The following is a 56,299-nucleotide window of genomic DNA, read 5'->3' as shown; positions in this document are numbered from 1 at the left end:
TGGCTCTGGCTCTGGCTCTGGCTCTGGCTCTGGCTCTGGCTCTGGCTCTGGCTCTGGCTCTGGCTCTGGCTCTGGCTCTGGCTCTGGCTCTGGCTCTGGAACAGTCAACGGATCCGCGTCAGACATATCAACCGGACCAGTATCAGACGGGGCATCAACAGGCAGGGCCACCAGTGGAGCATCCGAGCTTACAGGGTCTTGCGCACGGGGTTCCGGGTCAGGCTCCCTTTCCGGGTTATCCGGGCCAACCGTGACGATAGCCCGGGCCGGGGCCGGCTCACTGGCGGACAGATCGTCAGCCTGTCGGACGCTGGTATTGTCATAGCGGGTAGAGACAAACCACCAGGATGCTCCCAGCAGGATGGCTGCAAGTGCGACCCAGCGAAGAGACGACAATCCTCCCTTGCCGGATGCAGATGCGCGGCCACTGACCGATGCCATATCCATCCAGACCGCAGGCGCGATACGCTGCAACCGCCCCGGACTGCCCTGACTGAGAACCAGTAACTGGTTGAGACGCCGGCCCGACAGCAACTCTTCTGGCTTGCCACCGGCACGGACGATTCTTGGCTCGAGGTATTGCCGGATATCATCACGATCAAAGTCCGGCAACTGGACAAGGTGGGCGCCCGCGCCACGATGATCCTGGCTCAGCTGCAGCTTCTGCTCCAGCTCCTCGCTGCCCACAAACACAGGCACCGCGGACGTTGCGCGGTTACTGTCAAGAAACGCATCCAGCAGAAGCGTTAGTGCATCGGCCGATGCCTGGTCCGCATCATCCAGCAACACAACCTGCCGGCGCCCCTTGCGGGTGGCTTCCTCTGACACGGCCATAAAGGCCCGCAACGCCTCACGCTCTGACAGCTCTGCCGGTCGATCCCGCCCGATGCCCTGGTACAATGCCCGCACCAGGGTTTCCGGGGAATCAAGTCGCCCCGACTGCAACCGCAGAAACGCCAGCCGGGCGCCCTCACTGCGCACCAACTCACCCAGCAACCGGGTCTTACCAGCCCCCCGGGCGCCCGTAAGCACCAGCGCCATATCACCAAACCCACAGAGGTGGCGCAGGGTCTCCAGCGCGTGCTGGCGCTGGGCCCCGGAATAGAACGGCACCTCCATGGCGAGGGGGTCACTGTTGAAACCGTAGCGCTCCTGCAACCGGGGGAACAGCCCTCCCCCCTCAAGGCCGGTAATGCTCTCGCTCATGTCCGGTACCACACTCCCAAAGTCAGCAACCCTTCAGTGGCAGAAAGCCGCCAGGGTATCGGCCAGGTCCGTCGGGGAAAACGCTTCGGTGACTTCCGCCTCCCCAAGGCTGCGCAGGAGGATCAGCCTCAGCTGACCCTCAACGTTTTTCTTGTCCACCGCCATCAGGCGCATGAAATCATCCGGTTTCATGCCCGACGGAGGCAGTATGGGCAAGCCTGCTGCTTTCACCAACCGCTCTACCCGATCCAGGTCAGCACTGGTCAACATCCCACCCCGACGGGAGAGCTCCGCCGCCATCACCATGCCGGCTCCCACGGCTTCACCATGCAGCCAGCTACCATAACCCGCCCAGGTTTCGATGGCGTGTCCGAAGGTGTGCCCGAGGTTGAGAATGGCACGGAGTCCGCCTTCCCGCTCGTCCTGTGCGACCACTTCGGCCTTGCAGGCACAGGACCGGCAAATGGCCTCGGTCAAAGCACCGGCATCCAGCGCCACCAGGCGTGGCATTGCCTCTTCCAGCCAGGCAAGGAACTGCGCATCCCGGATCAGCCCGTACTTGATCACTTCGGCAAGCCCCGCTGAAACCTCCCTCGGCGGCAGGCTTTGCAGGGTATCCGTATCGATCAGCACACACCGGGGCTGATGGAAGGCCCCGATCATGTTCTTGCCCAGCGGATGGTTGATACCGGTCTTGCCGCCAACAGAAGAGTCCACCTGGGACAGCAGCGTGGTAGGCATCTGGATGAAGTCCACACCCCGCTGATAGCAGGCGGCAGCAAAGCCGGTCATATCGCCAACGACACCACCACCAAGCGCCACCAGGGTCGTTTTGCGGGAGTGGGTCTTTTCCAGCAGTGCATCAAAGATACGGTTAAGTACTTCCCAGTTCTTGTGAGCCTCACCGTCCGGAAGCACCACATCATCCACCTGGCACCCGGGGAAGTTCCTGCGGGCGGCCTCCAGATACAGGGGGGCGACCGTGTCGTTGGTCACGATCATGACCCGGCTGCCCGGGGTCCAGGGCGTGAGGTCCCGGGTTCCCAGCAAGCCGGCGCCTACCAGTATCGGATAACTGCGGTCACCCAGTTCAACTTTCAGCTCCTGGACGGTATCAGTCATGGTGTCTGCCTTCTTTCCTGACCTTGCGACGTTGCCTTGGCGTACGGGGGTTGAGCCGGTTGAGGATCTGGCGCACCACCAGGCGCGGGCTTTTACGATCCGTCAGCATCACCACATCCGCCAGACTTGTATAGATTGGGTCCCGAAGTTCGAACAGCCGGCGCAGGACACCTTCCGGGTCATCGTTCTGTAACAGTGGCCGGTTGCGGTCCTTGCGGGTACGTTCGATCTGCTGATCCAGGGAAGCCTTGAGATACACCACCACCGCGTCCTGTTTCAGGAACGGATGGTTCTCCGCTTTCATCACGGCGCCGCCACCGGTGGCGAGCACGGACGCACCCACCTCGGCCAGCTCCTTCAGCATGGCGGACTCCCGTTGCCGAAAACCCTCTTCACCTTCCACATCAAAGATCCAGGGTATATCAGCACCGCAGCGTTCCTCGATCATGCGATCAGAATCCAGGAAATGATAACCCAGCTCCCGGGCCAGCTGGCGACCGATCGTGCTCTTACCCGCCCCCATGGGCCCTACCAGCACGATTCGTCTTGGTAACGGCATGTTGCTTCGACTCCCCATTGAACAGGCGGGTGAGAATAGCATAAAACACAAAAAAGCCGCCGGTGTTACGCGGCGGCTTTTCGCTGGAGGCAGGGATTAGTCGATCAGGTTGCCCCTCATGATCTTCGGCGTGATAAAGATCAGCAGTTCGCTGCGCTCGTCGATGTTTTCAGTGCGACGGAACAGTGCGCCCACGTAGGGGATGTCCCCCAGGAACGGGGTCTTGGTGACCGTTGTCGCCATTTCCGACTGGAAGATGCCGCCCAGCACGACGGTTTCGCCGTTACCCACGAGCACCTGGGTGGTGACTTCGTTGGTATTGATACTGGGGATACCGGCCGTCTCCTGGCCACGGGAGTCCTGGTTTACCCGAAGATCCATGATGATCTTGTTGTCCGGGGTGATCTGTGGAGTCACTTCCAGTGAAAGTGCTGCTTCCTTGAAAGATACTGAAGTGGCACCGCTGGAGGACGCTTCCTGGTATGGAATCTCTTCACCAGACTTGATCGTCGCTGTCTGACGATCAGCGGTAACAACCTTCGGCTGGGAAACTAACTCGGCCTTGCCGTCGCTTTCGAGCGCAGACAGTTCAAGTTCGACCAGGAAGTCAGCACCACCCAGACCAATGGCGAAGGATGAGGCACCGGCGTCGGAAACACCGAGATCTACCGCAAGAGCGTCAGGGAAAACAATCTCGTTATCGTTCCAGAGTGATTCGTTGCCTTCGAGGGATCCACTGCCGAAACGTGTGTTACTGCCATCCGGGTCAAGGTAACCACCACCCCAACGAACCCCCAGACTCTCGGCTACGTTTGTCTGGGCACGGACAATGCGGGCCTCGATGGAAACCTGGCGTACCGGGATATCCCAGGTGTTCACCAGCCGCCGGATTTCTTCCAGTTTCTCCGCAGTCTCACGCACACTGATGGTATTGGTGCGCACATCGGAGGAGATAAAGCCGCGATCAGAAATCAGCTCCTCATCCTGCTCGATCAGACCTACGATGTCTCCGGCCTTGGCATAGTTGACCTGGATAATTTCCAGCCGGACCGGCGCCAGCTCCGCAATCTGCTTGTTGGTTTCCAGTTCCAGGCGTTCCCGGGCAGCAATCTCCTCCGCCGGGGCAACCAGCAACACGTTGCCGATCTGACGCTTGTCCAGGCCCTTGGTCTTGAGGATCAGGTCCAGTGCCTGGTCCCAGGGGACGTTCTGCAGACGCAGGGTAATACTGCCGGATACCGTATCACTGGCAACCAGGTTCAGGCCGGTAAAGTCGGCGATCAACTGCAGTACCGAGCGTACCTCGATATCCTGGAAGTTCAGGGATAGCTTGTCGCCGGTATAGGGGAACTTCTCTTCACGACGGCGCTCGGCCTCTTCTTCCGTCAGCTTCTCGACACTGACGGTAAAACGGTTGCCGGACTGGTAGGCCAGGTAGTCGTAGGCGCCTTCCGGACGAATCTCGACAATGGCATCGTCACCTTCCGTGAAGGTGTCAACGCGGGTAACCGGCGTGGCAAAATCTGTCACGTCCAGGCGACGGCGAAGGTCATTGGGCACCTCGGTGGCGTCCATTACCAGTCGGATTCGACCGCCCTGCTCGTCCAGTGCCACCGGCACGCGACTGTTGGACAGGTCGATGATCACCCGGCCCTCGCCGTCGGTACCGCGGCGGAAATCAACACCGGTAATGGCATCACCGGAAACCCGGGACGAGGTCGAAACACGGGTACCCTCAGCGGCCGTTTCCAGTGCCTCGGTATCACTAGAACCGGCAGTGGCTTCGCCGGCATCACCATCTCCGATGGTGATGATCAGCTGATTCCCGGTCACTTCCGTCTCGTAGGATGCCAGCTGCACCAGGTTGAAGATCAGCCGGGTGCGGTCGTTGGTTTCCACCACCGTCATGCTCTGGGTATTACCATCTCCCAGGGGCATGTTGCGACTGTCGAGCCCGCTGACCGTATCCTTGAGATCGATGGCGATCCGTGCCGGGCGCTCGATGGTGTAACCGGAAGGTTCCGGTGGTGTGTCATCAAAACTCAGGACTACTTCGGTGCGGTCGCCAGAGAGCGAGGAAAACTCCACGTCCTGAAGCGTTGCCGCGTTGGCGATACCGGCTGCCATTGCCAGTGTCGCCGCGCTCATCCATACCGTGAATTTTCTGAACATCGCTAGCCTCGACCCCAAAACTTGTGTTTCTTGCCTGTTTCTGTGTGTATTCATGCGCGCGCCGCTCCTTAGCCTTCTTCTTCCAGGGACAGGGATCGGGGCCTTTCAACCCATCCCCCCGAACCGTTGGGCACTATTTCCAGCAGCTCAACCCGGGTTTCACTGATTCCGATGATGCGGCCATAGTTGGTACCCATGTAATTACCGTTACGCACCCGGTGAATACCGCCATCGGCGTCCTCAATGAGCGCGAACAGGTTGCCGTTTGCGCTGGTGAGCGTGCCCACCATTTCCAGCTCGGTCAGGCCATAGTTCTCGAGGACCTCTTTCGGCCGGTCGAGATCCGGCTCCACCGAGCTGTCCGGCTCCTCATCGAGCATGGTCAGCTGGACATCGATAGGCGGCTCAAAGGGCGCCCGGCGATCAGCCGCAGAATAGGTAAATGCCTCGTAGGCCTGGAACTCCGGCAGGGGCTCCACATGACCACGCGGCTTGGCGCGGGTCTCTTCCATGAAGCGATCAAGATCCGAAAAGTCGCCTCCCTGGGTGCATCCGACGAGCGCAGCCGCCAGACAGACACCCAGCCAGGCTTTCATTGCATGCTGTCTTGCCATGCTCATTCTCCAGCCCGGTAGCGGTAGGTTCTGGCGACAACCTGCATATCAAGCTGATCCGCATTACCGCTTCTTGGTGTAATGGTGAAATCGTGCAGTGTGACAATCCGGGGCAGGCCCGCAACGCTGCTGACGAAAGAGGCCAGCTCATGGTAAGAGCCGCTCACCTGGATGTTGATCGGCAGCTCGATGTAGAAGTCACGCTTCTGTTCTGCCTGCAACTGGATTTCCCTCAGGGACAGTCCGCTACCCAGCGCCGTGTTGGTGATGTCCTCCAGCAGGCCAGGTACCTCGGTGTCACTGGGTAGCTGTCGCACCAGGGCACCAAAGGTTTCTTCCATCTCGACCATCTGTTGCTTGAACACTTCCAGGTTGGCTACCTGGTAGGCCTTGCGCTCGTACTCCTGGCGCAATTCCGCCTCCTGGCGCTCTACCCGCTCGAGCTGGGCATACTGATCCTTGACGAAGAACCAGTAACCACCACCGACGATCAGGCCGACAAGGATGAGAATAACGATAAACTTGACCGGGGCCGGCCAGATACCGGCGTTATTGACGTCCAGGTCGTTGATGTCAAATTCATTCAGGCTTTTGAGAGAGTCCGACAGGCTCACTGGTTGCTCTCCTCTTCCGGCTCTGGGGTGGTCTGGCTGACCGACAGGTCGAATGCGCTGTAGCCGGCACGCTGGTTATCCGCGGCGGCCACGTTGGTCAGGTCAGGCCTGGTAAACCAGTCGGAGCGCTCAAAGTTACGCATCAGGCTGGATATACGGCTGTTGGATTCCGCCATCCCGTCAATGGCAAGCCGGTCACCCTGCTTGCTCAGCTCTGTGTAAAAGAGACCTTCGGGCAGAGTTCTGACAAGCTCATCAAATACCCGCACAATAACCGGCCGCTTGCCCTGGAGATCCTGGATAACCTCCATCCGGGCCAGCAGCTCCTCCCGCTTCTTGCGCAGTTCCTCGATTTCCCTGATCTGACTGTCCAGTTGCCGGGAAGCCGCCTCAATATAGTCGTTGCGGGATTCCTGGTAGGCGATGCGGTTATCCATATCGGTCTTCCACAGGAACACCAGGCCTGCGGCAACGATCGCTGCACCCAGCAGCGTCGCAACAAACCTTTTCTGTTTTTCTGCCCTGAGCTCTTCACGCCAGGGGCGGAGGTTGATCTTGGCCATCAGTCAAAGCTCCTCATCGCCAGTCCGCAGGCAATCATCAGCGAGGGGGCATCATTGGTGAGAGCGGATGCATTCACCCGCGAACCAACCGCCATGTCGGAGAACGGATTGGCGACAATCGTGGTGGTGGCTGTCTTTTCCTCCACCATCGCAGCAAGGCCGGCAATGGAGGCAGTACCACCAGCCAGAAGGACATAGTCCACGGCGTTGTACTGGCTGGCACCGAAGAAGAACTGGAGCGCCCGGGCCACCTGCTGTACCACCGCTTCGCGGAACGGCTCCAGCACCTCGCTCTCGTAGTCGTCCGGCAGACCGCCCTGCTTCTTGGCAAGGCCAGCTTCTTCCACAGACAGACCATAGCGGCGCTGGATCTCCTCGGTGAGCTGCTTGCCTCCGAAGATCTGCTCCCGGGTGTAGACCGTCTGGCCGCCGGCCAGCACGCTGAGTGTGGTCATGGTCGCGCCTACATCAACAATGGCCACCACCAGCTCCTCACCATGGGACTCCAGCTGGGGCTCTATCAGCGAATAGGCCCGTTCCAGGGCGTAGGCTTCCACATCGACGATCTTCGCGCTGAGCCCCGCAATATCCAGGGCATCCTCACGAATATCCACGTTCTCCTTGCGGCACGCCGCCAGCAGCACGTCGACCTGGTCAGGATTGTTTTCCGAAGGGCCCTGGACCTCGAAATCGATAGCCACTTCATCCAGGGGGTAGGGAATGTACTGGTCTGCCTCGAGGGCGATCTGGTCTTCCAGCTCGAACTCGTTGAGCCCGGCGTTCATCTGGATGACCTTGGTGATCACCGCCGACCCGGAAACCGCCACAGCCGCCTGCTTGACGCCGGTCCGGGCCTTGCTGACAACCCGCTTGATGGCGTCACCAACGGCTTCCACGTCGGTAATGTTCTTCTCTACAACTGCATTGGCCGGAAGCGGCTCGACAGCGTGGCTTTCCACCTTGTAGCGGCTGCCCTGCTTCGAGAGCTCCAGCAGCTTCACCGAACTGGAACTGATATCCACCCCCAGCACGGTACTGGACTTTTTTCCTGATAATCCGAACACGCGCTCACCTTATACCTGGACAACCTTATGCCGGGCGTAACGCCGGGCTCCGGCCGTAAAACCCTGGCCTGACTGCCTTTTACGCTATGGTTCTTGTAATACTGCGCAGCAGTTCCATTTATATGTTTTTTATGTAAGAGAATTTCCGGGCTTTTAGGTCTACAATGCCCCCTCGTTGTTTTGATAGGTTGCAGGAGTATTGACTCCATTTAACACCTAAAGCAATTTCTCAAATGATAGACTTATAGCCAACAGTTGTCAGAAAAAAATGTCCCGACTGATTACAGCATCACGCTTCTTTCTCTGGCTGGCCATTCTCGGGGTCAGCTCCGCCATGCTTGTCGCCGCCGGCTTCTATCTGCACCTGCGCCCTGAGCTTCCGGCAGTACACCAGTTACTCGATACCCGGTTGCAGACGCCACTGAGGATCTACTCATCGGACGACAAATTAATAGCAGAATTCGGTGAAAAGAGAAGGACGCCTGTCACAATCGATCAAATCCCCGAAAAACAGCTCCAGGCCTTCCTGGCGGCGGAGGATTCCCGGTTCCACGAACACTTCGGTGTTGACTTTATCGGGCTGGCCCGGGCAGTGGTAGAACTGGCCTCAACCGGCGAAATCCAGTCCGGCGGCAGCACCATCACCATGCAGGTCGCCCGCAACTATTTCCTCACCCGCGATCGCACCTTCGCGCGGAAATTCAATGAGATTCTGCTGTCCTTCCAGATCGAGAAGGAGCTGGACAAACGAACCATACTCGAGCTGTACCTGAACAAGATCTACCTGGGCAACCGGGCCTACGGCCTTGCGGCAGCATCCCAAGTGTATTATGGCAAACCGGTCAGCGAGCTGGACCTGGCACAGATGGCCATGCTTGCCGGCCTGCCCAAGGCGCCATCCGCCTACAACCCGCTGGCAAACCCGGAGCGGGCAAAGGTGCGCCGCGACTGGATCATAGGCCGCATGGAAGAGCTGGGTTACATTTCCGGAGAAGAGCGGGACGAAGCACTGGCCCGCCCGCTGACAGCGCGCTACAACTCGACCCCCACCGAAGTGAACGCGGACTACATTGCGGAGATGGCGCGGGCCGAACTGGTTGCACGCTATGGGGACTCGGCCTACAACGACGGTTTCCGGGTTACCCTGACCGCCAACAGCGCGGACCAGGAAGCCGCTACCCGGGCCCTGCAGCAGGGCCTGGAAGCCTATGACCGCCGCCACGGCTATCGCGGCCCTGTGGGCACCACCAATGAAGTGCCTGCCGACGAGGCCACCTACCGGGAAATCCTGGACTCCTACCCGAAAGTCGAGGAGCTGTACCCGGTGATCATTACCGGAGTAAGCGACGAGCAGAAGCAGGCAACGGCCTGGTCCCGCCACCTGGGCGAAGGTTTTATACCGTTCGAGACCATGACCTGGGCGCGAGCCTACCGCTCCGCCAATGCGGTCGGCCCCGAACCCGGCCGGGTATCCGATGTGCTGTCGGTGGGCGATGTCGTCTACGTGCGACGGCAGACACCCGGCGCAGCGGCGGAAACAGCCACCAACAACGAGGCCAACGACCAGGGGCCAACGCTGGCCGACAGCGAAACACCGGTGGTCGCCCCTGTCTCCATGGCACTTTCCCAGATTCCCGACGTTGAAGGCGCCCTTATCTCGCTTGAAGCCAAGAGCGGCGCCATCCGCGCACTCTCCGGCGGTTACAGCTTCAGTCAGACCAAGTACAACCGGGCCATCCAGGCGCGCCGCCAGCCCGGCTCCACATTCAAGCCCTTCATCTATCTGAAGGCCCTGGATGAGGGCATGACGCCGGCAACCATCTACAACGACGCCCCCATCGTGCAGGAAGGCAGCGAAACAGAGCCCGGCTGGCGCCCCAAGAACTCCGGTGGCGAATTCAATGGCCCCACCCGGCTACGGGAAGCCCTTTACCGCTCCAGGAACATGGTCTCGATCCGGCTGCTGCAGGACCTGGGCGTGGATGAAACCATGGCGTTTCTGGACCGACTGAAGGTGCCGACCGGCGACCTCCCCCGGGAGCTGTCACTGGCACTGGGCAGTGGGTCCCTCACTCCCATGGATATGGCGAGGGGCTTTGCTGTCATCGCCAACGGCGGCTACGACATTGAGCCCTACCTGATCCAGACCATCGAGAACAGCAAAGGCGAGGTGCTTTATGAGGCTGCTCCCGCCATCCTTTGTGACAGCGATTGCGACCGCCTGCGGGAAAACCGCCCTGACCCGATGGTTGGCTTCCCCGCCGTCCGGGTCGCGGAGCGCCTCGTGGATGAGCAGTCGGTCTACCTGCTTCACTCCATGCTGAAGGACGTCATCAAACGGGGAACAGGTACTGGCGCCCGCGCCCTGGAGCGAAACGATCTCGCCGGCAAGACGGGCACCACCAACGACCAGAAAGATGCCTGGTTCTCCGGCTTCAATCACGACATCGCAACCACTACCTGGGTAGGCTTCGACCAGCCGGAAACCCTGGGGTTCCGGGAATTCGGCAGCACGGCAGCCCTGCCTATCTGGACAGACTATATGCGCGAGGCACTTGCCGGCGCTCCGGAGTCAGAAATGCCCAGACCCGACGATATCGTGCAGGTCCGGATCGACCCCAGGACCGGCGAGCGAGCTGCGCCAGAGCAGGACAACGCCATTGAAGAGATCTTCCGCTCTGACAACGCCCCGGAAGAACGGGCGGGCAACGGTCTCAGTGGTGGCGAAGACGATGCAAACCTGCCTCGCAACTTGTTCTGAGGACAGCCCCTCCTGCTTCAACCGGCCTGCCTTATGTCCGGCCGGCTGGCCCAGTAGGACATCAGGGGCGCCAATTCCGGGCTTCACCCACAAAAAAACCGACGGCTCTCACCGTCGGTTTTTTTGTGACGCCAGGTCGCTGAAACTCAGCGAATGTCGTCCATGGACTTGAGCGGGTAATGCTCGGGATAACCCTTGCGAGCCACACCGGAGTCCACCGCAGCGCGGGCCACAGCAGCCGGCACCACTTCCAGCAGACGAACGTCCATCGGCTTGGGAATGATGTAGTCCTTGCCAAACTCGAGGCTGTCTACGTCATAGGCTTCACAGATTTCCTTGGGAACCGGCTCCTTGGCCAGTTCACGGATGGCGTGAACGGCGGCCACTTTCATCTCTTCGTTGATAGCGGTCGCACGCACGTCCAGTGCACCACGGAAGATGAACGGGAAGCCCAGTACGTTATTGACCTGGTTCGGATAGTCAGAGCGGCCAGTGGCCATGATCAGGTCGCTGCGAGCCGCCATGGCCAGTTCCGGCTTGATTTCCGGATCCGGGTTGGAGCAGGCAAACACAATCGGGTTCGGCGCCATCTTGTTCAGCTGCTCAACAGTGAACAGATCGGGGCCGGAGAGACCCAGGAACACATCCGCACCGTCAATGGCGTCATCCAGGGTACGCTTGTCGGTATCGTTGGCGAACATGGCCTTGTACTGGTTCAGGTCGTCACGACCTGAATGGATAACACCCTTGCGATCCAGCATGTAGATGTTCTCGGAGCGGACTCCACAGCTTACCAGCAGCTTCATGCAGGCGATGGCGGCAGCGCCGGCGCCCAGGCAAACCACCTTGGCCTCTTCGATCTTCTTGCCCTGAAGCTCGAGGGCATTGATCATGCCGGCTGCAGTTACGATGGCCGTACCGTGCTGGTCGTCGTGGAAGATCGGCACATCACACTTCTCGATCAGTGCACGCTCGATCTCAAAGCATTCCGGCGCCTTGATGTCTTCAAGGTTGATACCACCGAAGGTGTCGGCAATACGCTCAACGGTTTCGATGAACGCCTGGGGGCTCTCGGAATTCACTTCGATATCGAACACGTCGATACCGGCGAAGCGCTTGAACAGAACACCCTTGCCTTCCATGACCGGCTTGCTGGCCAGGGGGCCGAGATTGCCAAGGCCGAGGATAGCGGTACCATCAGAAATAACGGCTACCAGGTTACCCTTGGCAGTGTACTTGTATGCATTCTCGGGGTCCTTTGCGATCTCGCGGACCGGTTCAGCAACCCCGGGGCTGTACGCCAGCGAAAGGTCGCGGGAGGTCTGGGTCGGCTTGGTGATTTCGACACTCAGCTTACCCGGCCGCGGCTGGGCGTGATATTCAAGGGCTGCTTCTTTCAGATCTTGAGACATTGCCACTGTTCCGTTTGTCACGTTTAAAAGAGGACGTTTCGACCATCCGCGAATTGACACCCATGGGAGCCACCGCGAATGTTAGCGCGCCATTATGGACCGAACCCTGACCCCAAACAAGGGCCTGAATACGTAATACCCCTTATCGGTGCACAGATCCGGCCACAAAAAAAGCACCCCGGAGGGTGCTTTTCGGACTTCGGGGCTGCCCGGAGGGGCAGCGCGAAATCAGTCCTTCTTGCCACCGATGCGGCCACCGAAACGCTTCTGGAAGCGGTCGATGCGGCCAGCGGTATCCATCACCTTCTGCTTGCCGGTGTAGAACGGGTGACACTGGGAACAGACGTCCAGCTGAAGATCCTGGCCGTAGGTGGACCGGGTCTTGAAGGAGTTACCACAGCTGCAGGTTGCGGTAATGTCGTGATACTTGGGATGAATACCTTCTTTCATGGCGAACCTCTTACGGTCATGCCGCCACCTGGTCACCGGTAGGAAGACCGTTTCGCAACGATTTTCAATACCTTGGCGCCGGGCACCGCATGTTTGAATCCATTGGAAAGACAGGGCACAATCAACCCCGCCTGAATCAGACCGCGCATCTTACGTGCATTCGCTTCCTGACGCAAGATACGCAACGCCCGCAACACGTGCCCAGCACGGCCCCGGAGCCATCGTGAGCCAGATCGTCCGCGTTGCCCTGAACCGCCCCATCCGGCGCCTGTTCGACTATGTCGCCGCTGACAATATGCCGCTGCAGCCGGGCCAACGCGTGTCAGTTCCCTTCGGACGATACCAGGCCACCGGCCTGGTGGTTGAAACAGAGGTTACCCCTCCCGAGGGCATCGCCCTCAAACCGGTTGCCAGTGCCCTTGAGAACTGGCCGGCACTGCCAGCTGAGACGCTCGACCTGCTGGGCTGGGCCGCCAGCTACTACCAGCATCCACTGGGAGAATGCCTGTTCATGGCGCTGCCCCCGGCCCTTCGCAAGGGCCGGACCACAGAGGCTCCGGCATCGGAACAATGGTGGGCAGCAAGGCCAGATGCTGACTGCACTCAGCTCCCCGCCAACGCCCGCCGTCAGCGGCAGCTGCTTGCGCTGCTCAAGGCGAGCGACCAGGGCGTGCCCTGGGGCCATTTGAAGGAAAGGGGGTTCAGCCGGTCTCACCTGAATGCGCTGGCACAGCGGTCCCTGATCCACACCATCGAAACACCTGACCCGATGACAACCGGTCACCGGACGCCGCCCACAACGCCGGTGCTGACCCCGGCACAGAAAGAAGCCGCCCGCGATCTGCCGGGGCGCCACGGCTTCTCGGCAACCCTGCTGTATGGCATCACCGGCAGTGGCAAGACCGAGATCTACCTTCACTATTTACATCAGGAGCTGGGCACCGAGGGGCAGGCACTGGTACTCGTGCCGGAGATCAACCTCACACCCCAGACGGTGGCCCGGTTCCGCAACTACCTCGGCGATCGCATTGTGGTCTGGCACTCCTCGCTGAATGACCGGCAGCGACTGGACACCTGGCGACGGGTAAGGAACGGCGAACCGGTCATCCTGATCGGCACACGCTCCGCCGTTCTCCTACCCTTCACCAACCTGCAGGCCATCGTGGTGGATGAGGAACATGACAGCTCCTACAAACAGGGCGAGGGGTTCCGGTATTCCGCCCGGGACCTGGCGGTATTCAGGGCGCACCAGAACCGGTGTCCGGTCATTCTCGGATCGGCCACGCCATCGCTGGAGTCTCTGCATAATGCTGCTGTTGGCAAGTACCGGCAGATCAACCTTACAGAGCGGGCCGGGCCGGCCCGCCCACCCGCCATCCAGCTGCTCGACATCCGCAGCCGACCCCTCACAGGCGGACTCTCCCGGCCCGCCACCGAAGCTATCCGGGAGACACTCTCCGCCGGCCAGCAGGTGCTGATTTACATCAATCGTCGTGGCTACGCACCGGTGCTGATGTGCTTCGACTGCGGCCATATCGCCGAGTGTCCCAACTGCGACACTCGCCTGACCTATCACCGCCGGGACCGGGCCCTTCGCTGCCACCACTGTGACTACCAGCAGCCGGCCTTTCACCGGTGCCCGAAATGCAAGGGCGAGGCCTGCGAACCCGTCGGCCAGGGCACTGAACAGAGCGAAACGGTACTCGCGGAAACCTTTCCGGAGGTACCGGTCATACGCATCGACCGGGACAGCACCCAGCGCAAGGGCAGCATCCAGAACATTCTGGACCAGGTTAACAGCGGCGAACCCTGCATTCTGGTGGGCACCCAGATGGTGGCCAAGGGCCACGACTTTCCCAATGTCACCCTGGTCGTGGTGGTCAATGCAGACGGCGGCCTGTTCAGCGTCGATTTTCGCGCGCCGGAACAGATGGTGCAGAGTCTGCTTCAGGTCAGCGGCCGGGCTGGCCGTGGTGAAAAACCGGGGCGGGTGCTGATCCAGACCTGCCACAGCGATCACCCCCTGCTCATCACCCTGGCGAAGGGCGATTACCTGACACTTGCCCGACAGCTCCTCACGGAAAGGCAACAGGGCGCCCTGCCCCCTTACCGGGCCATGGCCATTGTCAGGGCCGAAGCACCCACTATGGAGGCAGCACTGGCATTTCTCGAAAGGGTTCGCAACCACTTGCCAGACCGTACCCTGGAAATCTGGGGCCCCCTGCCCGCCGCCCTTGCCCGCAAAGCCGGCCGGCACCGGGCGCAGCTGGTGCTGCAATCAGAACGTCGCAGCCATCTCAACCGTGCACTCACCGGCCTGTGCCAGCAACTGGAGCAATACCGCCAGCCGGGCAACCTGCGCTGGGTGGTGGATGTGGATCCGCTGGAAACCGGATGACAGAAGCCGGGTGATTTTGCCAAGGCCAGCCCTTTCCGGGATAATACCCGCCCTCAAACCCTGTGCGTCTTTTGATCAGGCCAGCTGATCAGAGCAACACCACATCCCGAACCAAGGGTCACCGGATAGCATGAAAAACACCGTAACCGAACTCCTCGGCGCGGCACTGGCCGCCCTCCAGTCAGAGGGCACCCTGCCCGCCGACCAGTCCTTTACGCCGCAAGTTGGTAACACCAGGGACAAGGCCCACGGCGATTACGCCTGTAATATCGCCCTGGTAGCCGCCAAGGCTGCCGGCTGTCCGCCACGAAAGCTGGCCGAGGCGCTGGTAGAGCGTCTGCCGGAAAGCCCGGCTGTAGCGAAGGTGGAAATTGCCGGACCGGGGTTTATCAACTTTTTCATGACCGCCGAGAGCGCCGTCAGCATTGCCGGTGAGGTTTTGCGCCAGGGCGCCGGGTTTGGCCGCAATAACGATGCTCAGGGCGAAAAGGTGCAGGTGGAATTTGTGTCGGCCAACCCCACCGGCCCCCTGCATGTGGGCCATGGCCGCGGAGCAGCCATCGGCGACAGCCTGTGCCGCCTGCTGGAAGCCAACGGTTACCATGTGACCCGTGAGTTCTACTATAACGACGCCGGTGCGCAGATCGACAACCTGGCGCGCTCGGTCCAGGCCAGGGCCAAGGGGCTGGGACCGGAAGACGCATCCTGGCCAGAAGACGGCTACCGGGGCGATTACATCAGCGACGTAGCCGAGGCCTACCTGAAAGGTGAGACTGTTACCGCCGACGACCGGGGTGTCACGGGAAAGGCCGACCCGGACGACATGGCCGCGATCCGCGAATTCGCCGTGGCCTACCTGCGCCGGGAGCAGGACCTGGACCTGAAAGCCTTCGGTGTGGAATTTGATGTCTACTTCCTGGAGTCCTCCCTGTACCGGGACGGCAAGGTGGAGGCCACCGTCGAGCGCCTGAAGGAAAACGGCTATACCTACGAGCAGGACGGCGCCATGTGGCTGCGCACCACCGAGTTTGGTGACGACAAGGACCGGGTGATGCGCAAGAAAGACGGGGGTTACACTTACTTCCTGCCGGATGTCGCCTACCACCTGGACAAGTGGCAGCGGGGTTTTACCACCGTCATTAACGAACAGGGTGCCGATCACCACTCCACCGTGACGCGGGTGCGTGCAGGGCTACAGGCCCTCAGGGCCGGCATACCCCCGGGCTGGCCAGATTACGTACTGCACCAGATGGTGATGGTGACCCGATCCGGTCAGGAGGTGAAGATCTCCAAGCGCGCCGGCAGCTACGTTACCGTGCGGGACCTCATCGACGAGGTAGGCCGTGATGCCACCCGCTTCTTCCTGGCGGCCCGTCGGGTGGATTCCCAGCTGACCTTTGATATCGACCTGGCCCGCTCCCAGACCAACGAAAATCCGGTCTATTACATTCAGTATGCCCACGCCCGCATCTGCAGCGTGCTGCGCAAGCTGGCCGAAGAGCACGGCATCAGGCGCGGCTTCAACGAGGTAGCCGGCGACCTGTCCCTGCTGAACCTGGATGAAGAAAAGGAGCTGGCCAACCAGCTGGCCAAATACCCGGAACTGATCCGCAATGCAGCAGCCGCCCGGGAGCCCCATCACCTGACCCACTATCTCCGGGAGCTGGCCGGCCAGTTCCACACCTACTACAACGCCCACAAGGCACTGGTAGACGATGCCGAACTTCGTGACGCCCGCCTGACCCTGTATCTGGCGGTGAGACAGGTAATTGCCAACGGCCTGGACCTGTTGGGTATCAGCGCGCCGGAAGAAATGTAACCGGCTGGAGATCGGGAATTGGCCAGGGATTACGCCCGCAAGCAGTCCTCCGGAAAGGGGGCGGTGAACAGTGCACCGCCGCCGCGGAAGACCCCTGCGCGGGCGGAAAAGTCAAAGCCCCGGAAGTCCCCCGGCCGCCCGGCGGCCGCCCGTAAACAAAGCGGAGGATTGTCTGTGCGCTGGATTCTGTCACTGGCTGCAGTCGGTGTTTTTATCGGTTTTATTGTTTACCTCAACACCCTGGAACCGGTGGATGGCACTACGCCTGAGCAACAGCAACCCGCGGTGACCGGGCCGGAGAAGCCCGCGAAAAGCAAGGCAGAGCCGAAAGCCGACCAGGAACCGAAGTTCAAGTTCTACGACATGTTGCCAGAGTCGGAGGTCGTCCCTCCCACCGTTGAGGAATACACCCCGAGCCCTGCAAACCAGGATTTCCGCTACCTGGTTCAGGCCGGTTCCTTCCGCACCGCCGAGGACGCTGAACGCCAGCGCGCCCAGATTGCCTTCCAGGGCCTCCAGACCCGGGTGTCACAGATTGAAACCAGTGAAGGCAAAACCTGGTACCGGGTCAACGTCGGCCCCTTCGACAGTCGCAGCCAGATGAACTCGGCAGTAGACAAACTGGTGGCCATCAATATCCAGCCGCTGGTACGGAAGATTCCGAAGGAGTGACCGGCGCCCCGCCAGGGAACCTTGAAATCCCGGGGGACGACTCCATATCTCGGAAATCATTTCGATTTCAGCAAATGGAGCCCCGATGACCACGATACTTTCCGTTCGCCGTGATGACGAAGTCGCCATGGGCGGCGATGGCCAGGTGTCCCTTGGCAACACCGTCATGAAGGGCAACGCCCGCAAGGTTCGCCGACTCTACAACGGCAAGGTTCTGGCCGGTTTTGCCGGCGGTACCGCTGACGCCTTCACGTTGTTCGAGCGCTTCGAGGCCCAGCTGGAAAAGCACCAGGGCAACCTGACCCGGGCCGCCGTGGAGCTGGCCAAGGACTGGCGAACAGATCGTGCCCTGCGACGATTGGAAGCCCTGCTGGCAGTGGCAGACAAGACCGCCTCCCTGATCATTACCGGTAACGGCGACGTCATCGAGCCGGAACAGGGCCTGATTGCCATCGGCTCCGGCGGCCCCTTTGCCCAGGCTTCTGCCAGGGCGTTGCTGGAAAATACCGAACTCAGCGCCCACGAGGTTGTCGAAAAGGGTCTGGATATCGCCGCCGATATCTGCATCTACACCAACCATAACCGCACCCTTGAAGTGCTTTCAGCCAACGACTGAACCCGGAGCTACCATGTCTGCAATGACTCCCCGCGAGATTGTCCACGAGCTGAACAAACACATCGTTGGCCAGGACGAAGCCAAGCGTGCCGTCGCCATAGCCCTGCGCAACCGCTGGCGCCGAATGCAGCTCGACACCACCCTGCGGGATGAAATCACACCCAAGAATATCCTGATGATCGGCCCCACCGGTGTGGGCAAGACCGAGATTGCCCGCCGCTTGGCCAAACTGGCGGACGCCCCTTTCCTGAAGGTGGAAGCCACCAAGTTCACTGAAGTAGGCTATGTTGGCCGTGACGTGGAATCCATTATCCGCGACCTGGCGGATATGGCCATCAAGATGCTTCGTGAAAAGGAAATGAAGCGCCACGAGAACCGGGCCCTGGACGCGGCCGAAGACCGTATCCTCGACGCCTTGTTGCCACCGCCCCGCAACTTCCAGGAAGACAGCCAGCCGCGGGAGGATTCCTCGACCCGCCAGCTGTTCCGCAAGAAGCTGCGGGAAGGTGAACTGGATGACAAGGAAATCGAAATTGACCTGCGTAACTCTGCCGCCGGTGTTGAAATCATGGCGCCCCCTGGTATGGAGGAAATGACCAGCCAGCTGCAGAATATGTTCTCCAACCTGTCCCAGGACCGCAAGAAAACCCGCAAGATGAAAGTGGCGGACGCCATGCGCCAGGTCAAGGATGAGGAAGCCGCCAAACTGGTCAACGAGGAAGAGATCAAGCAGAAGGCTATCGAATCCGTCGAGCAGAACGGTATCGTGTTTATCGACGAGATCGACAAGGTGGCCAAGCGCTCCGAAAATGCTTCCGCCGATGTCTCCCGGGAAGGCGTCCAGCGAGACCTGCTGCCACTAATTGAAGGCAGCACCGTCAGCACCAAGTACGGCACGGTGCGCACCGATCACATCCTGTTTATCGCCTCGGGCGCTTTCCATCTGTCCAAGCCGTCGGACCTGATTCCGGAACTGCAGGGCCGCCTGCCTATCCGGGTTGAACTGCAGGCCCTGTCACCGGAGGACTTCCGCCGCATACTGACCGAGCCGGATGCGTCGCTGGTCCAGCAGTATGAAGCGCTAATGGGAACTGAGGGGGTCAAACTCTCCTTCAGTGATGACGCCATCCGCCGGCTGGCGGAAGTGGCCTGGAAGGTAAATGAAACCACCGAGAATATCGGCGCCCGCCGCCTTCACACGGTCATGGAGCGGCTGCTGGAAAGTCTGTCCTACGATGCCGGCGACAAGGTGACCGACGGCTTTGAAGTGACCGCTGATTACGTGGACGAGAAGCTCGGAGACCTGTCGGAAGACGAGGATCTCAGCCGCTATATCCTGTAATTCACCCATGATAGTGCCAGCCCCCTACGAGGGGGCCGGCACTCCGGAAATACGCCATGTCCCAACGCCCCTCAGACATCCGCATCCGCAAACAGAGCCGGTTGCTGCAACTGGACTATGACGATGGCACACGCTTCGAACTGCCCTTCGAGTTCCTCAGGGTGTGGTCGCCGTCGGCGGAAGTGCGCGGCCATGGTACGGGCCCGGGCACCCTGCAGACCGGGAAGAAGGACGTGATGGTGACCGGCGCGGAAATGGTGGGCAACTACGCACTGAAGCTCAGCTTCAGTGACGGCCATGATTCCGGGCTGTTTACCTGGGACTATCTGCGGGATCTGGGTGACAACCAACAGGCCTACTGGCAGGATTACCTGGGGCGCCTGGAAGCCGAAGGCGGCAGCCGGGAAGCCGGGCCGCAGCCCTTTGGCGGATCAACACCTCACTGAGATGATCCGTGACCGGTTCAGGCGCGGTTCAGAATCCGGGTGACTCCGCCAAGCACTCCCCGACTTTGTTTCTTCTTCCGTTTTTTCGCCACATAAAGTGGCAGCGTTTCACCATAGAGCGCCGTACTGATAGTGCGCTCTCCATCTTCAAGCACCTCCCGGTTCAGGCGGATTCCCTGCCTTGCCAGTAGCGGTTCCAGCTCATCGGCCCGGCGCAGAAGGTCCCGCCGTGTCATCTGGTAGGCGTGCTCGCAGACCTGTCGCCGGGAGCGGAAACTGAACACGCTGGAGTTGAACAGGACCGCGTCTTCCCGGGTTGGCTCGAACAGCACCACATCCCGGCCCGGATAGTCCCGGGTGTACTGGGCAATGCCTTTGTGCATGCGGGAATAGACCATGGTGCGGTACATCTGGGACAAGAGGTTGGGCATGCCGGAGCCGGTCAGCTCGTCTGCCGCCATGGTTCCCGCCGCTTCCGCTGCACGGGCATCAATGGGCACCTGGGGGTTGATGGCGAGCACCAGGTCAGCCCCCTGGTCCAGGGCAACCGAGGCATGCAGCCCCTTGCGCAAGGTGCCGTCAACACAGTACCGGCCCTCTACCTGCACAGGCACATAAAGCCCCGGTGATGCCATGCTGGCCTGGATGGCCTTCGACACTGGAATATGGTCCAGGCCCGACTCACCGAAGCAGACCGCATCCGTGGTTTCCACGTCGACAGCTATCACAAACAGCCGCCGGCGCAGTTCCCGGAAGTCATTGGTACGGCCGGACGTTGTGAACGCCTGTTCCAGGTAATGCTCCAGGGCGGTGTTATCGAAAAGCCCTGCCGGCGCCGCCTGGGCCAGAATGGTCATGGCCTCCAGGAAACTCTGATCGTGGGGATTGCGCACAAAGCGGGAAACGGCGCTGCCGATCAGGCCGGGTACCGCCCGCAGGCGCCGCCCCATTTCTTTCAGGGCCGGACGATAGAAAACTTCCGGATGGAACGGATGCACCTCTGCCTCATGGCGCACGAAAATGCGGCACAACTGGGCAGTGGTCATCTGGTTTGCAAGATTGGCAGCCACGAAGGACCCGGCATTGACCCCGACATAGACCTCCAGGTCATTGAAGTCCACCCCATCCAGGGCCTCGTCGAGGGCCCGCAGGGCGCCAATCTCATAGATGCCCCCCAGTGGCCCTCCGCCACCAAGGGCCAGGCCAATGCGGGGCGCGGGTCTGATCCGGGTTGGTTCTGTGGTCATGTTGCCCTCCGGGACACCCTTGCGACGGGCACTGATGCGAATCACCAGGACCATCAGCCGCTGTCAGACTCACACTAGCACCCGGAATTAGAATACTCACCCCAGAAACGGGGAAAGCCATCCTACTGGGAGCTCTCGAAACTCGTTACAGGCACAGCGCCCCGACCTGGCCGCAGGTATCGGGCGAAGCCGGCACTGCGAAGAGCAAGGTCAACACAGCTCTTGATGACGTGGGGAGAATCCAGCAGCAGTACGTCCTCCAGCAACTGGACCGCCCACTCACGGCTGATACTGCGAATGACCGACTTGACCTTGGGCAGGCTGGCCGCGTTCATGGACAGGGCGTCGTAGCCCATGGCCATCAGCAACAGGGCACCACCGGGGTCACCGGCCAACTCACCACAGATGGTCACCGGCTTGCCCACGGCATGGGCATCCTGGGCGATGCGAACCAGCGCCTGCAGTACTGCCGGATGATAGGAATGGTAGAGCTGGGCCACCCGGGGGTTGTTCCGGTCCACCGCCAGCAGGTACTGGGTCAGGTCATTGGAGCCCACCGACAGGAAGTCCACCCGCTCGGCCAGCTCCCGTACCTGGTAGACTGCTGCCGGGACCTCGATCATCACCCCCACCCGGGGCATATGGATCTCATAGCCCTCTTCCCGGACCTCGTGGTAAACCCGGTAAATCAGATGCAGCGACTCCTCCACCTCGGAAATGTTGCTGATCATGGGCAGCATGATCTGCAGGTTGTTGAAGCCCTCACTGGCCTTCAGCATGGCGCGAACCTGCACCAGGAAAATCTCGGGATGATCCAGGCTGATGCGGATACCCCGCCAGCCCAGGAAAGGGTTTTCCTCACTGATGGGGAAGTAGCTCAGGGCCTTGTCGCCGCCAATGTCCAGGGTCCGCATGGTGACCGGATTGGGGGCGAAGGCTTCAAGCTGCTCCCGGTAATACTCCCGCTGCTCCTGCTCCGAAGGAAAACGTTCCTTGATCATGAAGGGCACTTCGGTGCGATAGAGCCCGATGCCCTCGGCGCCATGACTGAGGGAACGCACCACGTCGGTCATCAGGCCGGTGTTCACCAGCAATGACACCCGGTGACCGTCAGTGGTGACGCAGGGCTTGTCCCGCAGCGCTTCCAGCCCCCGGAACAGCTCGTCTTCCTCGTCACAGATTTCCTGGTAGAAATTGCGCAATTCCGCAGAGGGCGACGCAAAGATCTGGCCCTCGAAACCATCCACCACCAGCTCCTTGCCATCCAGCTGGTTGACCGGAATATCCACCAGCCCCATCACCGTGGGTACGCCCATGGCCCTGGCCAGGATCGCCACGTGGGAGTTGCTGGAGCCGCGCACGGAAACCAGCCCGACCAGCCGGCCCCGGGGCACCTCACCCAGCATGGCGGGCGTCAGCTCCTCGCTGACCAGCACCGTATTCTCCGGATAATCCAGCTCGCGGGTGTCCCCTTCCTGCAGGTGGGAAAGAATACGGCGGCCGAGGTCCCGGATATCCACCGCCCGCTCCCGCAGGTAGTGATCGTCCATCATCTCGAAGTGGCGAACATACTGGTTGACAACCTGCTTGAGGGCCCCCTGGGCCCAGAGCCCTTCGCCCTGGATGCGGTTGGCCACCTCACCCGGCAGGGCGTTATCACCCAGCATGCGCAGGTACACATCGAACAGTGCCTGCTCTTCCGGCCGGAGCTGATCGGACAGTCGCTCGGATACCCGCTGGATATCCTCCTGCACGGCGCTGACGGCTTCCCGGAACGCCGCCAGCTCCGCCTCGGGATCTTCGGCGGCCTTCTCGGGCACAGCATCCAGGTCCGCCGGCGGATACACCACCACACCGGTACCGATGGCCACACCCGGCGCCCCCGGTACGCCGTTAAAGGAAACGTCCCGCGCTTCCTCACCCGTCAGCGACATACCACTGATGGCGCCAGTGGCTTCACTGTGGGCAATGACCCCCGCCAGCTGGGCGGAGACAGTGACCAGAAAGGCTTCTTCACCCTCGTCAAAATTACGGGAGGACTCCCGCTGCTGAACCACCAGCACGCCAAGCACGCGGCGATGGTGGATGATGGGCACGCCGAGAAACGAGCGGAACCGCTCTTCGCCGGTTTCCGGAAAATAGCGGTAACGGGGGTGTGAGGGGGCATCCTCAAGATTGATGGGTTCCTCCCGGGAACCCACCAGACCCACCAGGCCCTCGGAGTGGGCCAGGCTGACTTTGCCGACGGCCTTTTTATGCAAACCCTCGGTGGCCATCAGGATATAGCGGTTGGATACGGGATCCAGCAAATAGACGGAACACACCTCGGTGTTCATGGCTGCCTGTACCCGCGAAACAATAATGCCCAGCGCCTCCTGCAAATCACGGGCGCTGTTTACTTCCTGAACAATACTTCGCAAGGTACCGAGCATATCGGGTGTCAATCCGTCATTGTTGTTGGTCCTGCCGGCGCTGTGCTTCTTCGGCACGCTGCCACTGATCTACCGTACTGAACAACCGCGGGGCCAGTTCACGCAAGGCACGGCGGTACACTTCCCGCTTGAAGGACACCACCTGCCCCAGCGGGTACCAGTAGCTGACCCACTGCCAGCCATCAAATTCCGGTGAATCCGTGTGGTCTACCCGCACGGACGCGTCCGGGGAAAGCATCCTCAGAAGGAACCATTTCTGTTTCTGGCCCACACAGACGGGGCGCGAATTATGGCGCACCATCCTTCGCGGCAGGCGGTAACGCAGCCAGCCCCGGGTACAGCTGATGATTTCCACATCACCTGCGCCCAGGCCGACTTCCTCGGCCAGCTCCCGGTAGAGAGCCTGTTCCGGTGACTCGTTGTGCTTGATGCCACCTTGTGGAAACTGCCAGGAGTCCTGCCCGATCCGCCTCGCCCACAAGACCTCGCCCTTGTGGTTGGCCAGAATGATTCCGACGTTGGGTCTGAAACCGTCTGAATCAATCACGGCACAGTCCTGTCTCAAAATTTTTACGGACCCCCGAATTACAGGGGCTTTTCTTCCAGATTGACTCCATTCTTACAGAAAGCCTACTGGTCGGCAAACGAAGCAGGCATTCTTTTTCAGCATGTTAGAATGCTCTGTAAAAGCACCTTTGAAGGAGATTTCCCTTGACCCTGGCCATTTTTGACCTGGACAACACCCTGCTGGCCGGCGACAGCGACCATGCCTGGGGCGAGTTCCTGGTAGACGCGGAGCTGGTGGACGCCAACAGCCACCGCCAGCAGAACGATCAGTTCTACCAGGATTACCTCAACGGTGAACTGGACGTATACCGCTACCAGCGCTTTGCCCTTTCCCCCATTGCCGGACGCGACCCTGAGGAGGTGGCGGCCTGGCGCAAGGCATTCATGAACAGCCGGATAAAACCCCTTTACCAGCGCAAGGCCGACGAGCTACTCGCCAGCCACCGTGACCGGGGGCATACCCTGATGATCATTACGGCCACCAACCGCTTTGTCACCGGTCCCATTGCCGAGGCCATGGGCATCGAACACCTGCTGGCGACGGAGCCGGAAGTGGTGGACGGGCGTTATACCGGAGACATTGTGGGAGTGCCTACCTACCAGGACGGCAAGGTCACCCGACTCAGGGAATGGCTGGAAGAGAACGGAGAAAGCCTGGACGGCGCCTGGTTCTACAGCGACAGTCATAATGACCTGCCGCTGCTGAAGCTGGTGGACAACCCCGTGGCGGTGGACCCGGACCCGACCCTGGAGCAGTACGCCAGGGACCAGGGGTGGCCCGTTATGTCATTGCGTGATTAAAGAAACTCAGTCAGGGAACGGACAAAGCAGGCTTTCAGGTAATCCGTTTCGGGAATACCCGGCACGATGGGGTGGTCCGGGCCCTGATAGCCCTGCTCCAGAAGCTGGACGAAACGGTCTACCTTACGGGCGCTGCCGCGGATGATATCCACCAGCTTGTCCCGGGACAGGTGCATGGAGCATGAGGCGGATACGAGCAACCCGTCCCGCTCCAGCAGCCGCAAGCCCAGCTGGTTCAGGCGGGCGTAGGCCTGCTCGCCAGCTTTCTGGTCACGGCGGCGGGGAATAAGTGCCGGCGGGTCCAGTACCACGATATCGAATTTCTGCTTGTCGTCTGCCAGCCCCTTGAGCACCTCGAAGGCATCCCCTTCCAGGGTGTCCACGTTGTTGAACCCGTTGAGGGCGGTGTTGTGGTGCACCGAGGCCAGCGCCTGCCGTGAACTGTCCGCACAGGTGACGGAGCTGGCACCGCCAGCGGCCGCCTGCAGACCCCAGCCGCCGGCATAGCTGAACACATCCAGCACCCGGCACCCGGGGCTGTACTGCTGCAGGCGGGCGCGGTTCATGCGGTGGTCATAGAACCAGCCGGTTTTCTGACCACCACTGAGGGGCACTTCGAAACGCACCCCGTTTTCGCGAACCTGGAGAACGTCAACCGGCTCTCCCTCCACCTGCTCCACGTAGGACGGCAGCCCTTCCACCGAGCGCATCTTGCCGTCGTTCTTGAGAATGATGGCGGCCGGGTGCACCAGGCGCTGCACGCCACGGACAATGGCTTCCTTCATGGCTTCCATGCCGGCGGTGGAAATCTGCACCACAACCACATCATCAAACCGGTCGATGACCAATCCTGACAGGCCGTCGCCATCCCCGTAGACCCAGCGGTACCAAGGCTCGGGAAACACCCGGTCGCGCAGTTTCAGGGCGGTTTCCAGCCGGTCTGTCAGCCGCTTCGGGGTCATTCCGGTACTGGCATTGCGACTGATCAGACGGCCACAGATCAGGGCATGGGGATTAACAAACAGTGTACCCAGGGGCTTGTCGTTGGACGCACGTAACTGGGCCTGGCTGCCGGCCTCGAAATCCGTCAGCGGCGACCGACGGGTGTCCACCTCGTTGCTGTATACCCACAGGTGCCCGGCTTTCAGGCGACGTTCGGCGCCCTTGCGAAGGTAAAGAACAGGAAAGTCCATTAACGCTGGCCCTTATGCATCGGCCAGCGACTCGCCATACGTAGCGGCGTCCATCAGTCCGTCCAGCTCGCCCCGGTCCGCCAGCTTGACCCGGTAGAGCCAGCCTTCGCCGTAGGGGTCCTCGTTGACCATCTCAGGCTCGTCTTCCAGGGCCTCGTTGACCTCGATAACCTCGCCGGTGACCGGGCTGAACACGTCGGAGGCGGACTTCACCGATTCCGCCACGCCGGCTTCCTCGCCGCCGGTTACCGTATCGCCCACCTCGGGAAGACCAATGTAGACCACATCACCCAGTTGCTCCTGGGCGTAATCGGTGATGCCCACCGTCGCGGTGCCGTCATCCGACACCCGCACCCACTGGTGGGTCTCGATGTATTTCAGGTCCGCAGGTATCTCACTCATATCACTTATCCACTAGCTGGAAAATTTGCCGCAGTTTACCGGAAACTGCCCGGAAACAGGAACGCCAGAATGGCGGGCACCACCCGGTCGAACTGCTGGAACCGGTGATCTCCCCCCGGCTGGATCCAGGTTCGGGCACCCGGATGCTTGGCCAGGATTTCCCGGTAGTCCAGGGTTTCGTCCTCAGTCTGCACCAGAATGAACAGATTCTCCGCCCGCACTGCACCTCCGGGCTCCATGGCCTCCAGGGTGGCCATGTGGGCCGGGGTCAGGTCGTAGTCCTCCCCGGTGTAGGGGTTATGCTGGGGCCCCAGGTGGGACTGCAACAACCTGTAGGGCCAGGCGGCGGGGTTAATCAGCGCGGCCTTCAGCCCATACTTCGCCGACAGGACCGAGGCATAGAACCCGCCCATGGAGCTGCCAACCAGCCCCACGGGCCGGTCCCCGGCAGACTCTACCGCCGCGATTGCCCGTTGCAAGGCCAGTTCGGGATCGAATCCGAGCTCCGGCACTACGAGCTCTATATGGGGCGCTATACCCGGCAGCAATGCCCGGAGCTCGGACACTTTCTGCGACCGGGGCGAGCTGTTGAAGCCGTGAAGGTAGACCAGAACCGGGTGTTGATCACTGGAGGTCATGATTGCACCGGAAAGAAGAAATGGGCCCGTCAGTATAGCTGCCCGAACAGCGGTTCAGTAGCCGTTACTGTCCATATCCAGCTCGTACTGAAAGTCTGTCGCACGCACCACGCCCGTATCCAGGGTGCCGTTGCTGTAGAGGTCAAGCCACCGGAATCCGGGCGCCAGCCGCTCAACGGCAAAGTCCTCGGCCCCCGCCTCGAACTGGATACAGGTCGACGGTGTCGCAAGCAGCCGGACGTCACCACGGTAAAGGTCAAGGTCCTGGTGGATATGACCCCAGAGCACGGCCTTGACCTGTGGAAAGCGGTCTACCACCTCCCAGAACTGGTCACGGTTGTGCAGGCCGATGGCGTTCATCCAGTCGGTATCAATGCGAACAGGGTGATGATGCAGGCCGATCAGTGCAGGACGGCCGGGAAACGCGGCAAGTGCGTCAGCCAGGAATCCAAGCTCGGCCTCACCAAGCTGACCATATACCTGCCCGTGCACAGAGGAATCCAGCATGATGACCTGCCAGTTGCCGACCAGAAAATGGCGCCCGGCGGCCTGATAGCGAGCAGCCACCCGGTTCAGTATGTCACTGTTATCGTGATTGCCGGCAACCCAGCTCTCTGGGCAGTCGAATGCAGCAACCTGGCGGGCAAATTCGTGATAGGCGGGTTCCGAAGCGTCCTGGGCCAGATCACCGGTGGCCAGCAACAAATCCGGAGCTGGCTGGCGCGCCCTGGCCGTCTGAACGACGGCGTGCAGACTGTCACGGGTGCGTACACCCAACAGGGTGCCGCTGTCGTCCGCCATAAGGTGAGGGTCGGTGATCTGGAGGACCCTGGCGACGGCGTGATCAGCGGTGGCAATGGAAATGGGTGACCCGTGTTCAAGTGACGGCATTACGCGTATTCGTCCAGCAGCTGGTGATTCTGATACTAGCCGGATTCTACGCAGACAACTTCTACTTTAGTCACAAGTCGGAGGCAGGAGGGGCCAGCTTTTACAAAAGTTGACATAAAAGCCGCCGGTTTGTCATTGGGCTGGTGTCTGATCCTCCAGACCATCGGTATAGCGCCACTGGCCAGCGTCCGGCGTCACATGACCAAACCGCAGACAATAGTCCAGCCAGTCCGCCACAAAGCCATTGAGCTGAACCTTTTCATCCGGGTGGTGCATGAACCTGTTGGGGTAGTCGTTCACAGCCGCAACCTGGCGATTGCCGTAGAAACTAATCACCTCTGCCATACTGGCGTCGTGGTACACCCGCACGGTCAGCTCCGGGTTATTGAGCCAGCGACCACTGTTGTGCACCTGCTCCAGCAGGAGAGTCTCGGTATAGCGGGTCTGCTGCAGTACGGAGATACTCACCCGACCCAGATAGTTGGCCTCCCGGTGCAGGTCAAACTGAAGTATGTCGCTATCCCCGCCCTGAACCCGGCGAAGCCGGCGCAGGCGCTGGTAGTTGCCCTCGCACAGCGCCCCCAGCCTCTGGAGATCCGGTACGTAGCGTTGTTTGCGCAGGGTGACACTCACAACTGCCCCCACTCCCGCCGCAGGCGGTCCCGGTTAAGCTTCAGCCACTGGATTGCGATGATGGCAGCGGCATTGTTGATGCGGCCATCGCTGATCATGGCGCAGGCGCCTTCGGCACTGAAAACATGGGCACGAATATCTTCATGCTCATGGTCCAGCCCGTATAACCCACCGGCGTTTTCGGTACTGACCTGCCCAGCATAGAGGTAAACCAGTTCGGTAGTGCCACCGGGGGATACCAGGTATTCGCAGATTTTTTCAAGGCGGGTAAAGCTCAGCCCGGCTTCCTCTTCGGCCTCCCGGTGACCAACGTCTTCCGGATTTTCGCCTTGTTCGTTCATGCCGGCCACAAGTTCCAGCAACCACGGGCTCTGGTCCCGGCCGATGGCCCCCAGGCGGAACTGTTCAAGCAGCACCACTTCGTCCCGTACGGGGTCGTAGGGCAGCACGCAGGTGGCGTCGCCACGAACGAAGAGTTCGCGGGTAAATTCAGGCATGGAGGTGCCATCAAACCGCGGGTGGGTGAGCCACAGTTTGTCCATGCGGAAGAAGCCTTTGAAGACGGTTTCCCGCTTGTGAACCTGCACGTCGCTGGCCTTGAACTGGAAGGGTTCGGGCTTCTTTTCGGTCATGGTGGTTCTGTGGTTTCCGGTGGTATGGCGTGATGGTGAACGATAGCCGTTCGGGGTTTGGTATTGCAAGTTCGGTTTTGGGGGGCTGTATCACGTAGCCTGCAGGTTTCGGTGCCAGGGGCAGCAGGCCGATAACGTTTTTCGGGAGACGCCCCGCAAGTACGTCCCTGTAGGGCTCGACGGCAGCCATCCCTGGCTGCCGACGCTCCCGAAAAACGTTCTCAACCCGCTACCCTTTAAACTCCGAGAGGACGCTAAAGAAGCAAATCTCGAACTAGGGGCGACGGTACGGCTAACCGAAAGCACAAGCCATATTATCCCTCAATAGTCTGTAATCAATTCATGACGGTGTAACTGCAAGCGCCGCGATATCGAGAGGATAAATGGGGGCGGGGCGAGAGTGTGTTTCGGGACCTTCAAAAACAGGGACGTTTTTGAAGAGCCTCCATGGACGGATTCACGGCGTGTCCCGAAACACACTCTCGCCCCGGCACCGCCGGTACCCAACTACCAGTCTTGGAAAACAGCGTTCCAGGAATCAGGCAGGAAGATCACACCCGGTCGTAAATCTTCCCACCAGAGGCCACAAATTCCTCGGCTTTCTCTCGCATGCCAGCATCCACCGCAGACACCTCATCCAGACCATGCTCCCGGGCATAGTCCCGCACCTCCTGGGAAATCTGCATGGAACAGAACTTCGGACCGCACATGGAACAGAAGTGCGCCACCTTGGCGGACTCCTTGGGCAACGTCTCATCGTGGAACGCCCTCGCCGTATCCGGATCCAGGGCAAGGTTGAACTGATCCTCCCAACGGAACTCGAAACGGGCCTTTGACAGAGCATTGTCCCGGACCTGGGCACCAGGGTGACCCTTCGCCAGATCCGCTGCGTGGGCCGCAATCTTGTAGGTAATGATGCCGGTTTTCACATCATCCTTGTTGGGCAACCCCAGATGCTCCTTGGGGGTCACATAGCAGAGCATGGCACACCCAAACCAGCCGATCATCGCCGCACCGATGCCGGAGGTAATGTGATCGTAACCTGGCGCAATATCCGTGGTTAGCGGTCCGAGGGTATAGAACGGCGCCTCGTCACAGCACTCCAGTTGCTTGTCCATGTTTTCCTTGATCAAGTGCATGGGCACATGGCCAGGGCCCTCGATCATGCATTGCACGTCGTGCTTCCAGGCGATTTTTGTCAGTTCACCCAGGGTTTCCAGTTCACCAAACTGGGCAGCATCGTTGGCGTCTGCGATGGAACCGGGCCGCAGGCCGTCACCCAGGCTGAAGGACACATCGTAGGCCTTCATGATCTCGCAGATATCCTCGAAGTGCTCGTACAGGAAGCTCTCCTTATGATGGGCCAGGCACCACTTGGCCATGATGGAACCGCCCCGGGACACAATGCCCGTGGTGCGGTTCGCCGTGAGCGGCACATGGTGCAGCCGAACGCCGGCATGGATGGTGAAGTAATCCACACCTTGTTCCGCTTGCTCGATCAGGGTGTCGCGGAAAATTTCCCAGGTCAGATCCTCCGCCACGCCACCGACTTTCTCCAGGGCCTGGTAGATGGGCACCGTGCCAATAGGTACCGGGGAGTTACGGATGATCCACTCGCGGGTTTCGTGGATATTCTTGCCCGTGGACAGGTCCATTACCGTATCCGAGCCCCAGCGGATGCCCCAGGTGAGCTTTTCCACCTCTTCCTCTATAGAGGAACTGACTGCAGAATTACCGATATTCCCGTTGATCTTCACCAGGAAGTTGCGACCAATGATCATGGGCTCGGTTTCCGGGTGATTGATATTGGCGGGGATGATCGCCCGGCCCCGAGCCACTTCGTCGCGTACGAATTCCGGTGTGATTTCCGGCGGCAGGTTGGCACCGAACGACTGGCCGGGATGTTGCTGGTCAGCCAAACCCTGCTCCCTGGCCTCCTGCAACTTCATATTTTCGCGGATCGCGATGAACTCCATCTCCGGCGTGATAATGCCCTGTCGCGCGTAGTGCATCTGGGAAACGTTACGTCCGGCTTTTGCCCGTAATGGTTTGCGTTCGTCCATAAAGCGCAGCGGGTCGAGCTGCGGGTCCTTCATTCGACGTCGTGTGTACTCCGAGGAGTAGCCCGCCAATTGCTCAGTATCGCCCCGCTCTGCGATCCACCTGCCACGCAGTGCGGGCAGCCCCTTGCGCAGGTCAATGGTGGCGTCCGGATCTGTGTAGGGGCCGGAGGTGTCGTAAACGACCACCGGCGGGTTCTTTTCACCGCCCATATCGGTGGGTGTGTCAGTAAGGGCGATTTCCCGCATGGGAACCTTCAGGTCCGGGCGGGAGCCCTTTACATAAATTTTACGCGACGCAGGCAAAGGCTTGATTGCGGCGCCGTCGACGCGGGCAGATTCACTGAGATAGGCTGGAATATCAGACATAAAGCGGACCCTTCTTGTTTGAAACGGATTCGGGGCCGCGTATGACGCTGGTGTTGCAGGCAAGAGACTGAAACGGTGCTACCACCCTTCAATCTATCTATTGCTACCAGATCTGTCCTGGATCCCTACGCCGGTACTAACCGGATCAGGTTCTCGGGTTTTGCACTGCAATCTCAGCCGACCAACTGGCCAGCACCCCGTCAAGACGCGATTCGGGTCACCGTATGGCAAGTTCGGAACGAACACCGGTGACCACTGGTTTGTCCACAAAGTGGGACAGTGTTCAAGTCTAGAGATCCGGTGGTTTATTGTCCATAATGGCTTTCCCGCCTGATTAGCAAGCTAGGATGGACGGATTCGCCAAAAGAACAAGCCACAGCCGACCCACCCGGCTGGTGCGTCGCCACACTGGGAGAAACGATGAAAAAGCAACTGTTATGCGGCCTGATCAGTCTTTTCTCGGCGCAGGCCGCGCTGGGTATGGACCTGATCGAAACCTACGAAAAAGCGCTGTCCTACGATTCCGGCATTGCCGCAGCCCGGGCGTCGCTGCAGGCCCAGGAAGCGGGGGCAGACGTAACCCGCAGTTCGCTGCTGCCCCAGATTGGCGCTTACGGCGATGCCAACCATATCGATGTGGACGGCCCCGGTCAGGATAATTCCTACAAGTCCTTCGGTTACGGTGTACAACTGACCCAACCCCTTTTCCAGGCGGATGCCTGGTTTGCCTACGACGCCGCCCAGTTTCGTACCGAAGCAGCCCGGGCCGAGTACAACCTGGCCCAGCAGCAGCTGATTCTTGATGTGGCGTCCGCGTACTTTGATGTCTTGCGGGCCGCGGACAACCTGACCACTGCCCGCGCCACGGAAAACGCCATTGAACGACAGTATCAGCAGGCCCAGGAGCGCTTTGACGTTGGCCTGATTGCTATCACCGAGGTCTATGAGGCCCGCGCCACCTTCGACGACAGCTCCAGTCGTCGTATCGCCGCCGAGAGCGAACTGGATATCGCCCGGGAGCGTCTGGCGCGCCTGACTGGGGAGTACTCGGAGGACCTGGAAAACCTGGAGCGGGACTTCCCCCTTATGCGCCCGATGCCGGCGAACCCCAACGAATGGGAGTCCACTGCCCTTGAACAGAACTGGCAGATCCAGCGGGCCATCAAGGAGCTTCAGGCGAGCAAGGCCAACCTGGATGAGGCCAAGGCCGGACATTACCCGACCGTGGACCTGAATGCGTCATGGGGCCAGCAAAAGCTGGACAACGTTGAGGATCCGGCTACAGCGAGTCTCGGGGGACAGCGGGATGGCACCACCACCGAAGCGGTCATCGGGCTGAGCCTGAACGTTCCCCTTTACGCTGGTGGCGGCATCCAGGCCGGCGTGCGGCAGCAGCGGTCCACCGTTAACCTGCAGGATGAAAACCTGAAAACCACTCGCCGGGATGTACAGGTGAACACCCGCAGCCTGTTCCGCACCGTCAACACCAATATCGAAACGGCATCAGCGCTGGAACAGACCATCGTCTCCCGTCGCAGCGCCCTGGACGCTACCAGGGCCGGATACGATGTGGGCACCCGAAATATCGTGGAGGTGCTGGACGCCGAACAGGCCTACTACATTGCCCTCCGGGATTATGCCAACGCCCGCTATGACTATGTGGTCAACACCCTGGGCCTGAAGCAGGCCGCCGGCACCCTCAGTCCACAGGACCTGATCGAACTGAACAAGTGGCTCAGCGAGACGGCCCCGGGCATCGAAGCCCTGGCCAACGAAGAAGAGACCCTGGACAGTCCGATGGAGTGATGCGGATCAGACTCCGGCCTGGCCGATTATCGTTCTTCCACCGGGGCCAGGCGCTCCAGAATGCCCTCAACCACCTGGTTGAGGGCACCCCGGTTGGCCTCGACCACCGTCAGTGCGGCGTTGCCAAGTGCGGCCGCCTCTCCGGGGTGGGAAAACAGGCCGGTAACCGCATCCCCCAGCGCTGAGCTGTCGCCCACCCGAACCAGGCCCTGACCTTCATCCAGTTGCCGGTAGACCGTCTCGAAGTTGAACACATGGGGCCCGGTAATAACGGGCAGTCCCCAGGCGGCGGGCTCCAGCGGATTATGGCCACCCCGCTCGATCAGCGAGCCGCCCACGAACGCAATATCCGCCGCACCGAACATCACCATGAGCTCCCCCATGGTATCCCCGAGATAGACCTGTGCCGCGGTGGGTGCCTGCCCCTCTGAGCGACGTGCCACCGAGAATCCCCTTTTCCGGGTCATCTCAGCGACGGCGTCGAATCGTTGCGGGTGGCGGGGAACGATGGTCAGCAAGGCTTCGGGACAATCCTGTAACACCCTGGCATGGGCATCCAGCAGTTGTTCATCCTCCCCTTCATGGGTGCTGGCTGCAATCCATACCGGCCGGCCCCCGAACGCCTTACGCAGTTCCGTCGCCTGCTGTCGCACAGCATCGGTAATGGACACATCGAACTTGATACTACCGGTGACGGATATGGCTTCACCCCTGGCGCCGATTTCCCGGAAACGGGCGGCGTCTTCGTCGGCCTGGGCAGCGATCCAGTCGATCTGCCGGACCAGGCCCCGTACCCATTCCCCAAAACGTTGATAGCCCCGGGCCGAGCGGGCCGACAGGCGGGCATTGATCAGGAACACCGGACATCGACGCTCGTTTACCTCCCGGATCATATTGGGCCAGAGCTCGGTTTCCATGATCACCAGGGCCCGGGGCCGGACCCGTTTGAGGAACCGCCGGACCGAACCGGGTGTGTCAAAAGGCGCGTATGCATACTGAACCCGATCACCGAACAGAGTAAGGGCCTGCGCCGCACCGGTGGCGGTCATGGCAGTGACCAGGATTGGCACATCCGGCCGACGCTCAAGCAACGCTTTTACCAGCGGAGCGGCGGCAATGGTTTCGCCAACAGAAACCGCATGCACCCAGATTACCGGCTCGGACATTATCGGCACCAGTCCCAGGCGCTGCTGCCACCCCTGCGACCCGGCACCGTTGCGACGGGTGGACCACCAAAGGTAGGCCAGGGCAAGGGGCAGCAGCAGTCGGTAACAGGTCGAATAGATGGCGTGCAGCATGCGGGCTCCTGGTTCAGGCGTGGGGCCATTCTAACCAATTGACCCGCCGGTGACACCGGCAAAGCTGCCCTGATAAACTCCCCACCCTGAAGCCCCAATTGGCCTGATGAAACCCTGGGTAAACGTGAATCGCAAGCATCGCAGTAAAGAACGGGACCTGAACTACAGCCACTACCTCCACCCGCGCTGGTGGCCGACCTGGCTGGCCGTGGGCATGATGTGGCTGATGGCTCGCCTGCCCCTGGGTTTACAGTGGAAGCTCGGCAAGCTGGTCGGAGAGCTGGCCTGGCGCTTCATTCCGCAGCGGCGGCATATTGCCGAGGTCAATATCCGGGCATGCTTCCCCGAGCTTTCTGAGGAGGAACAGCAGGCACTGGTGCGCAAGGCGTTTCACGCCAATGGCATTGGCGTGATGGAAATTGGTGTAGCCTGGTTCCGCAAAGCGTCCGATTTCATGAACATTACCCGGGTCCATGGACTTGAGCACCTGGAGCAGGCCCGCGCCGGAGAAAAGGGAGTGATGCTCCTTGGCGGGCATTTCAGCACTCTCGACCTGGGCGGCTGCCTCTCCACCGAAGTCATCGAAGCGGACGTCATGCAGAGGGATCACAACAACCCGCTGATGAACGCCGTAATGACCCGGGCCCGACAGAGACGATATGGCGCCGTACTCGACTCCAAGGATTTACGAGGCCTGCTCAAGCGCCTGAAGGCCAATCGCACGGTCTGGTACGCCACTGACCAGGACTATGGTCGCAAGGGCATCGTATTCGCGCCCTTCTTCGGCATTCCTGCCGGCAGTATTACCGCCACCTCCCGCATTGCCGAGCGCAGCGGCTGTGCCGTGGTACCTTTCAGTCACTTCCGCCGGGACGACAAACCCGGCTATGACATTTACTTCCACCCGGCACTGGAGAACTTCCCGTCTGGCGACGACCTGGCCGACGCCACCCTCGTCAACCAGACCATCGAACGGGAAATTCGCCGCCAGCCTGACCAGTACCTGTGGATGCACCGGCGGTTCAAGACCCGCCCCAACCGGGACGACCCGGCCTTTTACGGCAAGAAACGCAAACGCTGAAGGACGATTCCACCCATGGCATTAAACAAGGCTTCCCTTGCCATCCTTGCGCTGCGACTGGCCGGCAAGCTGCCCCTTCACATGGCGCAACGAGTTGGACGCGTACTGGGCAGCCTGAGCGCTTGGCTGCCGACCCGTTCAAAGAAGATCACCACGGCAAATATCAACCTATGTTTTCCAGAACTTCCGAAGGAGGAACGTAAGCAACTGATCCGGTCCAGCCTCCGCCACACCGGACAGACGTTTATGGAAATACCACTGATGTGGGAATGGCCAGTTGAACGGTGCCTGGGCCTGATCCGGGAAGTAGAAGGCCTGGATTTGATTGACAACGCCCTGTCTGAAGGTCGGGGAATCGTACTTCTAGCCCCGCACCTCGGTAACTGGGAGCTGGCGGGCATCTACTTCTCCTCCCGGTATCAGATGGCTGCGCTTTATAGCCCGCCTAATCTCAAGGATTTCGAAGACTACATGATCCGAGTAAGGGAGCGTGCGGGATCGATTTTGGTGCGGGGAGACCGTCGAGGGCTGGCGCGGATGGTGAAAGTTCTCAAAAACGGAGGGATTGCGGGGATTTTGCCGGATCAGAGCCCCGGCAGAGATTCAGGATACGCCTTCGCCCCATTTTTCGGACAGCATGTGCGCACCATGACCCTGGCATCGAAACTGATCGCCAAATCAGGCGCGGCCTCGTTCACCACATTCGCAGAACGCCTCAACGACGCGGAGGGCTTCCGAATCGTTATCCGCCCGACTGAACCCGACATCGATAATGGAGACCCGGTCACCGCTGCGACCGCCCTGAATCTTTCTGTCGAAAACTGCGTACGAGAGCTTCCTGAGCAATATCAATGGGAATATAAGCGTTTTAAGAGGCCCGCGCCTGGCGCCCCCAATCCTTATACTTAATGCTCTGAACTCCTGCTTGTCGCCAACACACTTGATTCAAGAGTGACCGTGCAAAATGTCTTGATACAGGCTGCGGTATTCGGTCGCCATACGCTGCGGACTAAACTTGTGAAGGTTCAGCCTTGCGCCCTTCTTCAGGCTTGAACTCAGGCTAGGATTATCGACTAGCTGACTGATCGCCCGACTCAAAGCGCTGGCGTCGCCCGGTGGTACAAGTAATCCATTGACGTGGTCCGCGACGAGATCGGGAATGCCACCTGCTCTGGCGGCGATTACAGGAACGTCCAACTGCATTGCCTCGAGGATAGTTGAACCAAGCCCCTCTGTAAGCGATGGGAATAAAAAAATATCGAATGCAGAAATCCAGTTTCCCACGTTTTCCTGATATCCGACAAACTCAACATTACCAAGGCCTCGGCTCTGCTCTTTAAGCCAGTCTTCATCGGGTCCTTCACCAACGAACAGAAAGTGAACTTTCGGATTCTCACGGATCAGCTCTTTGGCAGCAGATATGGTTACCTGAAACCCCTTATGTTTCAGAAGCCTGCCCACCTGCCCCACCAAAACCTTGCCTGCATATTGATCTCGAATCTGACGAACATTACTCAAATTCACTGAAAACCCGGAATAGCTGGAAGGAATGATGCAAGGCGTTAGCTCAGGAAAAGAGTCAGTAACCACTTCCTTGATAGCCGTACTTAAACAGACTATCGCACTTGCCCTTCTATAAGCTGACTGTGTTAACAAGCCTTCACCCAACCGATTATCCACCCTACGGGTAACGACATAAGGTGTCTTCCTGGCAACAGACTCCAACCAGGCCCAGTAAACGGATTTACCGTCGTGACAGTGGATCAGATTCCAACTCCCTCGAGAGTGACCCATAACAAAATGCGCTGTTTCCCGAGTAGACAATCCCTGAATCCCATCAACCTCACCGAGCAGGCGGCTTCCTTTTTTAGCGACCAGAGTCTGATGGACTCCTTGTTCGGCCAATTCCTGGATGAGGTTAAGGGTCTGTCGCTCTCCTCCCGAGAAGCCGCTGGCCAGGTTAACGTGACAAATGTGCATAAAGGCTGCCCCGAGTAAATTTGATGCTAATCTGAGGAACAAATTTCAATGAGAAGCCAAAGGGGCTCTCTAGAGATGGAGCCGGCTTCGTCTGAAAAAGACAAACGTCTATTGGTTCGTTCGGGAAATCTTGAGCAACTCTAATTGCGTCGAGAAACTGATTACCGGCGTGTCTTGACCCAGAGAGCCGCATATTTGTTGAATACGTAAATAGCTGTCGTAACCGCTAACAAAAACCCGTGTTTGCCGTCCAGGAATCCACGCTGCAACAAATATTTCCGGAAAAAAGCGCTTCCACTATGTATGCACGCTGAGAACAAGCTTGCCCTTTTACCATTGCGAAGTCGTTGAGCGGCCCAAGCATCGGCATAACGTACTGACTTCGTCATATAATCGGCAAAGTCGGTTGCAGTGTAGTGAAGTAAATCGCCGTCAAGCTCGCCTACGTTTGCCCCGTTGCAATCAACTTTCTCGTGTACCAACGCATCATTATACGCAAACTCCTCGCGCCGATATAAGCGAATCACCCGGTCCGGGTACCAGCCTGAATGATGGATGAAGCGACCGAAGAACCACGAGAGACGTTTCACCTGAAAAACTGAGTTTTCAGGCGCCTCAGCCACAGCCGCCTCTATTGACGCAGCTAACTGACTGGTAACCACCTCGTCCGAATCGATCCAGAACAACCACTCGCCTCGAGCATACTTCTGGGCCCGCTGGCGTTGAGGACCAAATCCTGGCCAATCCTGTGATCGAACAACAATAGCCCCTATCGACTCTGCTGTAGCAATCGTTCCATCAGAAGAGCCCGAGTCCAACACAACGATCTCATCCGCGAAACTCAAACTCTCCAGGCAACGACGAAAGTCTGGGCCTGCGTTCCTGGTTATTAGCACAGCACTTAATCTCATCGACATGCCTCAAGCACCGGCTCTACCTGAATTCCAGTCAAGCAGTTATAGTGTCCAAATCTACAAGTTCGCTCGAAACAGGGACTGCACCATACGGGATGCCGGACGATAACGGCTTTATCCGTAAGGGGCGGTGTAAAGTCAGGACTGGTCGAGCCATAGATAGCAACAACTTCAGCACCAGAGGCGGCGGCCACGTGCATCAACCCGGAGTCATGGCTAACAACTTTTTCACAGACACTGAACAGGTCCACGGTATCCACGAGCCGGGTTCTCCCACAAAGATTGAAAACCCCCTCCTGCCCGCTTGCGATTGTGTCACCCACATCTTCATCTTTCGGTCCGCCAATCACCCATACCTGAACCCCCCTTTGAACAAGCGCTCCAGCTAAAGCCCGGTGATTTGCCAGAGGCCACTGCTTGGACGGACCAAACTCCGCACCCGGGCAAATTGCAATAGCGGGGCGCTCAGAGTCCAGCCCAAGCTCAGCGAGCACTCGCGCCGCGTTTTCCGGGTCAACCGTCAGTTCGGGAGCAAGGACTTCAAACTGGTACCGCTCATACTCTTCTTTCGAGGCTCCCAGGCCCAGGTAACGCCAGACAGTTTTATCGGTAATCAGCTCACCGTCACGGGTAGGATGCCGGCGCCGGGCGTCTGTCAGCAGTATCGATCGCCCCTCTCCAGTGAAACCGACACGCTCGGGGATACGGGCAAAGAAGGGAATCAGTGCGGACTTGAAAGACCGCGGCAGTATAATCGCCTTGTCGTACAGAGCGAGCGAGCGAGCCAACTGCCACTGCGCCTTCAGACCCAGCTCGCCACTTTTCCAGGGGGCTGCGATGCCCTGATCTACTTCCGGCATTCGGCTAATAATCGGCAATGACCAGCCTGGCGCAAGCACATCAATTCTGGCCTCGGCATCTTTCAGCTTGAGAGACTTCAGCAGCGCCTGGGCCATGACCATGTCGCCAACCCAGGAAGGTCCGACAATTAGGTACCTCATCGGGTCAGCCAGGCCATATAGGCGGTCACGCCGGCCTTCACATCGGTGAACTCGTCGCGATAGCCCGCCTCGCGCAATGCGCTGATATTTGCCTGAGTGAAGCTTTGGTAACGTCCCTTTAGCTCATCGGGGAAAGGAATGAACTCAACCTTGCCTTTGCCATGAAAGTCGATGACCGCCTCCGCCACTTCCAGAAACGATTGCGCACGACCGGTACCCAGATTGAAAATGCCGGACTGCTGCGGGTTCTCATAAAACCAGAGGTTCACCCGGACAACGTCATCTACATACACAAAGTCTCGCTGCTGCCCGCCATCAGGATAACCATCCCAGCCTTCAAAGAGCTTCGGATTCTGCCCGGCAATGATTTGCTGGTGCAGATGATAGGCCACTGAAGCCATTTTCCCCTTGTGTTGTTCCCGGGGACCGTAGACATTGAAGTAACGGAAGCCGACAACCTGGCTTTTGACCGACGGCAGAAGCCGGCGCACGTACTGGTCAAACTGCCACTTGGAGTATCCATAGACATTTAGCGGATGCTCGCACTCTCGCACTTCCCGGAACTCCTCACAACCGCCATACACAGCGGCGCTCGAGGCGTAGAGAAAGGGTACGCTGTGGTCCAGGCACCAATGCAACAAGACCTTCGAGTAGCTAAAGTTATTCTCCATCATGAACCTGCCATCCCACTCCGTTGTATCGGAGCAAGCCCCTTCATGGAAGACGGCGTCGATGCCGGAAGGCAACCGGTCTTCCCGCGCAAGCTCAAGGAACTCCGCCTTGTCCATGTAATCGGTGATATCGAGGTCGGCCAGGTTCCGGAACCGGGTACCATCGGTCAAGTCATCAACCACCAGAATATCGGTTTCGCCGCGCCGATTGAGGGCATACACGATATTGGCACCAATGAAACCAGCCCCACCAGTGACGACAATCATTTTAACGCTCCAGACCAAAGCTCTTCTGACAGGCAACCGAAGGCCTCAGCACGGCCCTCGCCAAGGCGTAATACTACCCGTTTTCATGGACCGCTAAAACATCACAGCACCCAGCTCACGGCGCTTTCCGACACCTGTTCATTCTTTAACCAGTCATGCGTAGCCCTCGGAGGCGTACTGACTTAAACTGCACGGGCATAATTTTCAGTTGCCCCATATATAGCAGGTAAAACAATCTCAATGAGCTCATTAACGACCAGTGTCGTCGCGACAGGCCTTGCCTTGGCCCGCCTTCCATTATCTGTACTGGCGTTCGCGGTTGGAGCATTCTTCGTTTGCCGAACCGGGCTATTAGTGTTTCATCATAACTACTTCGCCAATTTAAGCCTGATGGAACTGATATACGGTTATGTACAGGGCATCAAGTTCGACCTTTCGATCACTGTGATCGCGCTCTCTCCCGCCCTTTTACTGATGAGCCTCCCCATCACTGCGCTGCAAAATCCGCGCTGGCTCCAGGTTCTCGCCTGGCTATCCGGGGTCGTGTTACTGGCCTTGCTTGGTCTCTATATGGCCGATATTGCCTATTTCGGCGAAGTTAACCGCCACCTGGGGCAGGAGCTTTTCCGGCTGGACTCAGATCTGGGGGCGGTCGTTGAAATTGCGTCGACGTCCCGTCTGCCGTCGACAATCCTGAGCCTGTCCCTGATAGTGTTCTTTGCGGTGCTCTGGCACCGCTGGGTCGTCAGGCCTGTCAACGGAAGAACTGCCGATCTCCCGGCAAACTGGTGGCAGCGGTCGGCCATCTGGCTAGTATTAATCATTATGCTTACCTGGTTTGGTCGGGGCCTTGTTGTGGTGAGTAAACCGATTGACGTCGTTGACGCCTTTACGGAAAGCAGCCAGGAGCAGGCGAATCTGGCCCTCAATGGCGCCTTTGTGGCTTTGAAAGCGATTGACGATGACGAGCGTAAACCGCTTTCATTCTTTAGTCAGACCGAATTCGACCGAATCGCCCAACAACAACCGGCTGAACCATTCAAATACACCCCAGACTCCCAAGCCCCCAGAAACGTCATTGTTTTCATGCTGGAAAGCTGGAGCTACGAGTATATCGACGGCCTGGCAGGCAAAGGCTATGGCGTCACACCTTTCATGGACCGGTTAATAGAGCGGTCTCAGGTCTGGACCCGGTTCTACGCGGCGGGCCAACGCAGCATCCAAGGTATCCAAGCCGCATTAACCTCTGTTCCGGTGCTCGAAAGCCAGCCAGCCCTTGGCTATGGGCTGGAGCTCAACCGTATGAGCCGAATCGCGGCGATAGCTCGCCAGCAGAATTATGAAACGGTGATGATCCAGTCATCAAACCGCCGCTCATTTCATATGGACGGCATCGCGAAAAGCCTTGGGTTCGAGCATTACTATGGCAAAGAGGACTTCCCGCTTCGCCGCGACTACCCTCAGCCAACCCCGCGATTTGGCTGGGACCACGAGACCATGGCCTTCCTTGGCGGCCACTTATCCAGCAAAACTTTCACCGAGAAACCATTTTTTGCATTCCTTTTTACCGGCACCACCCATGAGCCATTCGCCGACCCTGGCCAGGAGTTTCACAACTATGAACATGACCCATCCGGTTTAGGGGGCTTTCTCAACACGCTTCGCTACAGTGACTGGTCCATAGAACAATTCATGAACCATGCACAGTCACAGCCCTGGTACGAAAACACTGTCTTCATTTTTACCGCCGATCATGTACTTCGAGCGTCAGACGTTGAGCTCGGAAACCAGTTTCATATTCCGCTGGTTATTTTTACGCCTGACGGATCCCTTACCCCCGCCAGGAAGCAGCAGGTGGCCAGCCAGTATGACCTGCTCCCGACACTTGCCGACTTGCTCGGCATAGCAAGCCCCGTCTATACGTTCGGGGAATCGCTACTGAGCCCGGCTACGAACGCAGCCCCCCTTCCAGCGATGGTTTCCAAGGGAGCAGTGACCGGAATGATCCATGCCTGCGGTACGAGCGTCTTCACCGAAGCAGGGCTTATCGGGAAAAATGCCAGCAACGAACCTGGCTATTGCCAATTCGACGAGGCGCAAGAACGGCTGCAGTGGCGTATGCAACTAGCTGATAAACTGCTGCGTAAAAATCAGTGGATACCCGCTACAGAGATTTCATCGATGGGCTCCCCCCCAGAAGACGGGCCGGGCTAGGCAACGTGGGAGCAGGCTCTGAGCCATGATATAATTTCGCGTCCGGCTCGGAGGCTTTCCGGGTACACCTTATTCCAGTATTTCTCGTTGGAGGCAATGATGTCCCTGCCAAGCAGCTACCTAGCCACACTGGAGCGTCACCGCCAAACGTTTGCCGCTCTGGAAGACATACAGGAGTCTGCGGAGCGGCTGCTTGCCTATACCCGCCAGACCCTGAAACAGGGAGGCAAGGTTATCTTTATGGGCAATGGCGGCAGCGCGGCCGATTCCCAGCACCTGGCAGCAGAGTTCATGGTTCGCTACAAGCAGGAGCGGGGGCCCCTCGCCTCCATCGCGCTGACCACTGACACCTCCATATTGACGGCCCACCCCAACGACTATGAGTTCGAAACCGTCTTCGAGCGTCAGGTTCGCGGATTATGCAAACCGGAAGACCTGGTTATTGGCCTGACCACGTCTGGGCAAAGCGAGAACATCAACCTTGCCCTGAAGGCCGGCAACGAATTGGGTGCAACGACCGTTGCGTTGACGGGGCGCGATGGTGGCAAGGTAAAGGATATTGCCGATCTCTCCATCATTATCCGCAGCGATGAAACCGCCCGCATCCAGGAAGCCCACATGTTTATTGGTCACTGGCTGTGCGAGGCCATCGACGAGGTGGTCCTGTCCGGAGGCCTGGGCTGATGTTTGACCCGGCCAGGCTCGCCAGTTTGCAGAGTGCCTCAGTGCTGGTAGTCGGAGATGTCATGCTCGACCGCTACTTTATAGGCGATACCAATCGCATCTCACCGGAAGCGCCGGTCCCCGTTGTACGGGTAGCCCATACCGAAGACCGGGCCGGTGGCGCTGCCAACGTGGCCAGGAACATCGCCCACCTGGATGGCCATGCAGCCCTACTGGGCCTTATTGGGCAGGACCAGGATGGCAAGCTGCTTGAAGACATACTGGTGCGGGAGAAAGTCCACTCGGAACTGCTTGCACTGAAAGAAGCCCGGACCATCTCCAAAACCCGGATCATCTCCCGCCATCAGCAGATGGTCCGCCTGGACATGGAAGACACCTTCGAACCGGTCCTGGCCAGACGTTTGGCTGATCGCTTCTCTGCGCTGATCAACGGGTACGACACAGTTATCATTAGCGATTACGCCAAAGGCACACTCGCCTGTGTAGGCAACCTGATCCAGACTGCGAGGGTCGCTGGAAAAACCGTACTGGTAGACCCCAAGAGCAAGGATTTCTCCCTGTATCGGGGCGCCAGTGTGATTACACCAAACCTGGCTGAATTCAAGGCCGCCGGCGGCGATGTCTCGTCCGAAGACACCATGCTGGCTTCTGCCCGATCCATGCTGTCGGACGCCGGTATCGATACCATGCTGCTCACACGCAGTGAGCAGGGCATGAGCCTTATCACAGCTGGTGCCCATCACCACTTTCCGGCAGAGGTTCTGGAAGTGAGCGACGTAACCGGTGCAGGCGACACGGTAATCGCGACACTGGGCACGCTTCTTAGCACTGGCTTTTCACTGGAAGACGCGGCCTGGCTGGCCAACCTGGCAGCCGGAATTGTCGTGGCCAAGCTGGGCGCGGCTACGGTTTCTCCGGAAGAACTGGCGGCTCGCGCCAGCCACCAACTGTCCGCAAAAAACAGTGGCTACCATCCGACCATCGAGCAAAGCCTGCTGCACATTGACTACGCTCGTGAACAGGGGGAGCGTATTGTTTTTACCAATGGCTGCTTCGACATTCTCCATGCAGGCCATGTGCGCTACCTGGCCCAGGCCCGCGCCCTTGGCGACCGGCTGGTGGTAGGTCTGAACTCCGATGCATCCGTCCGTCGGCTCAAGGGTGAGGAGCGCCCCGTCAACAGCCTTGAGGACCGCATGGAAGTTCTTTCTGCCCTGGCCTGTGTAGACTGGGTTATCCCGTTCGGCGACAAGCCTGACGAGCAGGACACCCCCGAGCAGCTTATCCGGAGAGTCCGGCCACGGGTGCTGGCTAAAGGTGGTGACTACACCGCAGAAACGGTCGTAGGAGCAAACTTCGTACACGAAAATGGGGGGGAGGTCGCCATACTCCCTACCCTGGAAGGTCGCTCTACTACTGGACTGATCAGAAAAGTCAGGAGCTAATTTGACCCCCGTTCACTCTGTTTGTCTGCTGCGCTTGTCAGCCATCGGGGACACCTGTAATGCGGCCGCCATCGTGCAGGCTATCCGGAACTGGTACCCGGAGGCACAGATCACCTGGGTCATTGGCAAGGCAGAAGCGAGCCTTATGGACGGCATGCCCGGCGTCAACCTTGTGGTTTTCGATAAAAGCCGGGGACTTGCCGCCTACAGAAGCCTCTACCGCAGCCTCAGAGGCCAAAGGTTCGACGTACTACTGGTTATGCAGGTAGCACTGCGTGCCAGCTTGGCCAGCTTGTGCATTGCCGCCAGACGGCGGATCGGTTTCGACAGAGCGAAAAGCAAAGAACTGCACGGCCTGGTCGTCAATGAGCGTATCGAGCCGACAACCGCCCCCCATGTACTGGATAATTTCCGCCAATTCCAGAAGGCAATTGGCGTTCCCCTGACCCCACCATTGTGGGATATCCCACTGAGTGATGACGACCGACAATGGGCTGATGCCCAGCTCGATCAGTCGCGCGAGCGGCACCTGATCATTATCCCTGCTGCCTCCAATCCAGAGCGCAATTGGTTACCTGCGCGATATGCTGCAGTCGCAGACTTTGCATCCGACCAAGGCTTTGCCGTCTACCTTTGTGGCGGCCCCGGCGAGTTCGAAAAGGCTCTGGCAAAGGACATCCAGGGGCGTACCAAGGCACCAATCCACAACCTGGTGGGCCAGTCTTCACTCAAACAGCTGTTCTCACTGATCGGCCAGGTCCAGGTGGTCATAGCACCCGATACCGGCCCGGCCCACATGGCAGTAGCCGCCGGCACCCCGGTCATTGGCCTCTACGCCCACAGCAACCCCGCTCGCACGGGCCCCTATCTGTGGCAGGACTACGTAGTCGACGCGTATACTCCCGCGCTTCAAGAAATTCGAGGCGAATCCCCGAGCCAGACCCGCTGGGGGCAGCGCCTGAAAGGCAAGGAACTTATGGGCCGCATAACCACAGAGCAAGTATGCAAAACCCTCCAGCGCTGTATGCGGGACCAGAACTTATGACCAACAAAGCCGTATTTCTGGACCGGGATGGCGTTATCAACATCGACCATGGTTACGTCTACCGCAAGGAAGATTTCGAGTTCGTTGAAGGCATTTTCGAACTATGCCGGTATTTTCAGGCGCAGGGCTACCTGTTGATCGTGGTCACCAACCAGTCCGGCATTGCCCGAGGTATGTATTCGGAAGAACAGTTTCAGGAACTGACTGACTGGATGCTGGAACGGTTCAAGGATGAGGGGGTTGAGATCGCGAGGGTGTATCACTGCCCCCATCACCCGAACTTCGGACCCGTACAAACCCGGAACTGTGACTGCCGGAAACCTGAACCCGGCATGGTTCTGCAAGGACTAGCAGACTTCGATCTTGACCCTGCGTTATGCCTTCTGATTGGTGATAAAGCCAGTGACGAGGAAGCCGCACGGCACGCAAACCTGGGCAGATCAGAGATCATCAATACCAATGACTCCAATGCACTTAATCAACTGATTGGGCGACTCTAGCCCGCGATCTGAGAAATTTTATGCGGTATGTAACATCGTTTCTAGCCTTTACCTTTGGTGCGTTCGCCCTTTCGTTAAACTCTGGCTACTCTTGGGGGCCGGCCGGACTGCTGATCTGTGCGATTATTTCTGCTCTATGGCAGCGCTCACCCCGCCTCTTGATTCCCGGAAAAGACGATGCGTGGATTACAGCAGCCTTTCTGCTGTTTTTTATGGTCGCACTTGCAGAGGTTGCGCTTCACGGATCCGGAAGCAGCGAACTGGACAAGCCAAGTCGATTTCTCTTCGCGCTTGTTGTGCTGGCTTTTCTGAACCGGTACCCGCCCTCCCCTGCCTGGTTGTGGGTCGGTATTGCGTTAGGCGCCACCGGTGGCGGACTTATTGGCGTCTACCATGTTTTTGTACAGGGGATGCCAAGAGCCGGGGGCAGCATGAACCCGATCCAGTTCGGAAACCTGTCCATCCTGCTCGGCTTGCTCTCCATGTGCGCCATTTTCTGGCAAAAAGAAAATCGCACGAAAAACGGGCTCCTCACAGCATTCTTTGGCCTTTCAGTCATCCTTGGCATCCTCGGGGCACTACTGTCGGGAAGCCGAGGTGGTTGGCTTGCTTTGTTGGTAGTCCCGATTGTTCTGATTGGTGGGTATATCAGACAATTCCGGAAAAAGAGCATGATCGCAGGGCTGGTGGCTTTAACCGTCGCAGTTTCCACCCTGGTTGGGCTAGCAGGAGACATTGTGGAACAGAGAATCGACAACGCTGCCGCAGAGTTCGAAGCTTACCAGACTCACAACGACGCCAGTTCCTCGGTGGGCGTTCGACTGGAACTCTGGAAGTCAGCCTGGCTCCTGGGAAGCTCAAAGCCACTACTTGGCTGGGGCACCAATGGGATTACGGAAGGCAAGCAGCAACTGATTGAAGCAGGAAAGGTGAAAGCGGATGTTCTGAGGTTCTCCCACGCCCACAACGACTACCTCGACCTGTTTCAGAAACGGGGAGTGCCAGGCTTGGCCTCAATGCTCGCCCTTTACCTCCTGCCAATGGTTGCCTTTATCCGTGAAATTCGTCACCAGCCCGACCAGCGCTCTATGGCGTTTGCCGGTCTGGCAACTGTGATCTGTTACGCGATATTTTCATTGACTCAGGCATTTCTGGAGCATAACAGCGGGGCAATGGTCTATGCATTCAGCATCGTCCTGTTATGGACAGCCCATAAATCAGCTGTTGGCACGAACGAACCCTCTCTTTCCAGCAAACGTAGCATCAGACCATGAAACTACTGGTAACCGGAGGCGCGGGCTTCATCGGCTCAGCCGTCATCCGACATATCATTGGCAATACGGCGGACGAGGTAGTCAACGTCGACAAACTGACCTATGCGGGAAATCTGGAAAGCGTGGCGGAAGTCAGCCACAGTGGCCGGTACGCTTTCGAGCATGCCGATATCTGCGACCGGCCGGAAATCGATCGGATTCTCGCAAGGCATCAGCCTGATGCGATCATGCACCTGGCGGCTGAAAGCCACGTTGACCGGTCCATAGACGGTCCCGCGGACTTCATTGAAACCAATATCGTTGGCACCTATACCCTGCTGGAGGCGACCCGCGCCTATATGCAGAACCTGGACGAAAATCGCAGGAACCGGTTCCGCTTCCATCATATAAGCACGGATGAAGTATTTGGCGACCTGCCGCATCCGGGTGACACACCGGATGCGGACCAATACCGGTTCACTGAGCGCACAGCGTACAGGCCAAGCAGTCCCTACAGCGCCAGCAAAGCCAGCGCGGACCACCTTGTGCGTGCTTGGCGGCGAACGTATGGTCTGCCCACAATCGTAACCAACTGCAGCAACAATTACGGGCCTTATCATTTTCCGGAAAAGCTCATTCCCCTCATCATTCTCAATGCGTTGGAAGAAAAGCCGCTACCGGTGTACGGTAAGGGCGACCAGATTCGGGACTGGCTTTACGTCGAAGACCACGCACGGGCCCTGTACCGCGTGGTCAACAAAGGGGAGCCCGGCGAAACCTACAACATCGGTGGTCACAACGAAAAAACCAACGCTGAAGTGGTTCACACCTTATGTGACCTGCTGGCAGAGCTGTGCCCCAGACTCGGTGGCTACAAAAATCTGATCACCCATGTACCGGACCGCCCCGGCCATGACCGGCGTTACGCAATCGATGCAGGCAAGATCCAGCGAGAGCTGGGCTGGACGCCAGAGGAAACCTTCGAGACGGGAATCCGCAAAACGGTGCTCTGGTACCTGGACAACCTGGAGTGGTGCCAGCGCGTTCAGGATGGCACCTACCAACGTGAACGACTGGGAGCCGGAATATGAAGGGCATTGTGCTCGCTGGCGGCTCTGGTACCCGCCTGTACCCGATCACACTGGGCACGTCGAAACAGCTCCTGCCCGTGTATGACAAGCCCATGATCTATTATCCGCTGTCGGTCCTGATGCTGGCAGGTATCCGCGATATCCTCATCATAACCACAGAAGAGGATCAGGCCGGATTCAAACGCGCCCTGGGGACCGGCGAACAGTTTGGTATCAAACTGAGTTACAAGGTTCAGCCGAAACCGGAAGGGCTCGCCCAGGCGTTCATTATCGGTGAGGACTTCATCGGCGACAGCAGGGTATGCCTGGTTCTGGGGGATAACATTTTCTATGGTCAGGGGTTCACCCCGAAACTTCAAAAAGTTGCACAGCGCACGGCAGGCGCCACCGTGTTCGGCTATCAGGTCAAGGATCCTGAACGCTTTGGCGTTGTGGCGTTTGACCACGACGGTCGTGCGGTTTCCATCGAAGAGAAACCTGACGAGCCAAAATCCCATTTCGCTGTGACCGGCCTTTATTTTTACGACCATCACGTTGTGGACATCGCCAAAAAGGTAAAACCGAGCCATCGGGGTGAACTCGAAATTACCGATATCAACCGTGCCTATCTGGAGCGGGGAGAACTCAACGTGGAACTGCTGGGCCGCGGCTTCGCCTGGCTGGATACCGGGACCTGTGAAAGCCTTCTGGAGGCGGCACAGTTTGTGGAAACCATCGAGAAGCGTCAGGGCTACAAAATAGCGTGTCTCGAAGAAATAGGCTTTAACCAGGGCTGGCTGGACAGAGAACGCCTCCTCGATCAGGCGAAAGAGTTGCGAAAGAATACCTATGGGGATTACCTCCTTGCCCTGGCCAATGGTGAACTTTGAGAGGCCCCCGAATGATCCTGCACATTTCGCACCTCAACAAATTCATTGTTCCGTTCATCGAACTTGTGAAGACCGAATTCCCCGGGCAGGACCACCAGTTCTGGCTCTCAGGCGCAAAGCGTCTTGACCAGTTTGCACTGGAGCCTGACAAACATCTTCACTTTGACAAGCGCACCTACAGCGACCGCCTGCTTTCCAATGTGAAACTTTTCATCATGCTTAATCGTGCCGACAAGGTCATTCTTCATGGCCTTAACCGTCGTGCGATGAAATTCCTCCTTCTGCAGCCATCCTTGCTGAAAAAGTGCTACTGGATTATCCGCGGCGCTGACCTCTACAAATACCAGGAGCCCAGACATGGATTCAAGGACCGCCTGAGAGAGCGTCAGCGTGCGTTTGTTATCAGGCGCATGGGGAACCTGGTGACCTACATCCCGGGTGACGTAGAGCTTGCCCGGCAGTGGTACGGCGCAACCGGAAAATACCAGGAGTGCCTGCTGTATATGAGCAACGTGGCGGACCCACGCCTGATATATTTTGCGAACGACAACAGGCGAAATGGCTCCCGCCTGAGAATATTGGTCGGTAATTCTTCAGATCCAAGCAATAATCATGAAGAAGTATTCGAAAAACTGCGCTGTTACAAAGACAGCGATATAGAGGTTCATGTCCCACTTTCGTATGGTGACAGGGAGCATGCCGCCAAAGTTCTAAGCCTTGGACGTGAGCTCTTTGGGGATAAGTTCTTCCCGCTGACCCGTTTCATGGGCTTCAATGATTACCTGGAACTGTTGAGCACCATGGATATTGCTGTTTTCAACCACAATCGACAGCAAGCCATGGGCAACACCATTGCATTGCTTGGCCTCGCCAAGACTGTCTATATGCGATCGGATGTCACCCAGTGGGATGTTTTTCAGAGGCTCGGGCTTTCCCTGAGACCAGTTTCGGATCTGTCACTTTCACTGATACCCGAAGCCGAGCGCCGTCAGAATTCGAACATCGTCCTGTCCCAGTTCTCCAGAGAGAAGCTGGTTCAGCAACTGTCTGATATTTTCAGGAACTAGAATGGCATATCTTTCCCGGACGCAACTCGAGGCTATGGGCTTCAAGTCTCTCGGCAGAGAGGTAAAGGTCAGCGACAAAGCGAGTATCTATAACGCAGATATGATTGAAATCGGCGACAACTCGCGCATCGATGACTTTTGCATCTTATCCGGACGTGTGGTCATTGGCCAATATTGCCATATCACGCCTATGTGCCTGGTTGCCGGGGGCAGACCAGGAGTGTACCTGTCGGATTTCTGCACATTAGCGTATGGCGTCAAGGTTTTCGCACAAAGTGATGATTACAGCGGCGAAACGCTCGTGAACTCCCAGATCCCCAAAAACTATAAAAATGAGCGTTTCGCCAAGGTTACCCTGAAAAAACAGGTCATCGTAGGCACGGGCTCTGTTATCTTCCCCGGGGTAACAGTCGAAGAGGGCTGTTCAGTCGGTGCCATGACCCTAGTAAACAAAAGCACACGCCCCTGGGGCATCTACGCGGGGAACCCCGCCAGGCGCATTAAAGAACGGAAAAAGGACTTGCTTGAACTGGAGAAACAGTTCCTTCTGGAGAAGAACCAGTGATACCGTTTAATAAGCCCCCGTACACTGGAAACGAAGAGGCACATGTCCTCAAGGCATTACGCAGTGTGAAAATGTCTGGGGATGGTCCTTACAGCAAGGACTGCCAGGCCTGGTTTGAGCAAGCGTTACCCGCTCCGAAAACGCTGCTCACGCCTTCGTGCACTGCGGCCCTGGAGCTTGCGGCGTTCCTGCTCGACATTAAGCCCGGCGATGAAGTCATCATGCCAAGCTATACGTTTGTCAGCACCGCCAATGCCTTCGTCGTCCGGGGCGCAAAAGTGGTGTTTGTGGACATTTCTCCGGACACCATGAACCTCAATGCGGAACTTGTCGAGGCCGCCATTAGCGACAGAACCCGGGCCATTGTGGCGGTACATTATGCAGGAGTAGGTTGTGACATGGACACGATCATGACGGTAGCAGCCCGGCATGACCTTTATGTTGTTGAAGACGCTGCTCAGGGAATGATGAGCAGTTACAACGGGAAGGCTCTTGGCACCATCGGCCATCTCGGCGCTTTCTCTTTCCATGAAACCAAGAACTATACCAGTGGTGGTGAGGGCGGCCTGCTCATCATCAATGACGACCGGTTTACAGAGCGAGCGGAGATTATCCGGGAGAAAGGCACCAACCGGAGCCTGTTTTTCAGGGGCATGGTAGACAAGTACCAGTGGGTGGATGTAGGTAGCAGCTACCTGCCGGGTGAATTGCAGGCCGCATACCTGTGGGGGCAACTTGAAAAGGCCGAGGCGATCAACCACGACCGACTGACTGCGTGGCACCGCTATTATGACGAACTGGCCTCCTTACAAAAGGCCGGCAACATCCGCCTGCCGATCATACCGGACAACTGCACCCACAATGCTCACATGTTCTACCTCAAGGTGGCCGATCTGCGCGAACGTACCTCGCTAATCGAACACCTGAAAGCCAGCGGCGTTATGGCCGTGTTTCATTATGTACCCTTGCACACCTCAAGTGCCGGACGCAGATTCGGACGATTTCATGGCGAGGACCGCTTTACGACTGTGGAAAGTGAGAGGCTTGTCCGGCTGCCTCTCTGGTATGGCATTGGCCAGTCTGAGCAGGCCCACGTCATATCAGCCGTCAGGCATTTCTATGGGCAACATCCATAAGCCTGCCGGGATGGGATGAGCCAACTACTCGTTTCCTGAACCTGTAGTCTGACCAGGCGTCGCTTCGTGATTCTGGTACAACTCAAAATGTGGCCGAACAATACTGTCGACAAATTTTTGCCACTTTCTGTCGATTTTTCGCTTGCCAAAGAAACGCAGATAGTTGGAAAAAGGGATAAACTCGGCGCCCCCAAGACCATCCACCATCTTGATTTCGAGCCCGGCACCAGACTTGACGATCAGCATATTACTCATGACCAGGTCGCAAGGGATAACGTTATACTTGACCAGATAAGACTTGAGATCAGCCATCGCATCCCAGAAGGCCTTTTGCTCTGAGGCCGACAGCGGCTGCTTGAGATAGTGGCGCATGTCATCTGGTGATCTACCCGATGGGTCCAGAATTCGCTCCTGCTCAATGCCTATGAATGTTTCCGTCTCAATGACACGAAAAAATTCGGGAATATGAGAGAAGGGGATCCCTCTCTTCTTCAGATAGCGATAATACCTGATCTCTCGATGAGACTGCTTGGCCCTCTCCCTGGAACTAACCTTGATGCAGCGACGAGGGTCGTCAGGATTCCCGAAGCAGGTGCGCTCGTCACCACGGCCAATCACCGTCCACTGAGTAAAGTCTGGCACTTCAGTCCTTTTTTTGCTCATATACCGTCAGAATCTGTTGATAGTTGCGTTCCATCACTTCGTTAACATCCAGAGTCAGCGCCAGTGCCCTGCAGGCTGTTGCCAGCCCCCTGTCCCCACGGCGCTCCGCCCAGTAAACCATTGCGCTGTATATTTCTTCCGGGTCGACACCTTCCCCGACTACGGTCGAAACATCAGGATTGAGTACTTCCTTGGCCCCACAGTTCTCCGTGGTTACGACGGGAATTCCACAGGACAGAGCTTCAATAACGGTAAACCCGAAAGGCTCGTAATGGGTCGGCAATACGTAGCAATCTGCCACTGAGAACAGCACTTCCGGATGCTTCTGCGGACCAAGAAACCTGCAGCGCTCACGCACGCCCAGTTCCGCTGCAAGGGCCTTGAACGCCGCCTCGTTGCTTTCCCTTCCGGCAATTAGAAGTGTTGCGGGGAAGTCCAGCCTGGCAAAGGCTGTCAGCGCTTGACGAAGGCCTTTTCGTTCGTAACCGGAACCGAGAAACAGAAACACCGGCTGATTCCGGTCAAGGGCCAACCTGTCCTCCAGGACAGCAGCTTGCTCCTGCACGCGTTCGCGGCTGAAGCGGCCCGTATCAACAAAATTATGAATAACCGATATCTTGTCCTCCGGGACACCGTAAGCCTCCCTAACCTCCCGGGCGCTTTTAAAGGAGTTGGCAACAATATGTCGGTAGGCTCCTGGCGACATGGCTCTGCGCTCAATGGCTATAGCAACCTTATCTTTGAGAGTCAGCTTACCGTGCTTCATTGACTGGACAAAGTGAAGGTGGGTACCACCACCGATTCGGAGCATATCGTTGGACCATGTTTTCCCCAGCCCATAGACAAAATCGTAATGGGTATCCGCAAGATGGCGCTCTACCTGTCTGGCAAATTTCCAGATGCGATGCGCTTTACCAAGACTTAATCCTTTGAGTGTGACGAAGCTGACATCCGGGTGAGGTGGTGCAACGTGGGTTCGGCATATAATCGTGACCTCCTCTCCTTTTTCAGCCAGGTATCGTGCCATTTCATTCAGAAACAACTCTGTGCCGCCGGTATCAGAGTGCCGCATATGGACGAGCGCAATTTTCATAGTAAAAGACCCTGGCTCCAGAGAATGTGGGCGGTATTGGTTGGCCTATTAAACGCCTGCGATAGGCCTGAGCTTGCCCGATTGAGGCAGCGTTCGGCAACGTAAAGACAACCTCAGTGACTCTGCCTCAAAATCCGCTTCCTTAGCCGCTGCTTGGCCTTTCGAAACCACTGTGCAACTCGTTTGACCCGCCAGGCAGAGCGCATCAGTGCTGTACTGTATCCGGCATCATTACCAATCCTGACGGCATACAACCGGTCGCCAGCGAGCTGACAGAGTTCCATTGCGCATCTGAGCCTCCCCAGCAAGAACGGTCGCCGTATCCGAAAATCAATCAGGTGGACACCGTCATCATTGATTATATGATTGGCAACTCTCGGGTCTGTGCGACAATAGCCCTGCCTGTAAAGTGGCAACAGTGTCTCGACGATCGCAGGCAGGTCAGCGGATACGCCCTCTCGCCCATCAATGAAACTGTAAATATAGAAGCTGTCTACCACCACCCCGGCGCGACGTTTCTCGGCTGCCAGCACCGGCCGGGGGCCTTTCAGCTTCAGCCGCTCCAGCTCCTGCATGTTGCAGATTTGTCTGAACCCCTCCCCCGGACGAAACAGCGTCAGGAACCTTTCCCATTTCCTGTTGGTTCTGGCCCGCGGAACCTTCAGGACAAGCCACCCTTTGTCAGGATGGGAAAAGCGGGCAACAAGGCACTTGGCCCTATCTTTCAACACCTGGTCGAAATCCAGCTGGTGGTTCAGCACCTGTTCCAGCAGCCGTTCCGCATCATCGCGGCTCACCCGGCTAAGCACACGATAGCCAGCGTTGGCGTGGTCAAACTGGTGAAGCTGTTCTGGGGCGTTCATCATGTCCGAAGAATTCAGGTAGGACCGGCGAATAGAAAGCTGACCTTTAAAACCCGGTCTCGTACCCGCGCACCAGCACTTTCCAGAGATCATCCAGACTGTGCCTGTCGTGCTCGCTGCGCAGTTCTTTCGCCAGAGATTTGTAGAGCCGGGCAAGGTTGGCTCGCTTCCACCTTTCCACCCTCCCCAATTTTGGCAGATACTTCCCTTTGTCGAAATCGATGAGGTAAGGCGAGGCGTCATGAATCAGGATGTTAAAACAGTTCAAATCAGCATGGAAAACCCCATGATCGTGAAACTGGCGGATCGTCCTGCCGACCTTTTCCCACACTGATGCAGGCCAGTCTTTCCAGAGCGCGCCAAACGTTGTAGCGGGCCTGACACGTTCGGTGAGAATCGCTGCCTGGTAGAAAACCCCTGACCGCCAGTAACAGGCAGCCACTGGCGCTGGCACCGGCAGGCCTTCAGCGTGTAACCTGCCCAGCAATTTGAACTCCGCTACGGCCCGGACGTTTTCGGCACCGGTATAGAAATACTTCGTCCCGGAAATCCTGGCTACCAGGCCACCTCGCCGATAATGCCGCAGTACCAGCTCACCTTGATTTGAGTGGATAAACCAGGCACTCCCGCGCCCCCCGGACGATACCGGAACCGCGGAATCACCCCAGAAACTGGCATCAAACCATTCGTCGGTTACCCCTGCGTAGGCCGAGCTTACCAACACTGTCGGTTTGCCCGCCATGTCGCCACCAATCACTGTGGCGTCAACCCCTGACCAGCGTCAGCCACTCCTGATGCTGGGGCAGCTTGCCCTTTACCGCATCAAAATACAGGCCTTGCAGCTTCTCGGTCAGCGGGCCACGCTTGCCTTCGCCGATGATGCGGCCGTCCAGCTCGCGAATCGGCAGCACTTCGGCTGCGGTGCCGGTGAAGAAGGCTTCATCAGCGATGTAGACCTCGTCGCGGGTGATGCGGCGCTCTTTCACCGGAATGCCCTCTTCCTTGCAGAAGTCCAGGATGGTCTGGCGGGTGATGCCTTCCAGGCAGGAGGTCAGCTCCGGGGTGTGCAGCACGCCGTCGCGATAGATAAAGATGTTC

General features: G+C 58.5%; 52 protein-coding genes and 1 riboswitch. Of the genes, 22 read left to right on the top strand and 30 right to left on the bottom strand.

The features are described from left to right. From ACESMZ_RS14525 to ACESMZ_RS14490, 8 genes are all read right to left on the bottom strand, one after another. Positions 1–1,206 (bottom strand): AAA family ATPase (locus tag ACESMZ_RS14525; RefSeq protein WP_372958714.1); only part of this gene is annotated, 1,206 nt, incomplete at its 3' end. Positions 1,207–1,239: 33 nt separating this feature from the next. Beyond that, positions 1,240–2,328: a 3-dehydroquinate synthase gene (aroB, locus tag ACESMZ_RS14520; RefSeq protein ID WP_372958715.1), complete on the bottom strand. Its 1,089-nt coding sequence runs from the start codon at positions 2,326–2,328 to the stop codon at positions 1,240–1,242. Then, complete coding sequence (gene aroK, locus ACESMZ_RS14515; protein WP_372958716.1) at positions 2,321–2,887, bottom strand: shikimate kinase AroK; 567 nt, start codon at positions 2,885–2,887, stop codon at positions 2,321–2,323. The genes aroB and aroK overlap by 8 nt, the downstream gene beginning before the upstream one ends. 96 nt (positions 2,888–2,983) lie before the next feature. After that, positions 2,984–5,059, bottom strand: a complete 2,076-nt coding sequence (pilQ, locus tag ACESMZ_RS14510) for a type IV pilus secretin PilQ (protein ID WP_372958717.1) — start codon at positions 5,057–5,059, stop codon at positions 2,984–2,986. 68 nt (positions 5,060–5,127) lie between these two features. After that, positions 5,128–5,673 (bottom strand): pilus assembly protein PilP, encoded by a 546-nt coding sequence (locus tag ACESMZ_RS14505; RefSeq protein ID WP_372958718.1) that lies wholly within the window; start codon positions 5,671–5,673, stop codon positions 5,128–5,130. A gap of 2 nt (positions 5,674–5,675) precedes the next feature. Continuing rightward, the gene (locus ACESMZ_RS14500) at positions 5,676–6,287 is read right to left on the bottom strand and encodes a type 4a pilus biogenesis protein PilO (protein ID WP_372958719.1); all 612 of its coding nucleotides are present in this window, start codon (positions 6,285–6,287) and stop codon (positions 5,676–5,678) included. Further along, the gene (locus ACESMZ_RS14495; protein ID WP_372958720.1) at positions 6,284–6,850 is read right to left on the bottom strand and encodes a PilN domain-containing protein; all 567 of its coding nucleotides are present in this window, start codon (positions 6,848–6,850) and stop codon (positions 6,284–6,286) included. The genes ACESMZ_RS14500 and ACESMZ_RS14495 overlap by 4 nt, the downstream gene beginning before the upstream one ends. Further along, entirely contained in the window at positions 6,850–7,914 is a 1,065-nt protein-coding gene (locus tag ACESMZ_RS14490) for a pilus assembly protein PilM (RefSeq protein ID WP_372958721.1), read from the bottom strand. Before ACESMZ_RS14490 ends, ACESMZ_RS14495 begins: the two co-directional genes overlap by 1 nt. A gap of 277 nt (positions 7,915–8,191) precedes the next feature. Here ACESMZ_RS14490 and ACESMZ_RS14485 point away from each other — a divergent pair, with 277 nt between their 5' ends. Then, positions 8,192–10,675 (top strand): penicillin-binding protein 1A, encoded by a 2,484-nt coding sequence (locus ACESMZ_RS14485; protein WP_372972844.1) that lies wholly within the window; start codon positions 8,192–8,194, stop codon positions 10,673–10,675. 146 nt (positions 10,676–10,821) lie between these two features. On the opposite strand, the gene ACESMZ_RS14480 is transcribed toward ACESMZ_RS14485, so the two are convergent. Together ACESMZ_RS14480 and rpmE are read right to left on the bottom strand one after the other, a co-directional pair. Beyond that, positions 10,822–12,087 carry a malic enzyme-like NAD(P)-binding protein gene (locus ACESMZ_RS14480; protein ID WP_372958722.1) on the bottom strand — a complete coding sequence of 422 codons (1,266 nt, stop codon included), beginning with the start codon at positions 12,085–12,087 and terminating at the stop codon, positions 10,822–10,824. 228 nt (positions 12,088–12,315) lie between these two features. Then, positions 12,316–12,537 carry a 50S ribosomal protein L31 gene (rpmE, locus tag ACESMZ_RS14475; RefSeq protein ID WP_372972842.1) on the bottom strand — a complete coding sequence of 74 codons (222 nt, stop codon included), beginning with the start codon at positions 12,535–12,537 and terminating at the stop codon, positions 12,316–12,318. Positions 12,538–12,760: 223 nt separating this feature from the next. On the opposite strand from rpmE, the gene ACESMZ_RS14470 reads away from it, so the two are divergent. The 6 genes from ACESMZ_RS14470 (at position 12,761) to ACESMZ_RS14445 (ending at position 19,830) form a co-directional block, all read left to right on the top strand. Then, on the top strand, positions 12,761–14,935 hold the full coding sequence (locus ACESMZ_RS14470; RefSeq protein ID WP_372972841.1) for a primosomal protein N': 2,175 nt from the start codon (positions 12,761–12,763) through the stop codon (positions 14,933–14,935). Between the two features lie 130 nt (positions 14,936–15,065). Beyond that, entirely contained in the window at positions 15,066–16,754 is a 1,689-nt protein-coding gene (argS, locus tag ACESMZ_RS14465; protein ID WP_372972840.1) for an arginine--tRNA ligase, read from the top strand. Between the two features lie 174 nt (positions 16,755–16,928). Further along, complete coding sequence (locus ACESMZ_RS14460) at positions 16,929–17,426, top strand: SPOR domain-containing protein (RefSeq protein WP_372972839.1); 498 nt, start codon at positions 16,929–16,931, stop codon at positions 17,424–17,426. A gap of 85 nt (positions 17,427–17,511) precedes the next feature. Continuing rightward, entirely contained in the window at positions 17,512–18,042 is a 531-nt protein-coding gene (gene hslV, locus ACESMZ_RS14455; RefSeq protein ID WP_372972838.1) for an ATP-dependent protease subunit HslV, read from the top strand. A gap of 13 nt (positions 18,043–18,055) precedes the next feature. Continuing rightward, positions 18,056–19,384: an ATP-dependent protease ATPase subunit HslU gene (gene hslU, locus ACESMZ_RS14450; protein ID WP_372972837.1), complete on the top strand. Its 1,329-nt coding sequence runs from the start codon at positions 18,056–18,058 to the stop codon at positions 19,382–19,384. A gap of 56 nt (positions 19,385–19,440) precedes the next feature. After that, positions 19,441–19,830, top strand: coding sequence for a gamma-butyrobetaine hydroxylase-like domain-containing protein (locus ACESMZ_RS14445; protein ID WP_372972836.1), 390 nt, complete (start codon positions 19,441–19,443; stop codon positions 19,828–19,830). 17 nt (positions 19,831–19,847) lie between these two features. On the opposite strand, the gene ACESMZ_RS14440 is transcribed toward ACESMZ_RS14445, so the two are convergent. The 3 genes from ACESMZ_RS14440 to ACESMZ_RS14430 all read right to left on the bottom strand — a co-directional run bounded on the left by ACESMZ_RS14440 (position 19,848) and on the right by ACESMZ_RS14430 (position 24,056). Beyond that, complete coding sequence (locus tag ACESMZ_RS14440) at positions 19,848–21,077, bottom strand: patatin-like phospholipase family protein (protein WP_372972835.1); 1,230 nt, start codon at positions 21,075–21,077, stop codon at positions 19,848–19,850. A 122-nt stretch (positions 21,078–21,199) separates the two neighbouring features. After that, positions 21,200–23,509, bottom strand: a complete 2,310-nt coding sequence (gene ptsP, locus ACESMZ_RS14435; RefSeq protein ID WP_372958837.1) for a phosphoenolpyruvate--protein phosphotransferase — start codon at positions 23,507–23,509, stop codon at positions 21,200–21,202. 16 nt (positions 23,510–23,525) lie between these two features. Next, positions 23,526–24,056 (bottom strand): RNA pyrophosphohydrolase, encoded by a 531-nt coding sequence (locus ACESMZ_RS14430; RefSeq protein ID WP_091851261.1) that lies wholly within the window; start codon positions 24,054–24,056, stop codon positions 23,526–23,528. A gap of 164 nt (positions 24,057–24,220) precedes the next feature. Here ACESMZ_RS14430 and ACESMZ_RS14425 point away from each other — a divergent pair, with 164 nt between their 5' ends. Further along, positions 24,221–24,877, top strand: a complete 657-nt coding sequence (locus tag ACESMZ_RS14425; RefSeq protein WP_372972834.1) for an HAD family hydrolase — start codon at positions 24,221–24,223, stop codon at positions 24,875–24,877. Here ACESMZ_RS14425 and ACESMZ_RS14420 read toward each other — a convergent pair. The 7 genes from ACESMZ_RS14420 to thiC form a co-directional block, all read right to left on the bottom strand. Then, positions 24,874–26,070: a class I SAM-dependent rRNA methyltransferase gene (locus tag ACESMZ_RS14420; RefSeq protein WP_372972833.1), complete on the bottom strand. Its 1,197-nt coding sequence runs from the start codon at positions 26,068–26,070 to the stop codon at positions 24,874–24,876. The two genes, ACESMZ_RS14425 and ACESMZ_RS14420, sit on opposite strands and share 4 nt — an antisense overlap. Positions 26,071–26,082: 12 nt before the next feature. Further along, on the bottom strand, positions 26,083–26,472 hold the full coding sequence (gene gcvH, locus ACESMZ_RS14415; RefSeq protein WP_372972832.1) for a glycine cleavage system protein GcvH: 390 nt from the start codon (positions 26,470–26,472) through the stop codon (positions 26,083–26,085). A gap of 35 nt (positions 26,473–26,507) precedes the next feature. After that, positions 26,508–27,110: a YqiA/YcfP family alpha/beta fold hydrolase gene (locus ACESMZ_RS14410; protein ID WP_372972831.1), complete on the bottom strand. Its 603-nt coding sequence runs from the start codon at positions 27,108–27,110 to the stop codon at positions 26,508–26,510. Positions 27,111–27,164: 54 nt separating this feature from the next. Continuing rightward, positions 27,165–28,001, bottom strand: a complete 837-nt coding sequence (gene cpdA / locus ACESMZ_RS14405; RefSeq protein ID WP_372972830.1) for a 3',5'-cyclic-AMP phosphodiesterase — start codon at positions 27,999–28,001, stop codon at positions 27,165–27,167. 132 nt (positions 28,002–28,133) lie between these two features. Then, positions 28,134–28,634: a DUF1249 domain-containing protein gene (locus ACESMZ_RS14400; protein ID WP_372972829.1), complete on the bottom strand. Its 501-nt coding sequence runs from the start codon at positions 28,632–28,634 to the stop codon at positions 28,134–28,136. Then, positions 28,631–29,266: an NUDIX domain-containing protein gene (locus ACESMZ_RS14395; RefSeq protein WP_372972828.1), complete on the bottom strand. Its 636-nt coding sequence runs from the start codon at positions 29,264–29,266 to the stop codon at positions 28,631–28,633. Before ACESMZ_RS14395 ends, ACESMZ_RS14400 begins: the two co-directional genes overlap by 4 nt. Positions 29,267–29,817: 551 nt before the next feature. Beyond that, positions 29,818–31,695 (bottom strand): phosphomethylpyrimidine synthase ThiC, encoded by a 1,878-nt coding sequence (gene thiC / locus ACESMZ_RS14390; RefSeq protein ID WP_372972827.1) that lies wholly within the window; start codon positions 31,693–31,695, stop codon positions 29,818–29,820. A gap of 105 nt (positions 31,696–31,800) precedes the next feature. Next, positions 31,801–31,905, bottom strand: a riboswitch (TPP riboswitch). 210 nt (positions 31,906–32,115) lie between these two features. Here thiC and ACESMZ_RS14385 point away from each other — a divergent pair. Further along, positions 32,116–33,501 (top strand): TolC family outer membrane protein, encoded by a 1,386-nt coding sequence (locus tag ACESMZ_RS14385; RefSeq protein ID WP_372972826.1) that lies wholly within the window; start codon positions 32,116–32,118, stop codon positions 33,499–33,501. 26 nt (positions 33,502–33,527) lie between these two features. Here the strand turns inward: ACESMZ_RS14385 and waaA are convergent, their stop codons facing one another. Beyond that, on the bottom strand, positions 33,528–34,799 hold the full coding sequence (waaA, locus tag ACESMZ_RS14380) for a lipid IV(A) 3-deoxy-D-manno-octulosonic acid transferase (RefSeq protein WP_372972825.1): 1,272 nt from the start codon (positions 34,797–34,799) through the stop codon (positions 33,528–33,530). A 106-nt stretch (positions 34,800–34,905) separates the two neighbouring features. On the opposite strand from waaA, the gene lpxL reads away from it, so the two are divergent. Both lpxL and ACESMZ_RS14370 read left to right on the top strand, forming a co-directional pair. Further along, entirely contained in the window at positions 34,906–35,880 is a 975-nt protein-coding gene (gene lpxL, locus ACESMZ_RS14375; protein ID WP_372972824.1) for an LpxL/LpxP family Kdo(2)-lipid IV(A) lauroyl/palmitoleoyl acyltransferase, read from the top strand. Between the two features lie 15 nt (positions 35,881–35,895). Beyond that, positions 35,896–36,789, top strand: coding sequence for a lysophospholipid acyltransferase family protein (locus tag ACESMZ_RS14370; RefSeq protein WP_372972823.1), 894 nt, complete (start codon positions 35,896–35,898; stop codon positions 36,787–36,789). A gap of 36 nt (positions 36,790–36,825) precedes the next feature. Here ACESMZ_RS14370 and ACESMZ_RS14365 read toward each other — a convergent pair whose 3' ends face one another. The 4 genes from ACESMZ_RS14365 to rfaD form a co-directional block, all read right to left on the bottom strand. Next, on the bottom strand, positions 36,826–37,860 hold the full coding sequence (locus ACESMZ_RS14365) for a glycosyltransferase family 4 protein (protein WP_372972822.1): 1,035 nt from the start codon (positions 37,858–37,860) through the stop codon (positions 36,826–36,828). A gap of 161 nt (positions 37,861–38,021) precedes the next feature. Next, positions 38,022–38,771: a glycosyltransferase family 2 protein gene (locus tag ACESMZ_RS14360; RefSeq protein ID WP_372972843.1), complete on the bottom strand. Its 750-nt coding sequence runs from the start codon at positions 38,769–38,771 to the stop codon at positions 38,022–38,024. Next, positions 38,768–39,775, bottom strand: a complete 1,008-nt coding sequence (gene waaF, locus ACESMZ_RS14355; RefSeq protein ID WP_372972821.1) for a lipopolysaccharide heptosyltransferase II — start codon at positions 39,773–39,775, stop codon at positions 38,768–38,770. Before waaF ends, ACESMZ_RS14360 begins: the two co-directional genes overlap by 4 nt. Then, complete coding sequence (gene rfaD / locus ACESMZ_RS14350) at positions 39,772–40,713, bottom strand: ADP-glyceromanno-heptose 6-epimerase (RefSeq protein ID WP_372972820.1); 942 nt, start codon at positions 40,711–40,713, stop codon at positions 39,772–39,774. The genes waaF and rfaD overlap by 4 nt, the downstream gene beginning before the upstream one ends. 240 nt (positions 40,714–40,953) lie before the next feature. Between rfaD and ACESMZ_RS14345 the strand changes: the two genes are divergently transcribed. The 11 genes from ACESMZ_RS14345 to rffA all read left to right on the top strand — a co-directional run bounded on the left by ACESMZ_RS14345 (position 40,954) and on the right by rffA (position 52,582). Continuing rightward, positions 40,954–42,927 (top strand): LTA synthase family protein, encoded by a 1,974-nt coding sequence (locus tag ACESMZ_RS14345; protein ID WP_372972819.1) that lies wholly within the window; start codon positions 40,954–40,956, stop codon positions 42,925–42,927. A gap of 96 nt (positions 42,928–43,023) precedes the next feature. Beyond that, entirely contained in the window at positions 43,024–43,611 is a 588-nt protein-coding gene (locus tag ACESMZ_RS14340) for an SIS domain-containing protein (RefSeq protein WP_372972818.1), read from the top strand. Then, positions 43,611–45,056, top strand: a complete 1,446-nt coding sequence (gene hldE, locus ACESMZ_RS14335) for a bifunctional D-glycero-beta-D-manno-heptose-7-phosphate kinase/D-glycero-beta-D-manno-heptose 1-phosphate adenylyltransferase HldE (protein ID WP_372972817.1) — start codon at positions 43,611–43,613, stop codon at positions 45,054–45,056. The genes ACESMZ_RS14340 and hldE overlap by 1 nt, the downstream gene beginning before the upstream one ends. A gap of 1 nt (position 45,057) precedes the next feature. After that, a complete protein-coding gene (locus ACESMZ_RS14330; RefSeq protein ID WP_372972816.1) occupies positions 45,058–46,101 on the top strand; it encodes a glycosyltransferase family 9 protein in 1,044 nt (347 codons plus the stop codon). Continuing rightward, complete coding sequence (gene gmhB / locus ACESMZ_RS14325; RefSeq protein WP_372972815.1) at positions 46,098–46,601, top strand: D-glycero-beta-D-manno-heptose 1,7-bisphosphate 7-phosphatase; 504 nt, start codon at positions 46,098–46,100, stop codon at positions 46,599–46,601. Before ACESMZ_RS14330 ends, gmhB begins: the two co-directional genes overlap by 4 nt. Positions 46,602–46,621: 20 nt before the next feature. Further along, positions 46,622–47,875, top strand: coding sequence for an O-antigen ligase family protein (locus ACESMZ_RS14320; RefSeq protein ID WP_372972814.1), 1,254 nt, complete (start codon positions 46,622–46,624; stop codon positions 47,873–47,875). After that, the gene (rfbB, locus tag ACESMZ_RS14315) at positions 47,872–48,945 is read left to right on the top strand and encodes a dTDP-glucose 4,6-dehydratase (protein WP_372972813.1); all 1,074 of its coding nucleotides are present in this window, start codon (positions 47,872–47,874) and stop codon (positions 48,943–48,945) included. The genes ACESMZ_RS14320 and rfbB overlap by 4 nt, the downstream gene beginning before the upstream one ends. Next, a complete protein-coding gene (rfbA, locus tag ACESMZ_RS14310) occupies positions 48,942–49,814 on the top strand; it encodes a glucose-1-phosphate thymidylyltransferase RfbA (RefSeq protein ID WP_372972812.1) in 873 nt (290 codons plus the stop codon). Before rfbB ends, rfbA begins: the two co-directional genes overlap by 4 nt. Before the next feature lie 11 nt (positions 49,815–49,825). Further along, positions 49,826–50,881: a TDP-N-acetylfucosamine:lipid II N-acetylfucosaminyltransferase gene (locus ACESMZ_RS14305; protein ID WP_372972811.1), complete on the top strand. Its 1,056-nt coding sequence runs from the start codon at positions 49,826–49,828 to the stop codon at positions 50,879–50,881. Position 50,882: 1 nt separating this feature from the next. Then, positions 50,883–51,446, top strand: coding sequence for an acyltransferase (locus ACESMZ_RS14300; protein ID WP_372972810.1), 564 nt, complete (start codon positions 50,883–50,885; stop codon positions 51,444–51,446). Next, entirely contained in the window at positions 51,443–52,582 is a 1,140-nt protein-coding gene (gene rffA, locus ACESMZ_RS14295; protein ID WP_372972809.1) for a dTDP-4-amino-4,6-dideoxygalactose transaminase, read from the top strand. Before ACESMZ_RS14300 ends, rffA begins: the two co-directional genes overlap by 4 nt. Before the next feature lie 24 nt (positions 52,583–52,606). Here the strand turns inward: rffA and ACESMZ_RS14290 are convergent, their stop codons facing one another. From ACESMZ_RS14290 to ACESMZ_RS14270, 5 genes are all read right to left on the bottom strand, one after another. Further along, positions 52,607–53,245 (bottom strand): YrbL family protein, encoded by a 639-nt coding sequence (locus ACESMZ_RS14290; RefSeq protein WP_372972808.1) that lies wholly within the window; start codon positions 53,243–53,245, stop codon positions 52,607–52,609. Further along, positions 53,226–54,338, bottom strand: a complete 1,113-nt coding sequence (locus tag ACESMZ_RS14285; RefSeq protein ID WP_372972807.1) for a glycosyltransferase family 4 protein — start codon at positions 54,336–54,338, stop codon at positions 53,226–53,228. Before ACESMZ_RS14285 ends, ACESMZ_RS14290 begins: the two co-directional genes overlap by 20 nt. A gap of 113 nt (positions 54,339–54,451) precedes the next feature. Further along, a complete protein-coding gene (locus tag ACESMZ_RS14280) occupies positions 54,452–55,204 on the bottom strand; it encodes a hypothetical protein (protein WP_372972806.1) in 753 nt (250 codons plus the stop codon). A gap of 43 nt (positions 55,205–55,247) precedes the next feature. Continuing rightward, entirely contained in the window at positions 55,248–55,943 is a 696-nt protein-coding gene (locus ACESMZ_RS14275; protein WP_372972805.1) for a 3-deoxy-D-manno-octulosonic acid kinase, read from the bottom strand. A 22-nt stretch (positions 55,944–55,965) separates the two neighbouring features. Beyond that, positions 55,966–56,299: aminotransferase class IV (locus tag ACESMZ_RS14270; protein ID WP_372972804.1), on the bottom strand; the 334-nt coding region annotated here is incomplete at its 5' end.

The organism is Marinobacter sp., from assembly GCF_041690615.1.
Lineage (GTDB): Bacteria > Pseudomonadota > Gammaproteobacteria > Pseudomonadales > Oleiphilaceae > Marinobacter.
The sequence above is the reverse complement of the archived record's forward strand: the minus strand, read 5'-3'. Positions and strand labels throughout refer to the sequence as shown.

What these genes read in the sequence shown, in the direction of transcription:
- aroB (WP_372958715.1), bottom strand. Translation starts at nt 2,328, where the DNA reads ATGACTGATACCGTCCAGGAGCTGAAAGTTGAACTGGGTGACCGCAGT.
- aroK (WP_372958716.1), bottom strand. Translation starts at nt 2,887, where the DNA reads ATGCCGTTACCAAGACGAATCGTGCTGGTAGGGCCCATGGGGGCGGGT.
- pilQ (WP_372958717.1), bottom strand. Translation starts at nt 5,059, where the DNA reads ATGTTCAGAAAATTCACGGTATGGATGAGCGCGGCGACACTGGCAATG.
- ACESMZ_RS14505 (WP_372958718.1), bottom strand. Translation starts at nt 5,673, where the DNA reads ATGGCAAGACAGCATGCAATGAAAGCCTGGCTGGGTGTCTGTCTGGCG.
- ACESMZ_RS14495 (WP_372958720.1), bottom strand. Translation starts at nt 6,850, where the DNA reads ATGGCCAAGATCAACCTCCGCCCCTGGCGTGAAGAGCTCAGGGCAGAA.
- ACESMZ_RS14480 (WP_372958722.1), bottom strand. Translation starts at nt 12,087, where the DNA reads ATGTCTCAAGATCTGAAAGAAGCAGCCCTTGAATATCACGCCCAGCCG.
- rpmE (WP_372972842.1), bottom strand. Translation starts at nt 12,537, where the DNA reads ATGAAAGAAGGTATTCATCCCAAGTATCACGACATTACCGCAACCTGC.
- argS (WP_372972840.1), top strand. Translation starts at nt 15,066, where the DNA reads ATGAAAAACACCGTAACCGAACTCCTCGGCGCGGCACTGGCCGCCCTC.
- hslV (WP_372972838.1), top strand. Translation starts at nt 17,512, where the DNA reads ATGACCACGATACTTTCCGTTCGCCGTGATGACGAAGTCGCCATGGGC.
- hslU (WP_372972837.1), top strand. Translation starts at nt 18,056, where the DNA reads ATGTCTGCAATGACTCCCCGCGAGATTGTCCACGAGCTGAACAAACAC.
- ACESMZ_RS14445 (WP_372972836.1), top strand. Translation starts at nt 19,441, where the DNA reads ATGTCCCAACGCCCCTCAGACATCCGCATCCGCAAACAGAGCCGGTTG.
- ACESMZ_RS14440 (WP_372972835.1), bottom strand. Translation starts at nt 21,077, where the DNA reads ATGACCACAGAACCAACCCGGATCAGACCCGCGCCCCGCATTGGCCTG.
- ptsP (WP_372958837.1), bottom strand. Translation starts at nt 23,509, where the DNA reads ATGCTCGGTACCTTGCGAAGTATTGTTCAGGAAGTAAACAGCGCCCGT.
- ACESMZ_RS14420 (WP_372972833.1), bottom strand. Translation starts at nt 26,070, where the DNA reads ATGGACTTTCCTGTTCTTTACCTTCGCAAGGGCGCCGAACGTCGCCTG.
- gcvH (WP_372972832.1), bottom strand. Translation starts at nt 26,472, where the DNA reads ATGAGTGAGATACCTGCGGACCTGAAATACATCGAGACCCACCAGTGG.
- ACESMZ_RS14410 (WP_372972831.1), bottom strand. Translation starts at nt 27,110, where the DNA reads ATGACCTCCAGTGATCAACACCCGGTTCTGGTCTACCTTCACGGCTTC.
- cpdA (WP_372972830.1), bottom strand. Translation starts at nt 28,001, where the DNA reads ATGCCGTCACTTGAACACGGGTCACCCATTTCCATTGCCACCGCTGAT.
- ACESMZ_RS14395 (WP_372972828.1), bottom strand. Translation starts at nt 29,266, where the DNA reads ATGACCGAAAAGAAGCCCGAACCCTTCCAGTTCAAGGCCAGCGACGTG.
- thiC (WP_372972827.1), bottom strand. Translation starts at nt 31,695, where the DNA reads ATGTCTGATATTCCAGCCTATCTCAGTGAATCTGCCCGCGTCGACGGC.
- ACESMZ_RS14385 (WP_372972826.1), top strand. Translation starts at nt 32,116, where the DNA reads ATGAAAAAGCAACTGTTATGCGGCCTGATCAGTCTTTTCTCGGCGCAG.
- waaA (WP_372972825.1), bottom strand. Translation starts at nt 34,799, where the DNA reads ATGCTGCACGCCATCTATTCGACCTGTTACCGACTGCTGCTGCCCCTT.
- lpxL (WP_372972824.1), top strand. Translation starts at nt 34,906, where the DNA reads ATGAAACCCTGGGTAAACGTGAATCGCAAGCATCGCAGTAAAGAACGG.
- ACESMZ_RS14370 (WP_372972823.1), top strand. Translation starts at nt 35,896, where the DNA reads ATGGCATTAAACAAGGCTTCCCTTGCCATCCTTGCGCTGCGACTGGCC.
- ACESMZ_RS14365 (WP_372972822.1), bottom strand. Translation starts at nt 37,860, where the DNA reads ATGCACATTTGTCACGTTAACCTGGCCAGCGGCTTCTCGGGAGGAGAG.
- ACESMZ_RS14360 (WP_372972843.1), bottom strand. Translation starts at nt 38,771, where the DNA reads ATGAGATTAAGTGCTGTGCTAATAACCAGGAACGCAGGCCCAGACTTT.
- waaF (WP_372972821.1), bottom strand. Translation starts at nt 39,775, where the DNA reads ATGAGGTACCTAATTGTCGGACCTTCCTGGGTTGGCGACATGGTCATG.
- rfaD (WP_372972820.1), bottom strand. Translation starts at nt 40,713, where the DNA reads ATGATTGTCGTCACTGGTGGGGCTGGTTTCATTGGTGCCAATATCGTG.
- ACESMZ_RS14345 (WP_372972819.1), top strand. Translation starts at nt 40,954, where the DNA reads ATGAGCTCATTAACGACCAGTGTCGTCGCGACAGGCCTTGCCTTGGCC.
- ACESMZ_RS14340 (WP_372972818.1), top strand. Translation starts at nt 43,024, where the DNA reads ATGATGTCCCTGCCAAGCAGCTACCTAGCCACACTGGAGCGTCACCGC.
- hldE (WP_372972817.1), top strand. Translation starts at nt 43,611, where the DNA reads ATGTTTGACCCGGCCAGGCTCGCCAGTTTGCAGAGTGCCTCAGTGCTG.
- gmhB (WP_372972815.1), top strand. Translation starts at nt 46,098, where the DNA reads ATGACCAACAAAGCCGTATTTCTGGACCGGGATGGCGTTATCAACATC.
- ACESMZ_RS14320 (WP_372972814.1), top strand. Translation starts at nt 46,622, where the DNA reads ATGCGGTATGTAACATCGTTTCTAGCCTTTACCTTTGGTGCGTTCGCC.
- rfbB (WP_372972813.1), top strand. Translation starts at nt 47,872, where the DNA reads ATGAAACTACTGGTAACCGGAGGCGCGGGCTTCATCGGCTCAGCCGTC.
- rfbA (WP_372972812.1), top strand. Translation starts at nt 48,942, where the DNA reads ATGAAGGGCATTGTGCTCGCTGGCGGCTCTGGTACCCGCCTGTACCCG.
- ACESMZ_RS14305 (WP_372972811.1), top strand. Translation starts at nt 49,826, where the DNA reads ATGATCCTGCACATTTCGCACCTCAACAAATTCATTGTTCCGTTCATC.
- ACESMZ_RS14300 (WP_372972810.1), top strand. Translation starts at nt 50,883, where the DNA reads ATGGCATATCTTTCCCGGACGCAACTCGAGGCTATGGGCTTCAAGTCT.
- ACESMZ_RS14290 (WP_372972808.1), bottom strand. Translation starts at nt 53,245, where the DNA reads ATGAGCAAAAAAAGGACTGAAGTGCCAGACTTTACTCAGTGGACGGTG.
- ACESMZ_RS14285 (WP_372972807.1), bottom strand. Translation starts at nt 54,338, where the DNA reads ATGAAAATTGCGCTCGTCCATATGCGGCACTCTGATACCGGCGGCACA.
- ACESMZ_RS14280 (WP_372972806.1), bottom strand. Translation starts at nt 55,204, where the DNA reads ATGATGAACGCCCCAGAACAGCTTCACCAGTTTGACCACGCCAACGCT.
- ACESMZ_RS14275 (WP_372972805.1), bottom strand. Translation starts at nt 55,943, where the DNA reads ATGGCGGGCAAACCGACAGTGTTGGTAAGCTCGGCCTACGCAGGGGTA.